Source organism: Polaromonas sp. C04, assembly GCF_002002705.1.
Lineage (GTDB): Bacteria > Pseudomonadota > Gammaproteobacteria > Burkholderiales > Burkholderiaceae_C > Rhodoferax_A.
Map to the genome: position 1 here is coordinate 1 of NZ_MUNS01000027.1, position 56,321 is coordinate 56,321.

The 56,321-nt window shown below is 64.0% G+C and carries 53 protein-coding genes, 1 tRNA gene, 2 pseudogenes and 1 riboswitch (1 of these 57 running past the window's edge); of the genes and pseudogenes, 25 read left to right on the forward strand and 31 right to left on the reverse strand.

Going from position 1 to position 56,321, the window contains the following annotated elements; all coding sequences use genetic code 11:
- The 19 genes and pseudogenes from B0E49_RS07495 to B0E49_RS07585 all read right to left on the reverse strand — a co-directional run.
- Positions 1-283: pseudogene (locus tag B0E49_RS07495) on the reverse strand (cell envelope integrity protein TolA); the annotation flags it as partial.
- Positions 284-302: 19 nt separating this feature from the next.
- Positions 303-737 carry an ExbD/TolR family protein gene (locus B0E49_RS07500; protein ID WP_077561575.1) on the reverse strand — a complete coding sequence of 145 codons (435 nt, stop codon included), beginning with the start codon at positions 735-737 and terminating at the stop codon, positions 303-305.
- A 14-nt stretch (positions 738-751) separates the two neighbouring features.
- Positions 752-1,444: a protein TolQ gene (tolQ, locus tag B0E49_RS07505; RefSeq protein ID WP_077561576.1), complete on the reverse strand. Its 693-nt coding sequence runs from the start codon at positions 1,442-1,444 to the stop codon at positions 752-754.
- Entirely contained in the window at positions 1,441-1,887 is a 447-nt protein-coding gene (ybgC, locus tag B0E49_RS07510) for a tol-pal system-associated acyl-CoA thioesterase (protein WP_077561577.1), read from the reverse strand. Before ybgC ends, tolQ begins: the two co-directional genes overlap by 4 nt.
- A complete protein-coding gene (locus B0E49_RS07515; RefSeq protein ID WP_077561578.1) occupies positions 1,884-3,068 on the reverse strand; it encodes a pyridoxal phosphate-dependent aminotransferase in 1,185 nt (394 codons plus the stop codon). The genes ybgC and B0E49_RS07515 overlap by 4 nt, the downstream gene beginning before the upstream one ends.
- Before the next feature lie 20 nt (positions 3,069-3,088).
- A complete protein-coding gene (gene nusB, locus B0E49_RS07520) occupies positions 3,089-3,637 on the reverse strand; it encodes a transcription antitermination factor NusB (protein ID WP_077561579.1) in 549 nt (182 codons plus the stop codon).
- Entirely contained in the window at positions 3,634-4,101 is a 468-nt protein-coding gene (gene ribH, locus B0E49_RS07525) for a 6,7-dimethyl-8-ribityllumazine synthase (protein WP_077561580.1), read from the reverse strand. Before ribH ends, nusB begins: the two co-directional genes overlap by 4 nt.
- A 3-nt stretch (positions 4,102-4,104) precedes the next feature.
- A complete protein-coding gene (gene ribBA, locus B0E49_RS07530) occupies positions 4,105-5,223 on the reverse strand; it encodes a bifunctional 3,4-dihydroxy-2-butanone-4-phosphate synthase/GTP cyclohydrolase II (RefSeq protein ID WP_077561581.1) in 1,119 nt (372 codons plus the stop codon).
- A 12-nt stretch (positions 5,224-5,235) separates the two neighbouring features.
- Positions 5,236-5,874 (reverse strand): riboflavin synthase, encoded by a 639-nt coding sequence (locus tag B0E49_RS07535; protein ID WP_077561582.1) that lies wholly within the window; start codon positions 5,872-5,874, stop codon positions 5,236-5,238.
- 25 nt (positions 5,875-5,899) lie between these two features.
- Entirely contained in the window at positions 5,900-7,012 is a 1,113-nt protein-coding gene (ribD, locus tag B0E49_RS07540) for a bifunctional diaminohydroxyphosphoribosylaminopyrimidine deaminase/5-amino-6-(5-phosphoribosylamino)uracil reductase RibD (protein WP_077561583.1), read from the reverse strand.
- Positions 7,013-7,062: 50 nt separating this feature from the next.
- The gene (locus tag B0E49_RS07545) at positions 7,063-7,650 is read right to left on the reverse strand and encodes a GspH/FimT family pseudopilin (RefSeq protein ID WP_077561584.1); all 588 of its coding nucleotides are present in this window, start codon (positions 7,648-7,650) and stop codon (positions 7,063-7,065) included.
- The gene (locus B0E49_RS07550) at positions 7,647-8,090 is read right to left on the reverse strand and encodes a type IV pilin protein (RefSeq protein ID WP_077561585.1); all 444 of its coding nucleotides are present in this window, start codon (positions 8,088-8,090) and stop codon (positions 7,647-7,649) included. Before B0E49_RS07550 ends, B0E49_RS07545 begins: the two co-directional genes overlap by 4 nt.
- Entirely contained in the window at positions 8,087-12,514 is a 4,428-nt protein-coding gene (locus B0E49_RS07555; protein ID WP_077561586.1) for a pilus assembly protein, read from the reverse strand. The genes B0E49_RS07550 and B0E49_RS07555 overlap by 4 nt, the downstream gene beginning before the upstream one ends.
- 16 nt (positions 12,515-12,530) lie before the next feature.
- On the reverse strand, positions 12,531-13,139 hold the full coding sequence (locus B0E49_RS07560; protein WP_286137870.1) for a pilus assembly PilX family protein: 609 nt from the start codon (positions 13,137-13,139) through the stop codon (positions 12,531-12,533).
- A gap of 16 nt (positions 13,140-13,155) precedes the next feature.
- Positions 13,156-14,142 (reverse strand): PilW family protein, encoded by a 987-nt coding sequence (locus B0E49_RS07565; protein ID WP_286137871.1) that lies wholly within the window; start codon positions 14,140-14,142, stop codon positions 13,156-13,158.
- Positions 14,143-14,174: 32 nt separating this feature from the next.
- The gene (gene pilV, locus B0E49_RS07570; RefSeq protein WP_077561589.1) at positions 14,175-14,813 is read right to left on the reverse strand and encodes a type IV pilus modification protein PilV; all 639 of its coding nucleotides are present in this window, start codon (positions 14,811-14,813) and stop codon (positions 14,175-14,177) included.
- A gap of 213 nt (positions 14,814-15,026) precedes the next feature.
- Positions 15,027-15,476, reverse strand: a complete 450-nt coding sequence (gene nrdR, locus B0E49_RS07575) for a transcriptional regulator NrdR (RefSeq protein ID WP_077561590.1) — start codon at positions 15,474-15,476, stop codon at positions 15,027-15,029.
- 67 nt (positions 15,477-15,543) lie between these two features.
- The gene (glyA, locus tag B0E49_RS07580; protein ID WP_077561591.1) at positions 15,544-16,788 is read right to left on the reverse strand and encodes a serine hydroxymethyltransferase; all 1,245 of its coding nucleotides are present in this window, start codon (positions 16,786-16,788) and stop codon (positions 15,544-15,546) included.
- 45 nt (positions 16,789-16,833) lie between these two features.
- A riboswitch (ZMP/ZTP riboswitch) is annotated at positions 16,834-16,965 on the reverse strand.
- 74 nt (positions 16,966-17,039) lie between these two features.
- Positions 17,040-17,843, reverse strand: coding sequence for a lytic transglycosylase domain-containing protein (locus B0E49_RS07585; RefSeq protein ID WP_077561592.1), 804 nt, complete (start codon positions 17,841-17,843; stop codon positions 17,040-17,042).
- An 839-nt stretch (positions 17,844-18,682) separates the two neighbouring features.
- Between B0E49_RS07585 and B0E49_RS07590 the strand changes: the two genes are divergently transcribed.
- The 5 genes from B0E49_RS07590 (at position 18,683) to B0E49_RS07610 (ending at position 27,407) form a co-directional block, all read left to right on the forward strand.
- Positions 18,683-22,582 (forward strand): DUF748 domain-containing protein, encoded by a 3,900-nt coding sequence (locus B0E49_RS07590; RefSeq protein ID WP_077561593.1) that lies wholly within the window; start codon positions 18,683-18,685, stop codon positions 22,580-22,582.
- Between the two features lie 116 nt (positions 22,583-22,698).
- Complete coding sequence (locus B0E49_RS07595) at positions 22,699-23,289, forward strand: cytochrome b (protein WP_077561594.1); 591 nt, start codon at positions 22,699-22,701, stop codon at positions 23,287-23,289.
- The gene (locus tag B0E49_RS07600) at positions 23,286-23,840 is read left to right on the forward strand and encodes a YceI family protein (protein WP_077561595.1); all 555 of its coding nucleotides are present in this window, start codon (positions 23,286-23,288) and stop codon (positions 23,838-23,840) included. The genes B0E49_RS07595 and B0E49_RS07600 overlap by 4 nt, the downstream gene beginning before the upstream one ends.
- Positions 23,841-23,843: 3 nt before the next feature.
- Positions 23,844-24,410 (forward strand): YceI family protein, encoded by a 567-nt coding sequence (locus B0E49_RS07605; RefSeq protein ID WP_077561596.1) that lies wholly within the window; start codon positions 23,844-23,846, stop codon positions 24,408-24,410.
- Positions 24,411-24,557: 147 nt separating this feature from the next.
- Positions 24,558-27,407 carry a DUF349 domain-containing protein gene (locus B0E49_RS07610; protein ID WP_077561597.1) on the forward strand — a complete coding sequence of 950 codons (2,850 nt, stop codon included), beginning with the start codon at positions 24,558-24,560 and terminating at the stop codon, positions 27,405-27,407.
- Positions 27,408-27,447: 40 nt separating this feature from the next.
- Here B0E49_RS07610 and B0E49_RS07615 read toward each other — a convergent pair whose 3' ends face one another.
- The 7 genes from B0E49_RS07615 to B0E49_RS07645 form a co-directional block, all read right to left on the reverse strand.
- On the reverse strand, positions 27,448-27,654 hold the full coding sequence (locus B0E49_RS07615; RefSeq protein WP_077561598.1) for a DUF433 domain-containing protein: 207 nt from the start codon (positions 27,652-27,654) through the stop codon (positions 27,448-27,450).
- Between the two features lie 373 nt (positions 27,655-28,027).
- Positions 28,028-28,234, reverse strand: coding sequence for a DUF433 domain-containing protein (locus tag B0E49_RS07620; protein ID WP_077561599.1), 207 nt, complete (start codon positions 28,232-28,234; stop codon positions 28,028-28,030).
- Positions 28,235-28,576: 342 nt separating this feature from the next.
- The gene (locus B0E49_RS07625; protein WP_077561600.1) at positions 28,577-29,380 is read right to left on the reverse strand and encodes a M90 family metallopeptidase; all 804 of its coding nucleotides are present in this window, start codon (positions 29,378-29,380) and stop codon (positions 28,577-28,579) included.
- A 7-nt stretch (positions 29,381-29,387) separates the two neighbouring features.
- Entirely contained in the window at positions 29,388-30,197 is an 810-nt protein-coding gene (locus B0E49_RS07630; RefSeq protein ID WP_077561601.1) for a UDP-2,3-diacylglucosamine diphosphatase, read from the reverse strand.
- A 90-nt stretch (positions 30,198-30,287) separates the two neighbouring features.
- Complete coding sequence (locus B0E49_RS07635) at positions 30,288-30,794, reverse strand: peptidylprolyl isomerase (RefSeq protein WP_077561602.1); 507 nt, start codon at positions 30,792-30,794, stop codon at positions 30,288-30,290.
- Between the two features lie 3 nt (positions 30,795-30,797).
- The gene (locus B0E49_RS07640; protein ID WP_077561603.1) at positions 30,798-31,409 is read right to left on the reverse strand and encodes a peptidylprolyl isomerase; all 612 of its coding nucleotides are present in this window, start codon (positions 31,407-31,409) and stop codon (positions 30,798-30,800) included.
- 12 nt (positions 31,410-31,421) lie between these two features.
- A complete protein-coding gene (locus tag B0E49_RS07645; protein WP_077561604.1) occupies positions 31,422-32,036 on the reverse strand; it encodes a tetratricopeptide repeat protein in 615 nt (204 codons plus the stop codon).
- Positions 32,037-32,210: 174 nt separating this feature from the next.
- On the opposite strand from B0E49_RS07645, the gene cysS reads away from it, so the two are divergent.
- The 7 genes from cysS (at position 32,211) to B0E49_RS07680 (ending at position 39,007) form a co-directional block, all read left to right on the forward strand.
- Complete coding sequence (gene cysS, locus B0E49_RS07650) at positions 32,211-33,599, forward strand: cysteine--tRNA ligase (protein ID WP_077561605.1); 1,389 nt, start codon at positions 32,211-32,213, stop codon at positions 33,597-33,599.
- 45 nt (positions 33,600-33,644) lie between these two features.
- Positions 33,645-34,307, forward strand: coding sequence for a DNA-3-methyladenine glycosylase family protein (locus B0E49_RS07655; RefSeq protein WP_077561606.1), 663 nt, complete (start codon positions 33,645-33,647; stop codon positions 34,305-34,307).
- A gap of 51 nt (positions 34,308-34,358) precedes the next feature.
- Positions 34,359-35,336: an acetyl-CoA carboxylase carboxyltransferase subunit alpha gene (locus tag B0E49_RS07660; protein ID WP_077561607.1), complete on the forward strand. Its 978-nt coding sequence runs from the start codon at positions 34,359-34,361 to the stop codon at positions 35,334-35,336.
- 23 nt (positions 35,337-35,359) lie between these two features.
- Complete coding sequence (gene tilS, locus B0E49_RS07665) at positions 35,360-36,310, forward strand: tRNA lysidine(34) synthetase TilS (RefSeq protein WP_077561608.1); 951 nt, start codon at positions 35,360-35,362, stop codon at positions 36,308-36,310.
- Between the two features lie 22 nt (positions 36,311-36,332).
- Positions 36,333-37,619: an aspartate kinase gene (locus B0E49_RS07670; RefSeq protein WP_077561609.1), complete on the forward strand. Its 1,287-nt coding sequence runs from the start codon at positions 36,333-36,335 to the stop codon at positions 37,617-37,619.
- Between the two features lie 15 nt (positions 37,620-37,634).
- Positions 37,635-37,727 (forward strand) — tRNA-Ser (locus tag B0E49_RS07675).
- A 419-nt stretch (positions 37,728-38,146) separates the two neighbouring features.
- Positions 38,147-39,007: a diguanylate cyclase domain-containing protein gene (locus B0E49_RS07680; protein ID WP_168175018.1), complete on the forward strand. Its 861-nt coding sequence runs from the start codon at positions 38,147-38,149 to the stop codon at positions 39,005-39,007.
- Positions 39,008-39,433: 426 nt separating this feature from the next.
- Here the strand turns inward: B0E49_RS07680 and B0E49_RS07685 are convergent, their stop codons facing one another.
- Positions 39,434-40,177 carry a helix-turn-helix domain-containing protein gene (locus B0E49_RS07685; RefSeq protein WP_144264481.1) on the reverse strand — a complete coding sequence of 248 codons (744 nt, stop codon included), beginning with the start codon at positions 40,175-40,177 and terminating at the stop codon, positions 39,434-39,436.
- 588 nt (positions 40,178-40,765) lie between these two features.
- On the opposite strand from B0E49_RS07685, the pseudogene B0E49_RS20090 reads away from it, so the two are divergent.
- Both B0E49_RS20090 and B0E49_RS07695 read left to right on the forward strand, forming a co-directional pair.
- Positions 40,766-40,990, forward strand: a pseudogene (locus B0E49_RS20090) (FAD:protein FMN transferase); the annotation flags it as partial.
- Between the two features lie 456 nt (positions 40,991-41,446).
- Positions 41,447-42,331: a transporter substrate-binding domain-containing protein gene (locus B0E49_RS07695; protein ID WP_077561689.1), complete on the forward strand. Its 885-nt coding sequence runs from the start codon at positions 41,447-41,449 to the stop codon at positions 42,329-42,331.
- A 13-nt stretch (positions 42,332-42,344) separates the two neighbouring features.
- On the opposite strand, the gene B0E49_RS07700 is transcribed toward B0E49_RS07695, so the two are convergent.
- Positions 42,345-42,752: an RNA-binding S4 domain-containing protein gene (locus B0E49_RS07700; RefSeq protein WP_077561611.1), complete on the reverse strand. Its 408-nt coding sequence runs from the start codon at positions 42,750-42,752 to the stop codon at positions 42,345-42,347.
- A gap of 71 nt (positions 42,753-42,823) precedes the next feature.
- On the opposite strand from B0E49_RS07700, the gene B0E49_RS07705 reads away from it, so the two are divergent.
- The 10 genes from B0E49_RS07705 to B0E49_RS07750 all read left to right on the forward strand — a co-directional run bounded on the left by B0E49_RS07705 (position 42,824) and on the right by B0E49_RS07750 (position 52,409).
- On the forward strand, positions 42,824-44,359 hold the full coding sequence (locus tag B0E49_RS07705; protein WP_077561612.1) for a sigma-54 interaction domain-containing protein: 1,536 nt from the start codon (positions 42,824-42,826) through the stop codon (positions 44,357-44,359).
- 163 nt (positions 44,360-44,522) lie between these two features.
- Positions 44,523-45,713, forward strand: a complete 1,191-nt coding sequence (locus tag B0E49_RS07710) for a substrate-binding domain-containing protein (protein ID WP_077561613.1) — start codon at positions 44,523-44,525, stop codon at positions 45,711-45,713.
- 11 nt (positions 45,714-45,724) lie between these two features.
- Positions 45,725-46,555 carry an ABC transporter ATP-binding protein gene (locus B0E49_RS07715; RefSeq protein ID WP_077561614.1) on the forward strand — a complete coding sequence of 277 codons (831 nt, stop codon included), beginning with the start codon at positions 45,725-45,727 and terminating at the stop codon, positions 46,553-46,555.
- The gene (locus tag B0E49_RS07720) at positions 46,552-47,277 is read left to right on the forward strand and encodes an ABC transporter ATP-binding protein (RefSeq protein ID WP_077561615.1); all 726 of its coding nucleotides are present in this window, start codon (positions 46,552-46,554) and stop codon (positions 47,275-47,277) included. Before B0E49_RS07715 ends, B0E49_RS07720 begins: the two co-directional genes overlap by 4 nt.
- Entirely contained in the window at positions 47,274-48,257 is a 984-nt protein-coding gene (locus B0E49_RS07725) for a branched-chain amino acid ABC transporter permease (RefSeq protein WP_077561616.1), read from the forward strand. Before B0E49_RS07720 ends, B0E49_RS07725 begins: the two co-directional genes overlap by 4 nt.
- Before the next feature lie 13 nt (positions 48,258-48,270).
- A complete protein-coding gene (locus B0E49_RS07730; protein ID WP_077561617.1) occupies positions 48,271-49,359 on the forward strand; it encodes a branched-chain amino acid ABC transporter permease in 1,089 nt (362 codons plus the stop codon).
- A complete protein-coding gene (locus B0E49_RS07735; protein ID WP_077561618.1) occupies positions 49,356-50,222 on the forward strand; it encodes an alpha/beta fold hydrolase in 867 nt (288 codons plus the stop codon). Before B0E49_RS07730 ends, B0E49_RS07735 begins: the two co-directional genes overlap by 4 nt.
- Before the next feature lie 245 nt (positions 50,223-50,467).
- A complete protein-coding gene (locus tag B0E49_RS07740) occupies positions 50,468-50,968 on the forward strand; it encodes a hypothetical protein (protein WP_144264482.1) in 501 nt (166 codons plus the stop codon).
- 133 nt (positions 50,969-51,101) lie between these two features.
- Positions 51,102-51,707 (forward strand): hypothetical protein, encoded by a 606-nt coding sequence (locus tag B0E49_RS07745; RefSeq protein WP_077561690.1) that lies wholly within the window; start codon positions 51,102-51,104, stop codon positions 51,705-51,707.
- Between the two features lie 6 nt (positions 51,708-51,713).
- Complete coding sequence (locus tag B0E49_RS07750; protein ID WP_077561620.1) at positions 51,714-52,409, forward strand: Crp/Fnr family transcriptional regulator; 696 nt, start codon at positions 51,714-51,716, stop codon at positions 52,407-52,409.
- A gap of 69 nt (positions 52,410-52,478) precedes the next feature.
- Here the strand turns inward: B0E49_RS07750 and hemH are convergent, their stop codons facing one another.
- The gene (gene hemH, locus B0E49_RS07755; RefSeq protein WP_077561621.1) at positions 52,479-53,582 is read right to left on the reverse strand and encodes a ferrochelatase; all 1,104 of its coding nucleotides are present in this window, start codon (positions 53,580-53,582) and stop codon (positions 52,479-52,481) included.
- Positions 53,583-53,600: 18 nt separating this feature from the next.
- Between hemH and B0E49_RS07760 the strand changes: the two genes are divergently transcribed.
- Complete coding sequence (locus tag B0E49_RS07760) at positions 53,601-54,314, forward strand: HAD family hydrolase (protein WP_077561622.1); 714 nt, start codon at positions 53,601-53,603, stop codon at positions 54,312-54,314.
- Positions 54,315-54,475: 161 nt separating this feature from the next.
- Here the strand turns inward: B0E49_RS07760 and hpnE are convergent, their stop codons facing one another.
- Both hpnE and hpnD read right to left on the reverse strand, forming a co-directional pair.
- Entirely contained in the window at positions 54,476-55,813 is a 1,338-nt protein-coding gene (gene hpnE / locus B0E49_RS07765) for a hydroxysqualene dehydroxylase HpnE (RefSeq protein ID WP_077561623.1), read from the reverse strand.
- Positions 55,814-55,901: 88 nt separating this feature from the next.
- Positions 55,902-56,321, reverse strand: partial view of a presqualene diphosphate synthase HpnD gene (hpnD, locus tag B0E49_RS07770; protein ID WP_077561624.1) — the end only. 450 nt of this gene lie beyond the right edge of the window; only the last 420 of its 870 coding nucleotides appear in the window; the start codon falls outside the window, past its right edge — the gene reads right to left on this strand; the stop codon is at positions 55,902-55,904.

Below are 56,321 nucleotides of genomic sequence, written 5' to 3' on the forward strand. Positions count from 1 at the left end.
GTGCGGGGGCGGGCGCTGGCTGGGGTATTGGCGCCGGCGCAGGAGGCGGTGGCACCGGTTGCGGCGGCGGCTCGACCGCCCTGGGCGCGGCCTGCTGCGGCACCGAGGACCACAGCTCGGCTTCGACCGCCACATTCTCCGCGTCACGCTTCCAGTGCACGCCCCAGGTCAGCGCCGCGAGCAGCAGCAGGTGCGCCAGCACCGCCAGCGCATAGGCGCGCAGCATGCCGGGTTGCGGCGGCGGCGCAAACTCAATGCGGCGATCGGTGGCGGCGGCGTTCATGGTGTTGTCGGGACGGCCCTCAGCGTGGCGCCAGTTGCACGGACAGGCCCACGCGCTTGACGCCCGCGCGCTGCAGCGTGTCCATGACCTTGACCACGGTTTCGTATTTCACCGTGCGGTCGGCGCTGATGACCACGGCCGAGTCGGTGTCGGCGTCCGCCTGTCCGCCCTGCGCCTGCCGCACCGCATTGGCGATCTCCTTCATGGAGACCGGCACCGATTTGTTCTGGGACTTGAGTTCCAGCGTTTCATCCTTGCCGATCACGATCTGGATCACCTGGTCGGGCTGTTTGGCCGCCTTGCCGACGCTGGGCAGGTTGATCATGCTCGGCGTGATCAGCGGCGCCGTCACCATGAAGATGATCAGCAGGACCAGCATCACGTCGATGAACGGCACCATGTTGATCTCGCTGATGGTGCGCCGGCCGCGGCCTCTGGGAATGAGAGCAGGCATCGAGTTCGTCCCTCCTAATGGCCCGAGGCCGATTGGGCGCCCAGGTTGCGCTGCAGGATGTTGGTGAACTCTTCGATGAAGGTCTCCAGTTTGATGGCCACGCGGTCGATGTCGTGCGCAAACCGGTTGTACGCGACCACCGCCGGAATCGCGGCGAACAGGCCGATCGCGGTGGCCACCAGCGCCTCGGCAATGCCCGGGGCCACGGTGGCGAGCGTGACCTGCTGCAGGCCCGCCAGCCCGATGAAGGCGTGCATGATGCCCCAGACCGTGCCGAACAGGCCCAGGTACGGCGAGACGGAGCCGACCGAGGCAAGGAACGAGAGGTTGACTTCCACCGCATCGAGTTCGCGCTGGAAGCTCGCGCGCATGGCGCGGCGCGCGCCGTCCATCAGCGCGCCGGCGTCGGTGATGCGGCGCTCGCGCAGCTTCTGGTACTCGCGCATGCCGCTGGCAAAAATACGCTCCAGCGGGCCCGAGTGCTTGGCATTCTGGGCCGCCGAGGCAAACAGGTCGTTCAGGCTGGTGCCCGACCAGAAGTCGCGCTCGAACTCGTCGTTGAGCGCGTTCACGCGCTTGAGTGCAAAGATCTTGCGGAAGATGGCGGCCCAGCTCGCCACCGACACGCACACCAGCAGCAGCATGACGAGCTGGACCACCCAGCTCGCGTTGATCACCATGGTCAGAATCGACAAATCTTGATTCATTGTTTAAGGGTTTCCAGGATGTTGTTCGGAATTTTGGCGGGCTTGAGGGTGGCCGCATCAACCCACCCGATTCGGATGCTGCCCGTACATAGAAGTTCCGTGGGACTGGCGGGTGTCTGCTCGTTTTTTGATAGCACCTGCTGCAGGATGGTCATGGACGCCGGGCCCATTTCACTTAAATGCGCCGTCACCACAAGCTCGTCGTCGAGGCGTGCCGGCCGATGGTATTTGACGTGAGTCTCGGCCACTACAAACATGCCGCCGCACTCCTCGCGCAGCCGGTGCTGCCCCAGCCCCAGCGAGCGCAGCCACTCGGTGCGCGCGCGCTCGAAAAACTTGAGGTAGTTGGCGTAGAAGACGATGCCGCCCGCATCGGTATCCTCCCAGTACACGCGCACGGGCCAGTGGAACACCCGTTCAATCTGAACGGCCCGGCGGCTCATGCCAGCATGGCCCGCAGCCGTGCCACCGCGTCCTGCAAGTGCTGCATTGAACTGGCCGTGGAAAAGCGCACGAAGTGGTGCGTGTCGGCGTTGCCGAAGTCGCGCCCCGGCGTGACCGCCACATGCGCCTGCTTCATGACTTCGAAGGCAAAGTCCCAGCTGTCCCGGATACCGAGTTTGCTGCAGACTTGAGAGCAGTCCGCCCAGGCGTAGAAAGCGCCATCGGGCATCACGGGCACATTCAGGCCCATGGCATTGAGGGCCGGGATGAAAAAATCACGGCGCACCTTGAACTCGGCACGACGCCGTTCGTACTCGGCAATGCTGAGCGCATCGAAGCAGGCCAGCGCCGCATGCTGCGACACGGTGCTGGCGCAGATGAACAGGTTTTGCGCGAGCCGCTCGATCACCGGCACCAGCGTCTCGGGCACGACCAGCCAGCCAAGGCGCCAGCCCGTCATGTTGAAGTACTTGGAGAAGCTGTTGATGCTGATGATGTTGTCGACCAGCGCCAGCGCCGTGTGCCCGAAGGTGTCGTCAAAACTCAGGCCCAGGTAGATCTCGTCGATCAGCGTGATGCCGCCGCGTGCGCTCACGACCTCGTGGATGCGGCGCAGCTCGTCGGGGTGAATCGAGGTGCCGGTCGGGTTGGACGGCGAGGCCAGCAAAACGCCCCGCGTCTTGTCGTTCCAGGCCGCCTGCACCTTGTCGGCGCTGAGCTGGAAGCGTTCTTCAGCGGAGGTGGGAACCAGCACCGCCGTGCCCTCGGCGGCGCTGACAAAATGCCGGTTGCAGGGGTAGCTCGGGTCGGGCATCAGGATCTCGTCGCCCGCCTCGATCAGCGCCAGGCAGGCCAGCTGCAGGGCCGCCGAGGCGCCGGCAGTGACGATAATGCGGCGCGCCGGCACTGCGACGCCGAAGCGCTGCTGGTACCAGTCGCTGATGCGCTCGCGCAGCGGCTCCAGCCCGATGGCCTGGGTGTACTGCGTGGTGCCATTGCGAATGGCCCGGGCGGCAGCCTCCTGCACCAGCGGCGGCGCGGTGAAGTCCGGCTCGCCGATGTTCAGGAAGATCATGGGCCGGTCGGTGTGGGCCACTTCGCGGGCCATGGCGGAGGCGGCCTTGGCCACTTCCATCACGTAGAACGGTTCGATGCGCTGGGCGCGCGTGGAGATTCTCATAAGTGGGTTGTGTCGTGCGTTCAACGGGCCTTGCCCGTGGCTTTGTCGGCGCTCACCTCGGCCGCGCGCAGGGTGGGCGCCAGGCCATTGAGCACCGCGTTCACGTACTTGTGGCCGTCGGTACCGCCAAACTCTTTGGCCAGCTCGATGCACTCGTTGAGCACCACGCGCCACGGCACATCCAGGCAGTGCTTGAACTCGTAGGCGCCGATCCACATCACGCCGTGCTCGACCGGCGAAATCTCGATCATCTTGCGGTCCAGCAGCGGCAGGATCAGGGCGTCGAGCGCGGCCGACTCTTCGATGCAGCCGTGCAACAGCGCATCGTAGTGCGCGGAGTCGGCCTTGTGAAAGCCGGCCAGGTCGCGCGTGAAGCTGTCGATGGACGCGGCATCGTTCCGGCCGACCTGGTGCTGGTACAGCGCCTGCAGCGCAAACTCGCGCGCGCGCGACCGGTTCGACTTGGCGGCCGCCTTGCGCACCCCGGTGCTGGTCAGTCCCGTGCGGGACTGGCGCGCCGGGCGCTCGGCCGGGCGCTCCGTCGGGGTATTGGGTTTGTCCAGGCTCATGCGAGTTCGTCCAGCAGGTTCGCCATCTCCACCGCCACGCGGGCCGCGTCCCGGCCCTTGTCGGTTTGCCGGGCGATGGCCTGGTCCAGGTTTTCGGTGGTGATGATGGCGTTGGCCACCGGCAACTGGTAGTCCAGCGCGACCCGGCTCACGCCGGCGCCCGATTCGTTGGCCACCAGCTCGAAGTGGTAGGTCTCGCCGCGGATGATGCAGCCCAGCGCGATCAGGGCATCGAACTTTTCCTGCTCGGCCAGCGCCTGCAGGGCCAGCGGCACTTCCAGCGCGCCGGGCACCAGCACGTGCACGATGTTGCTGTCCGGCACGCCCAGTGCCGCGAGTTCCACCTTGCAGGCGCTTGCGAGACTGTTGGTGATGCTCTCGTTGAAGCGCGCCTGCACGATGCCGATGTGCAGCTTGCTGCCGTCCAGCGGCCGCGCGGCCGTTCCTTTTTCTGCGCCAAACATGTTTTATTCCTTCGGTGTGTAGCCGGCAATCTCCAGCCCGTAGCCCACCATGCTGGGCAGGCGGCGCGGAGTGCCCATGAGGTTCATCTTGTGGACACCGCATTCGCGCAGGATTTGCGCGCCGATGCCGTAGGTGCGCAGGTCCATTCGGCCGCGCTCCGGGCCGTGGCTGGCGCGCGCCGTGCCTTCGAACTGGGCCAGCAACTGGGCCGCGCTCTCGCCGCAGTTCAGCAGCACGACCACGCCCTGGCCCAGCTGCGCGATGTGCTTGAGGCTGGTGTCCAGCCCCCAGGTGTGCATGGAGCGGTTGACCTCCAGCGCGTCGAGCACCGACAGCGGCTCGTGCACGCGCACGGCCACGGTGTCGTCGGGCCGCCACTGCCCCTTGACCAGCGCCAGGTGCAGGCCGCGGCTGGGTTTGTCCAGGTACGCATGCGCGGTGAATTCGCCGCAGGCCGTGTTGATACTGCGCGTGCCGACTTTCTCGATCAGGGATTCGACCCGGCTGCGGTGCTCGATCAAATCGGCAATCGTGCCGATCTTCAGGCCATGCTCGGCCGCGAACAGCTGCAGGTCGGGCAAGCGGGCCATGGTGCCGTCGTCCTTCATGACTTCGCAGATCACGGATGCGGGCGAGCAACCCGCCATCGCGGCCAGGTCGCAGCCCGCCTCGGTGTGGCCGGCGCGCATCAGCACGCCGCCATCGACGGCCTGCAGCGGGAAGATGTGGCCGGGCTGCACCAGGTCTTCCGCCCTGGCGCCCCTGGCCACCGCCACCTGCACGGTGTGGGCCCGGTCGGCGGCCGAGATGCCGGTGGTGACGCCTTCGGCGGCCTCGATCGATACGGTGAACGCGGTCGAATGCTTGGCGTTGTTGCGCGCCACCATGGGCGGCAGACGCAGGCGCTCGCACATGTCGCGCGACAGCGTCAGGCAGATCAGGCCGCGCGCATGACGCGCCATGAAGTTGATGGCCTCGGGCGTTACATGGTCGGCGGCCAGGATCAGGTCGCCTTCGTTTTCGCGGTCTTCTTCGTCGACCAGGATCACCATGCGCCCGGCGCGCATGTCGGCCACGATGTCTTCGACCGGGGAGATGGGAACGGGGGAGGGGGTTGTCATGGAGGGTTTCGCTCAGTGTCTGGCAGGTTGCTGCGGATCGGCGCGGAGCATGCGCTCCACATAGCGCGCGATCAGGTCAATTTCGAGGTTCACCCGCGAGCCTGTGCGCAGGTGGCCCAGGGCGGTGTTTTCGACCGTGTGGGGAATCAGGTTGATGCTGACCTCGCAGCCCGCATCCGAATCCATCACACGATTCACGGTCAGGCTCACGCCGTTCACCGTGATCGAGCCCTTGTAGGCCAGGTACTTGGCCAGCTCGCGCGGTGCTTTGATGCGGAGCTCCCAGCTCTCGCCGACCTGGGCAAAGTGGGTTACCGCGCCAATGCCGTCGACATGGCCGGCCACGATGTGGCCGCCCAGACGGTCATGCGCACGCAAGGCTTTCTCAAGGTTGATCGGGCCGGGTTCGGCAAGGCCCGTGGTCTTGTCGAGCGATTCCGCGGAGATGTCGATGCTGAACTGCTGCTTGGCGGGGACCAGCGTAGTGACCGTCATGCAGGCACCATTGAGCGCGATGCTGTCGCCCAGGGCGACGTCGTCAAGGTAGCCGGCGGGCGTCTCGATGGTGAGACGTTTGCCAAACTGTAAAGAGCTTCCCAGGTCGTGGACTGCGGCGATGCGCCCCACGCCGGTGATGATTCCGGTGAACATCCTGCTATTTTCGCAGGGATTGAGGCTAAAACTGGTCGCGCCCCGGAATTCTGGCCAGAATGCGCAGATCCGGCCCCAGCATCTCGGTCGATTGAAACGCCAGCGGCACCGCCTGCGCCAGTTCCGCGAGCGGCCCGAAGTTGGCCATGCCGCGCCCCTGGCCGATCAATTTGGGCGCCAGGTACACCACGAACTCGTCGACCAGGCCCTCGCGGATCAGCGAGCCGTTGAGCTTGTAGCCCGCCTCAACATGCAGTTCGTTGACTTCGCGCCGGGCCAGGTCGCGCAGCATGGCCGCCAGGTCCACCTTGCCCGATGATTCCGGCGTCTGGCCCGGCAGGTAGATGACGGTGGCGCCGCGCGCCTCCAATGCTGCTTTTTTGGCATCATTTGGCACCGCAGCGTAGATGTACAGGGCGCGTCCAGCTATGAAAAGATGAGCGTCGAGGGGCGTCTCCAACCGGCTGTCCACCACCACCAGGTGCGGCTGGCGCGGTGTCTCGACCAGCCGCACATCGAGCCGCGGGTTGTCTTCCAGCACGGTGCCGATGCCGGTGAGCACGGCGCAGGCGCGAGCGCGCCAGGCGTGGCCATCGGCGCGCGCCGCCTCGGACGTGATCCACTGGCTGGCCCCGTTGTCGAGCGCCGTCTTGCCGTCGAGTGAGGCCGCCACCTTCAGGCGCACCCAGGGCGCCCGGCGGATCATGCGGCTGAAAAACCCGATATTCAGTTCGCGCGATTCGGCGGCGCCTGGCCCGACCTCGACCTCAACGCCGGCCGCACGCAGGCGCGCAAAGCCCTGGCCCGAGACCAGTGGATTGGGGTCAGCGATCGAGGCGACCACCTTTTTGATGCCGGCCGCAATCAGCGCATCGCAGCAGGGGCCGGTGCGGCCATGATGGGAGCAGGGCTCCAGCGTGACGTAGGCGGTGGCGCCGTGCAGATCGTGGCCGTGCGCCCGCGCATCCGCCATTGCCACCACTTCCGCATGCGGGCCGCCCGGCTGCTGCGTGAAACCGCGGCCGATCACTTCGCCTTGAGCGGTCGTGATGAGGCAACCAACCCGGGGGTTGGGGCTGGAGAGCCCGATGGATTGCCGGGCCAGCGCCAAAGCGTCGGCCCACGGTGCCAAAGTCATGGTTTGTTCCCGGGAGATCGATCGGGTTACTTGGTCGAACAATTATGAGCTCAAAGCTGTGAGGCCGATGCGCCGCACTGTGGGTCTATCGGGGTTTTGGGTGTGCAGACGCGGATGCGTCCGGTGGAGGCGATTTTGATGCGACGCGTCTGGGCCAGTGAGTCGGTGCCTGCCATGTCGTTGCGTGTGATTTCAAATGTAGCGGCTCCAAAGCTTCCATTTTTTTGTTTTGAGTAGCCTGATGCGTCATACAGGATGTAGGGCGCTGCGTCCCCTGAAGACCCATTGCCGGTAATGGACAAATAAGCAGGCGAAGGCTCACCGGTCAATATGGTGATATCGCTCCCAACCTCGTACGCTTGAGATCGATTTTTATCCACGAACGCGATCCAGCCGCTGCTCCAATTCGCACCGTCGGCCGGAACCACCATGGCATTCATGCCGCGCTTCATTGCCTCGCCGCGTGCCGCATTGACGGCAGCGACCAAAGCGTTGGTGGCCGATGTCAATTCGGCATTGCGCTGGAATGTCGTGAAACTGGGGACCCCTAGAGCAAGCGCAATGGCGACCAAGGTCACCGTCACCATCAACTCGATGAGGGTAAAACCTTTGCTGGCGACGGTATGGCGCCTATTCATTTCCAGCACACTGAACTCTTGGTTCCCGTGCAGGTTTTCGTGCCGGTGCTGAGTATTTGCAGGGTGCCCGCATCAGGGTCGGCCATCACGGGCTCGGCGGCCACCATCACGCATTCGGCGATGGTGGACGACGGGCAGGCCGAGGCACTCAGGTAGTAGGAAGTTTTCGCGGGGGTGTCCCCCGAAAAGGTCTTGAAAGGCACGTTTGCAGGCGCCGTTGTGCCACCCACGTTGGTGAAAGCCAGGTAGGTGTTGGCCTGCGTCATGTACCGCTCCTGCTGCTGCAGCAACTCAGACAGCGCCGTTCGGGCCTCGGCCCTTCGGCTCTTGAGTACGGAGTCCTTGTAGGAAGGGTAGGCAATGCTGGCCAGGATGGCGACGATCGCCACCACGATCATCAGCTCGATCAGGGTAAAGCCGTGACTAAGACTCTTTTTCATGGCGCATTCTTCAGGTCTTGGTAATTGTTGATTTGCCGCCAGCTGAGCCGGCCGGCGACGATCTGGGTGCTGGTGGTACCTCCCAGCGACAAACCGATGGATCCCTGCTGGATGACCTGGCTGGTGACGGTTTTGATGCGCCGCCCGGTGCTGTCACTGGTGCTGTAGGCCGTGGCACCGCTGACCTCGGCCACGAGCGGTTCCCCCATGATGCCCACGCTCGAACTGATGGCCGTGCCACTGCCGCTCGCGATATTCACGGTGTATTGATTTCCGCCGCCCGCAGCCGAACAGCTGCCGACCGAGGCGATCGGGATCAAACTGCCAAAAACAATGGAATTTCCAACGACGGTGGAGCTGCTGATCTGACGTTCGCCCGAAGTTGGAAAGTCAAAATACCATCCGGCGCGCTGCGTAGTATCCGAGTCCTTGTTGGGTCGACCTAACGTGAATGACGGTACGGTGATCACACCGGTTGCAGCATTGGCGGTGCCGGCTTGCAGCCGCCCGCGCCCATCAATGGCGCCGTGCCCCGCTGTGCTGGTGTCATTCTTGGCGCTACCGTTGTCGTACACCATGTAAACCGTTTGCTGGGCCGTCGAAGTCTTGTCGGCTACCTCCAGGTATTTGCCGGTTCCGAACGTGACATAGCTGGTGATGGCGCCGCTGTCTAGAACGGGTCCATAGGCAATGCTCGGTGCCATGGTAATGGGCTGAATATTTCCGGACGCATCCCTCGCAACAAACAGGGGAGAGGCAACCGGCACCGATCCTCGGCTAAAGGGCGACAGCTTGTTGATGGTCCAGTCGGCAACTCCGGCCATCGAGAAATCGAGTTTCCAGAGGTTTCCGTGCAGGTCGCCCATGAAAATTTGCGTGACCTCCCTGGCTGAGCCCAATGCCGCCCTGAAGTTGATCAAGCCCGTGGCTTTGGTGGCGCTCAGCGTGTTGTCGACAGGCAGGGATATCTTGTAGTAGTTCGTGCCAAGCGTCCAGGCCGTGCCGGCCGGCTTGCCCAGGTCCAGCAAAAACAGCGCAGGGTTTCCAGTTGGGCTGAACACGCCCGCGCTGTCGGCTACATAGTTATTCACGCCGCTGCCCACGACGGCAAACCACTTGTAGGTGGCTGGCGTCACGTTGGCGGCGCTGGTGCGCAGCTTCAATATTTGCGGCCGCCCCGTCACATTGCCCATATCGGGATCGTCGGCATGGGTGAATTCCCACATCACGTTCGATGCGGTGAATGCGGCCGGGTTGGTCACGTCGAGCGCGAACACACCCTGGCCGCCGCCCCCGGTACCCGAGACCAGCACGGTTTTCCAGTCGGCCGCGGTGCCGGCAGCTCCCACCTGGGCCTCGGCCACGGCGGGCGGGCCATCCACGTAACTCTGGTGATTGTTGACGTAGGCGGGATTGGTCAATGCCGACAGCTTGGGGCCCAGCCAACTGGGAATGTAGGCGAACAGCTCATCGCCGGTCTTGGCATGGAACGCGTGGAACATGCCATCATTCGCGCCCACGAACACGGCCGGTGTGCGACCGGCATTGGCGCTGTAGAAGCTTGCGTAAGTGCTGGAGATGATGTTGGTTGCCGGCGCGCCGGAATACACCACGCCTGAATTGATGACGTCGCCCAGCAGCTTGTTGCGCTTGCGGAACACCGTGCTTTCTTTGGAGCGGTCGCCGCGCAGGTAGTTCAGACGGTCCTGTCCCAGACCATCGCTGGCGGACGCAGGGGCCGGCTTGTTCAGCGCGGCTTGCAGGCTGCTTTCGATAGTGCCCCAGCTGAACGACGTGGCGACCGGATATGCGGTTGCCCCCGCATTGCCCACCACGATATTGCGCGAGGTGGCTGGCGAAGTCAGTGCCGCGAGTTGGGCCGATGCGGTCCAGGTGGTGGAGTTCGAGATGGTGACCACGTTGCTTGTGCTCACGCTCACCGGAATGGCCAGAAGGTCACCGCTCCAATCGGATGTATCGAACGTTCCCTGGTAGATCGTGTCGCCCGCCTGCGTCAGGTTCTTGGATTGGATCGCACCGCCGGCAATGCTTCGCGCTGCTGTGGAGGCGCGGCTGAAAATACTGTCAAACGCATTCAACACACCGCGCGCGTTGCTTTGCAAATAGTAGGTGCTGGCCTCGCCAGGCCGGGCCGGGTCTTGCCAGACGTTGTTGTCGGGGGTGCCATCCTGCTTTTTGAAGGGGTTGCCAAACGTGTTGTAGGGGGCTTTGCCCAGGTTGGAGGGGTCCGTTTCAAAGCCGCCGTACTTGGCTGCCATGAAGAGCTGATTGGCGTAGCGTCGGGTATTCGCGTCGTTCTGCGCGGCATATTCGTTAACGTCGAAGGTGAAGGTCTTGACGCGCAAGCCGGGCCGCTGCTTGTCGACGCCGCCCGTGCCTGTCCAATTTGTGCCGCGGATGTCGTGCGTGTGCGCCCAATAGGCGGAGCCCATGATCTGGCTGGTTTGGCTATTGCCCGGAACGCTGCCATTCCCACCGTTTGGATTTCCCGTTGTGCGCGACGTGCCTTGACCGTCGGTGTAGGTGGTGGACGAATTCTTCTCGAAACTCTGTACGATGCCCCGCCAGTAGTTGATATCGGGGATGTTGTTGGCGGTGTTCGCGGCAGGCAATCTGTTGCCGTCATGGGTGTTGATGTCACCAATCACCACGATGTTGCTTTTCAGGCAGGAGTAATCACTGGTATTGGAGCGGCCGTCTCCGTAGGGGTCGGTCCAGGTCGTCGTCACGGGGAAGCCGTCGTACATCGCTGGCTGGATATTGCTGACAGCGTCGGGGCTTGGCTGCAAGCCCTGCAGATAGCGCAGCGCTTCGTAGTGCAGTTCACCGACCGGGTCGTATATCTTGTACCGCCCGGCGACCGGGCCGGTGCGGCCGAACTGGTTGAGATAGGTGATCACGCCGCTCTTGCCGTGCGTTGCATCGCCTGCGGGGTTGACGATGAAAACGCCAGTCGCCTCATCCCATTCCTTCACAGGATTGCCCGCGGTTGGCGTGTTGTCGATGCCATTGACGTCGAACGTCTTGGCGCCCACATATTTCATTGGCGCACGCAATACGCCACCGTAGCGCCCCCCAGCGTTGTAGCTTGCGGTCTGGTCCATCAGGTAACCGAACGCCGCGAGCCTTAATTGGTCGCTGTATTTTTGAATGGCACCCGAGGGTTTGTAGTTGCCACTTGGGTATTTTTTGCACAAACCATAGTCGCGCGAGTCTTGCAGTACCCCAGAACTATCCACGGCGCAGACTTGGACGCGTGAGTAGAAGAAGCCGTCGGTATTGAAGCTGCCTGCAGTGGAGGCTGGCATCCAACTGCCGCCATAAGCTTTGTAATAGCAATTCTTTGCCGTTCCGACGATCGGGTCTCCGAACGTGGCATTGCTGCACGAAATCCCGCTGGTTGCCGGCGCGACCTTCCAGCTGCTATTGGCGCCATACCAGATTTCCTGGACGCCTGAAAAGCCGCTGCAAGTGCCGTTTTCTCCAGCACACGAGGTCGTGCCACCGGGAAGTGAGGTGTTGCTGCTGACGATGGGGCCAACGGCCGCGGTGGCCGGGGTGCCCCCTAGCGTATAGCTTCCAGCAGAGCCTGCATCGGTGCCAACCTTGGCGGTACCAAAATAGATTCGGTTGAGCCTGTTGACGACCCAGATGTCGTTAGCGCCCGCAGCAGTCGCCATGGCCGTGGGGACGGCCCCAAAATAAGCGGTGCCCGACGCCCCGCCACTTTTTAGCAACTGTTTGCCCGGGAAGTTGGTGCTGTTCCAAAAGTTGATGGGATCGCCATCCGGCAGCACCGCGCGCTGCAAGATAGTCAATGAGGGCGTGTCGATATAGCGATCCCCGCCGGTCAACGCCAGCCGCAACATGTCGATGGCGGAGTTGGAGGCCCAATTCAGAAAGTTGCCGCTAAAGGCGTTGGTGCACATCCGGCTCGTTTTCGTGGGCTGCGTCGCATCGGGCACGCTCAGCGCAATGGCCGGGCCACTGCGGTCGAAACGTTTGAAGTCTGCCGTGGTCTGGGGTGCCGTTGGTGTTTCGGTCGGCGTGTTGTTATACGTGTAGCAGCTTTCCGCATCGTAATAACCCAGGTACTCCTTGGCGTTGGTGTAGGAGCCGTCTGTCGTTGCCTGAGGGACATCGACATACTGAGCCCCTACCGTCGGGTACTCCACCGACAGCGCCAGCGCCAGCGCAGGCTTGTCGCCGGTGGTGGTGGCATACAGCGGGTCGGCAGACAGGATGACGGGGGGTATGTTGGGCGGGGAGCCCTGACTGATCGCAACGAATGACACCGCCGCAATCACCGGAACCATCAGCCACGGTACCCAGCGCCGACGCAGCCAGCGTGGTGGGGGGCGACGACTGATGAATCGCGAAATAGCGTGTGTACTCGTGTGCATGGCGTCGTTCCCGTCACTAGTTTCGATAAAGCGTTTGCAGCACGGCCTGAATGTCGGCGCGCGGTCCAAATCCCATGGCGGTTACCCGGTATAAAAAAGTGGGGTTGGACCGGTCACCGACAAGATCGGGCACCAACTCGATGATGTAGCGGGGCGCCATGGCAGGCTGAATGCCCGGTGCGCCTGCGGCGAAGGCGCGGCCGGTGAATGTGCCGAACTGCGTCGTTGCGGCACCGGAGCCGGTGGCCGTGAAGTCTGCTGTGAGCCACGCCGGCTTGCCTGCCGTCCCCGAATTGCAAAGACCGACTGAATTGCCCGATGTGCCGCATCCGTCGATAAACGGGGTTGAATTTTTCCCGTCGAACAGGCTTTGGCGTACGGTGGGGGTGGCGGGCCGCGGCGATGGGTGGATATCGAATTCCGCATCCATCAATGCCGCTTCAGCGGCCTGCCAGGCCACCTGCAGATCACGGTCATTGCGGGCGCCACGTTCGCTCATCAAGGCAATTTGGGCACTGCCGATGCCCAGCACGGATACCACAATCAGGATCAGCATGACGATGATCAGCGAAGCGCCGCGTTGTGCGCGGTGGCGCAGCGTGGGCAAAGATGGGGTGAGTGTCATCAAGTTTCCTGACATGTCAGAGACCCTGGTCATTGCGCAGATGCACCGTGAAAGTAATCACCTGACGCAGGCGACCATCCACGGCCGGTGTGAAGACGGTGCCCGGGTCGCTGGCAGACGACATGGCGGAGCCGGCAAGCCCGGTCGTTGAAGACTTTGCCGTGCCGAAGGGGTAGAAGGTTTGCGCGGTCTTTTCCTGCGCCGAGTTTGGCGGGCCGCGCAGGACCATGCCAATGCGAAGACTGCGAACGCGGCGCCAGTTGGCGTTGGTTCCGACCGGGTCGCCGGCCACCGTCAACTGGTCGGCGCGCAGGTAGCGGTCGGGTACGCCATCGGCTGTGGCGGCAGGCGGGACGCCAGCGGTCACGCCATCCACGCCGTAGAGCACCTGGAAGTTCTCCACGCCTTGAACAATGGGTTGCGTTGAGAATTTCCCAGTGGCTGCCAAGGCGCTGCACATCAGCGAAGGCTCGCCCTGACTCAGCGCGACGTGGATGATGCTGACCATGCGGTCGTACTTGCCAAAAGTGACGGGATCCCGTGAATTTCCGGAACAGTCGATCATGGATTTGTCAGATTTTCCGGAACCCGGGAAAGTCTCGCCAGCCCGATAGCGCAGTATCAGGATGTCGCTCCCGTAACCGTCTGCCCCGGCTACGCGTGAGGTGGGCGGGGAATTCAATGGGTCGGTGCCCGTGGCGAGCAATGCATTGTTGAATCCGTTGATGTTCGGATCCGGGTTGGTTGGCATGCCTGCCGTTGCTGGAGCCGGCGTAGCCGTGTATGGCAGATATGGCAGGTCCAGATAACCGGTTTGCACCGCAACGCGTTGAATCAGGTCAGCGGCGAAACGCCCGTTGTCCCTCAATTGCGAGGCGGCGTCGACGGTGCTGAACCCCTGCCGGGTGACGATCAGGGCAGCGACCGCCGCCAGCGCGATCAGGATGCTGATGGTCAATGCCACCAGCAATTCGATCATCGTCAAGCCGCGCTGGCGGAACATGGAGGAGGTCGAACGTCGGACATGGAGTGGGCTCATGTGTCACTCCCACTTCCAGCCGTGACAGGAAACACGATCGACGGGGCCTTCGCCCGCTCCAGAGCGGCATTGCCTGACTGTGATCGGTCTGTGGAGCCGCGGGTCCAGCCTATCTTGACCATAACAATGCCGCCCGCGCCAGCGCCCGCGTTGTTGCATCCCCATTGCGGCAGGCCGCTGCCATCAAAGGGTGCCGAATCGAAGCAGACGCTGACACGCGCGCCGGGGAGTTGCGCGTCAACACGGGCGAGCCATTCCGTCATTTGCGCGTTGGCAATGGCGGTCTGGTCCGCGCAAGGTGTCGTACTGGTTGCCACATTGAGGCAATACGACGGGGTGGTCGCCACTAACGGGCTGGTGGCAAAGGACCCTAAATAGGGGTTCGTTGCACCGATCCCAACTTCCTTGTTCCCCCGGATCATCTCGGCCAGTTCGCGCGCCAGAACCGCCGCAGACGACTGAAGGCGGGCCTCCCGGTTCGCCTGCAATGCCGCAGACTGCATGCCAACCATTCCCAGCAGGCCAAATGACAGAACGATGATGGAAATCAACACTTCGATGAGCGAAAAACCAGGTTGATTTCTCCTGCGCCGAGGGCTTTGGGTACGGCTACACGGCATCTTCTTTCCTCTCATTTCTTGCAGGGCAACCAGTGGTTTTTGCCCGTGTCTGAATTTTTCAAAGCCGCGCTGATGGCTTTTATTCGCGTATGGTTACATATATTTACGCAGTTTTCTTCAATCTACCAATTGATCCGATGAACGGAGAAAATGGGACGACAAGCGGTAGCCCGCAGGCTGTTTTATGGGAAAAGAAGGGGATTGGGCGAGGCTATGGCGGCGGTAAACCTACCGCCGCACCTCATCGACGAGTGTCTTGAACTCGTCGATATCTTCAAAGCTGCGGTACACGCTGGCGAACCGTACGTACGCCACCTTGTCGAGCTTTTTGAGTTCGCGCATCACCATCTCGCCAATGCGGTGGGACGGGATCTCGCGCAGGCCCAGGCCGAGCAGCTTTTCCTCGATGCGCTCGATGGCGCTGTCGATCTGCTCGGTGCTGACCGGGCGCTTGCGCAGCGCCAGGTTCATGGAGGCGCGCAGCTTGGCGCGCTCGAATTCGATGCGGCGCCCGTCTTTCTTGACGACGGCCGGAAAGCTCACGTCGGGCCGCTCGTAGGTGGTGAAGCGCTTTTCGCAGGCGGCGCACTGGCGCCGCCTGCGGATGAAGTCCGCGTCCTCCGAGATCCGGGTTTCAACCACCTGGGTGTCGGTGTGACCGCAGAAGGGGCACTTCATGGGGAGGGGTCATGAATCCCGGCGCAAGGCCGGGATGATGATTGTGCCGGAATGCGATGTGACGGGGTCAACCGTACACCGGAAAGCGGCGGGTCAGCACGTTCACCTTGGCGCGCACGGCCTCTATGTTGGCGGCGTCGCGCGGGTTGTCCAGCACGTCGGCAATCAGGTGCGCGGTGGCGCGGGCCTCTTCGTCCTTGAAGCCGCGCGTGGTCATGGCCGGGGTGCCGATACGCACGCCGCTGGTCACCATCGGCTTTTCTGGATCGTTCGGGATGGCGTTCTTGTTGATGGTCATGTGGGCGCTGCCCAGCACGGCCTCGGCTTCCTTGCCGGTGATGCCCTTGGCGCGCAAGTCGACCAGCATCAGGTGGCTTTCGGTGCGGCCACTGACGATGCGCAGGCCGCGCTGCACCAGCGTTTCGGCGACGATGCGGGCATTTGTCAGAACTTGCTGCTGATAAGTCTTGAATTCCGGCATCAAGGCTTCCTTGAACGCCACCGCCTTGGCCGCGATCACGTGCATCAGCGGGCCGCCCTGCAGGCCCGGGAAGACGGCGCTGTTGATGGCCTTCTCGTGCTGGGCCTTCATCAAAATGACGCCGCCGCGCGGGCCGCGCAGGCTCTTGTGCGTGGTGGAGGTCACCACGTCGGCGTGGGGCACCGGGTTCGGGTAGATGCCGGCCGCAATCAGGCCGGCGTAGTGCGCCATGTCGACCATGAAGATTGCACCCACGTCTTTCGCCACCTTGGCGAATCTAGCAAAATCGATAGCAAGAGAATAAGCACTGGCGCCGGCTATGATCAGTTTTGGCTTGGATTCGTGGGCCTTGCGCTCCATCGCGTCGTAGTCGATTTCTTCCTTGTCGTTCAGGCCGTAACTCACCACGTTGAACCACTTGCCGCTCATGTTGAGCGCCATGCCGTGCGTCAGGTGGCCGCCTTCAGCCAGGCTCATGCCCATGATGGTGTCGCCGGGCTTCAAGAAGGCCAGAAACACGGCTTCGTTGGCCTGCGCGCCCGAATGCGCCTGCACGTTGGCCGCCTCGGCGCCGAAGATCTGCTTGATGCGGTCGATGGCCAGCTGCTCGGCCACATCCACGTATTCGCAGCCGCCGTAATAGCGCTTGCCCGGATAGCCTTCGGCGTATTTATTGGTGAGCTGCGTGCCCTGTGCGGCCATGACGGCGGGCGAGGCGTAGTTCTCGGAGGCGATCAGCTCGATGTGCTGTTCCTGGCGCGCGTTCTCGGCCAGGATGGCGGCCCACAACTCGGGGTCGGTTTGTTCAACGAGGATATTGCGGTGGTACATGGCAGTCCTTAAAGACGAGGTTCCCTGTCATTGCGTGAATGAAACAAGGGCTGCCCAGGCGAACGGCTGAACGCCGTTGTCAAAAGACGCGGGCGGTACGCTTCCTGGTGGTGTCCCACGTCAGCCAGCGACCCCGTTTGGGGGGGGCTGTGCCTATCGCCAGTCGCGTACCGCGTGAGTGTAGCCGACTGGGGCTGAAACCGTACACCCCAAAAGCACAAAGCAGGTGGGATGGGCCTTGAAGCCCGGCGTCAGTACGCCGCCGCTGTCGCGACCTTCATTTCGTCGCGGCTGGCCGCCAGCTTGGGCGCTGGCACCGGGGGCGATTCCGCTGGAACGGAGCGACCCGTCGCCACTTTGTACAGCCTGGCCCGTTCGGCCATGACCTTGCCGGCGTAGCCGCCATCGTCCTGGATGTTGGCGGCGCCGACGTAATATTTCAGCCCGGCTTGCACCGAGCCTGCGCGCGCAATGCAATCCTGCAGGACCTTCACGCCGACGCGCAGATTGGTCACCGGGTCGAAGGCAGCCAGCATGCCGCCAAAGCCCTCGTATTTGTCGGAGTGCACCTTGGTCATGACCTGCATCAGCCCTTGCGCGCCGACCGCACTCTGGGCAAACGGGTTGAAGCCCGACTCAATCGCCATCACGGCGAGAATCAGCGTCGGGTCGAGCTTGGTGCGGGCGCCGATTTGATACGCCTCGGCCACCAGCGCGCTCACGGGTTCGGGCGCGACATGGTATTTTTTGCTCAGCCAGTAGGCCACAGCCGCCTGCTGTTTGGGCAGGTCTTTCGGGTCGGTCGCGGTGGCGCGATCCACCGCATCGGGTTCGACCTCGATGTCGGCCGAGACGATCTGGCGTGATTGCAGCCAGCCGGTGAGCTTCTCTTCGCCGACCTGGCGCAGGTCGGGGCGTGCCGCCAGGGTGATCACGAAGAACACCAGGGCCACGCCCAGGAGGGCCAGGCCGTTGTGGGTAATTTCAAAAAAACCGTCAGCCACATCGGATGCGAAGACTCGCAGACTTTTGGCTGACTGTGTTAGCGCTGTCATAGCTCTTCCTTTCTACGCGGGGGCTGCGGCGCCATGCTGGAGTGCAGCACGACAAGCAGGGCTCCTCGTTTGGATTGGTACGCCATCGGATTCACGCCACGGCATCAAGACCATGGCTGTGAATCGACTTAGCCGGGGGTCGGCAGCGATTACGGGTTATCCCTAGATATTCCCAAGAATTGCGAATTCTAGGTTGACCTCAAATACTTGGTCAAGCATAAAAACTAGGTGTATTGCTCAAATTTAGATCTATAGAGTATGTATGCAAACACAGTTTTGATGCGAAATGGGGTCGAATTAAGCCCTCTGTGTTACCTGGCAGACGTGCCTCGCGCTCACTCATTGGTTCTTTGTGCGCTCCTCAAACGATAGCTACCCACCGGCTTTTCAAGCCCGCTGCCGGACGCGCAGATCGAATGCCCTGTGATCCAGCCGAGTCGGGCAAGGGGGCGCTCAGGCCGCAACCGGCCGGGTGCTGACGGCGGCCTATCATGGCGGGCCGCAAATTTTTGAAAATCTTCCAATCGCACGCCCCCCGGTCATTGAAAATCCGATTTGCAATTTCGCCGGGCGGTGACTAAGGTAACAAGGCCTGAGCAATTGGGCGACCGCCGGTAGGAGCCAGTCCCCGCTGAAAGGTGTGGCTGACGAAGCAGCCCCGGCTTATCATGGAAGCAATCCATTGCTTCCTACGCAGTGCGGGACTTCAATCTCCCACCTGCGAACCCAGACGGCACTGGCCTTTTGGCTGCCGTCAGGCCCGGTTGGAGATGCTGCAGGCAGATCCTCCGGGCTTTCTTGTTTTTGCCTTGACCTGGTGCGTTGAATAAACTCGGGGCATGAACCTGCAATCCATCAAGAGCAACAAGTGGGTGCGGCGCGTGGCGTGGACGGCCGCAGGCGTGGTGGTGCTGTGGGGCATCGGCTGGCTGGCGGTGCCGCCCATCGTCAAGAGCCAGGCCCAGAAAATAGCCAGCGAGCAGCTGGGGCGCAAGGTCACCATCGGCGCGGTCGATTTCAAGCCCTGGACGCTGGAACTCACGCTGACCGACCTGGCCGTGGCCACCGCCGATGGGGCCGGGCAGCAGCTGCACGTCCAGCGTCTCTATGTAGATGGTGAGTTGCAGTCGATCCTGCGGCTGGCGCCGGTGGTCGACGCCGTCGCGGTTGACGCCCCGAGCCTCAAACTGACCCGCCTCTCGCAGGGCCACTACGACATTGACGACATCCTGGCCCGGCTGAGCCAGCCGTCCAGCAAGCCGCCCGGCAAACCGCTGCATTTTGCGCTGTACAACCTGGCACTGCATGGCGGCTCGGTCGACTTCACCGACAAGGCGGTCGGCAAAACCCAGCAGTTGCGCGACTTGACGCTGAGCGTGCCGTTCTTGAGCAACCTGGATTCCAAGCGCGACGTGGTGGTCCAGCCAAGGCTGGCCTTCACGCTCAACGGCAGCCATTTCGACTCGGCCGCTGAGGGCACGCCGTTCGCCCAGACCCACAAGCTTGATGCCACCATCAAGCTCGCGGGGTTCGACCTCGCGCCCTACCTGGGCTACATCCCGGCCAGCCTGCCGGTGCGGCTGCAGACGGGCGTGATCGACACCGACCTGCGCGTGGCATTCGAACAGACGGCCACGGCCTCGGTCAAGCTCAGCGGCACGGTGCAGGCCAGCCACGTAAAGCTGACCGACGCCAAAACGCAGGACCTGCTGGCGTTCGACGCACTCAAGCTCACGCTGGCGGACGTGCAGCCGCTGGTGCAACGCGCCAACATCGCGTCGGTTGAACTGACCGGTCCGAGTGTCGCGGTGCGGCGCGATCCGGCAGGGCGGCTCAATCTGGACCTCGCGGCGACGCCGGCGGCAGTCTCCACCACCCCGGCTGCTACCAAAAACGGAGCCAGAAGCGAAGATGCCACGGGGGCTGAAGCCACAAAAAAGGCCGAAGCCAATGCGTGGAAAATCCAGGTCGATAAGGTCGCCGTGCGCGGCGGAACGGTGGCATGGACCGACGAGACCACCGCGCCGCATGCCCGGTTGGCCCTGCACGATCTGGTGTTCGACGCGGCGGCCATTGCGCTGCCGTTTGCCAAGCCGCTGCAGTTCAGCGGTTCGGCGGTGCTGGCCCCGGCGACCGCCCCCACCGCCGCATCGACCGCGGCGGCGCCGGCGAGCGAGGCGCCTCAAGCCGCCAGTCTGAGCTTTGGCGGCGCGGCCACCGACCGCATGGTCAGCGTGGCGGCCAACGTAAAGGCCCTGCCGCTGAGCCTGGCCGCGCCGTACCTCGCCTCCTTCATCGAGCCCGGGCTGAACGGCCAGTTGACGGCCCAGCTGAACGCGGACTGGAAGGCGCCTGCGGCCGGCGCCCAGGCGTCGGGCTTGCTGGTCGGCGTGAAGCAACTGACGCTGGAGAATCTGGCGCTCACCGATGGCAACGCCGTGAGCCAGCCCAGGGCCCGGTCCCCGCGTAACGCGGCGCTGCCCAGCATCAAGCAGATCGACGTGACCGATGCGCAGATCGATCTGGACAACCAGACGGTGAGCGTGGGCAAGCTGGTGGTCACCGATCCCCATGCCAGCGTGGAGCGCGGCGCCGACAAGCGCTGGATGTTCGAGCGCTGGCTGAAACAGCCGGCCGCCTCGGGTGCGTCCCGGGGATCTGCATCAAAACGACCTGTAGCCCCCGCCAAGCCTTGGCAGGTTGCTATCAATGAAGTAGCGGTCGAAGGCGGCACCGTATCGTACCGGGATGCGGCCATGCCGCGGCCGGTGGCGCTCGAGGTATCAAAGCTCGCGCTCCAGCTGAAGGACTTTGCGCTGGACGGCAAAAAACCCTCACCCCTTACCGTCTCGGCGCGCGTGGGGGCGGGGCGCACCGAGCCCGGCCGGCTCGAGTACCACGGCGACCTGGGCTTGAACCCCTTGTCCGCGCAAGGCCAGGTGCAGGCGGTGCGCCTGCCGCTGCATGCGCTCGAGCCTTACTTTGGCGATGCGCTGAACATCCGCCTGCTGCGTGCCGACGCCAGCTTCAAGGGGCAGGTGCACTACCTCAAGAGCAAGGCCGGCCCGGTGGTCAAAGTCACGGGCGACTCGGCGCTGGAGGACTTTCGCGCCAACAGCGTGTTGCCGCCGGGCGTGGCCGTTGCCGCCGCGACGTCGCCCGCTAGCGCAGGGGCTGCGCCCAAAGCCACAGCCGTGGCGGTGGCCGGCAGCCTGCAACCCGTCATCGAGCCGCTGCTGCAGTGGAAAGCCCTGAGCGTGCGCGGCCTCGACCTGACCATGAAGCCGGGTACTGCCACCCGGGTCAACGTGCGCCAGACCGCGCTCAGCGACTTCTATGCGCGCGTGATCATCAACCCGAACGGGCGCATCAACCTGCAGGACCTGGTGAAGTCGTCGGCGCAGCCGGCCGCGGCCGCACCGGCTTCTGCCGCGGCCCCGATCACGCCCGCGCCTGCTGTGTCGCCTGCGCCCGCTGCGGGCGGTGCGCCGGCGCCCATTGTCAACATCGGCCCGATCAGCCTGGTCAATGGCAAGGTGCTGTTCTCCGACCACTTCATCAAACCCAACTACTCGGCCGACCTGACCGAGCTCACCGGCAAGCTCAGCGCGTTCTCCAGCGTCGCGCCCGCTGGCGCGCCCACCATGGCGGACTTGGAACTGCGCGGCAAGGCCGAGGGCACGGCCTCGCTGGAGATCACCGGCAAGCTCAATCCGCTGGCCAAGCCGCTGGCGCTGGACATCACCGGCAAGGTGCGCGACCTCGAACTGCCGCCGCTGTCGCCCTACGCCATCAAGTACGCGGGCCACGGCATCGAGCGCGGCAAGATGAGCCTGGACGTGAACTACGTGGTGCTGCCCAATGGCCAGCTCACCGCCAAGAACAACCTGGTGCTGAACCAGCTGAGCTTTGGCGACGAGGTCAAGGGCGCGCCCACCAGTCTGCCAGTCAAGCTCGCGGTGGCGCTGCTGGCCGACCGCAACGGTGTGATCAACCTGGACCTGCCGATCAGCGGCTCGCTGAACGATCCGCAGTTCAGCCTCGGGCCCATCATCTTCAAGGCCATCATCAACCTGATCGTCAAGGCCGTGACCGCGCCGTTCAGCCTGCTCGCGAATGCGTTTGGCGGCGGCGGTAACGAACTCAGCACGGTCGCCTTTGCGCCCGGCAGCGCGGTGCTGACGCCGGACGCCCGGCAAAGCCTGGACAAGGTGGCCAAGGCGCTGGCCGAGCGCCCCGCGCTGAAGATGACGGTGGTCGGCACCGCCAGCCTGGATGCCGAGATGGAGGGCTACCGGCGCGAACGCCTGAATGCCATGGTGCGCGCCGAAAAGCGCCGTGAGACGACGATGGGCGGCAGCGCAGCCCCGGCGCCGGCTGCCGCTGCCGCCGCCCCGGCCACCACGGTCAGCGAGGCGGAGTACCCGGCGCTGCTGAAGCAGGTCTACAAGCATGCGGACATACCCAAACCGCGCAACCTGATCGGCATGGCCAAGGATATTCCGCAGGCCGAAATGGAGTCGCTGCTGATGGCGAATATCCCCGTGACCGAAGACGCGATGCGCCAACTGGCGCTGGCGCGCGGCGAGGCGGTGAAGGACTATTTGGCGACAAAGCAGGTGCCGGCGCAGCAGCTGTTCCTGGGCGCGCCCAAGGCGGCCGCCGACCAGCCCGCGACCGAGAGCAAGCCGGGCGCCAAGTGGAGCCCGCACGCCGATTTGAGCCTGGCGACCCGATAGGGCCACCGGGCGCTTTGTTTGGACTGGGGCTGAGCTTGTCGAAGCCCTGTGACAGGTGCAGGGCGAACGGCGCGGGGTAGACGGCCGGCTTGTATTGCCCGCTCGATAGACTCACAATGAAAGCGCGCAGGGCGCCACCCGGCGTCGTTGGAGAGAGCAGCTTGCCGCGACCTCGCTACACCCGCACCGCCATCGTCCTGCATGGCGTCATGGCGCTGCTCATCGTGACCGGTTTTTGTCTGGGACTGTCGATGGCCGACTTGCCGCTGAGTCCGCTCAAACTGAGGCTCTTCTCGTACCACAAGTGGGTCGGCGTCAGCGTCTGGGCGTTGCTGCTTGTCCGCGTGCTGTGGCGCATCATGCATGCGCCGCCGCCGTTGCCCGCGGGCATGCCCGCATGGGAGCGAACCGCGGCCCACGCCGGCCATCTGCTGCTGTATGTGCTGATGGCGCTCATCCCCATTTCGGGCTGGCTCATGAGTTCGGCCCAAGGGGTGACAACGGTCTACCTGGGCCTGTGGCCGCTGCCCGATCTGCTGGCCAAAAATGAAGCGCTGGGCCGGCTGCTGCTGATAGTGCACCGCATCCTCAACTACGCACTGCTTGGCGCGGTCGTCCTGCATGTGGCGGCCGCGCTCAAGCATCATTTCGTCGACCGGGACGGCGTGCTGGGCCGCATGTTCCGGCTCACGGGGGCCACTGAATGAAGATCCTCTTCCTTGCGTTGCTGCTGGCGGGCGCGGGCGTCGGTGCGCAGGCCGCCGAGTACCGGCGCGTGGACGTCGCGCACAGCCAGATCCGCTTTACCTCCAGGCAGATGGGCGTGCCGGTTGACGGCGTGTTCCACACCTTCGACGCGGACATGGCCTTCGACCCGCAGGCGCCGGCCACGGCCCGCGGCCAGTTGCGAATCGCCCTGTCCAGCATCGACACGGGCAACCGCGAAGCCAACGACGAGGTCGCGGGCGCGCAGTGGTTCGATGTCAAGCGCCACCCCGAAGCGCAGTTCGAAATGCGCCAGATCCGGTCGCTGGGCGCCGGGCGGTTCCAGGTCAGCGGCATCTTGAGTCTCAAGGGCGTCAGCCGGCCGCTGGCGGTCGACGCCACGCTCAAACCCAGCGGGGCCGGGCAAGCCGTGCTGGACGGCGCCTTCGTGCTCAAGCGGCTGGACTTTGGCGTGGGTGGGGGCGTCTGGGGCGACGTGGGCGTGGTCGCCAACGAGGTGACGGTGCAATTTCACCTGGTGCTGGAGCCGTAAGCCATGAAAAAGCCGCTCTTTGCTTTGCTATGCAGCCTGTGTCTTGCCACCGCGCTGGCCGCCGGCGTCTACGAGTCCGACCCGAATCACACCTTTGCCTGGTTCGAGTTCGACCACCTCGGTTACAGCATCCAGCGCGACCGCTTCGACAAGGTCGATGCCAGCGTCAGCCTGAACCTGCAGGACCAGACCGGCAGCGTGCGGGCGCGCATCGACGTCAATTCGATCAGCACCGGGTCGCACTTTTTCAACCAGATACTGCTCAGCGATGCGTTCTTTGACGCCGGCAAGTATCCGCTCATCACCTTCCAGTCGACGCATTTCACGTTCGGCAAGCGCGACAATGTGACGGCTGTCGAGGGCGATCTGACCATCAAGGGCATCACGCGCCCCGTGACCCTGAGCGTGACCCACTACAAATGCATGATGCATCCCGAATACCACCGGATGGCCTGCGGCCTCAATGCCAGTGCCAAGGTCAGGCGCAGCGACTTCAACCTGGGCAAATATGTGCCGCTGATCAGCAACGACATCACCCTTTATGTGTCGATCGAGGCGATCCAGCATTGACCGGATTTGCGCCCGTTGGGCCAGCCGGCTCGCCGCAATGCAAATCCCGGTGAAAATAGGGGGTTGACCGCCGCCGGCGCAACCGCGCTGGCCGGGGAGTCGGAGCGGTTGTCCGCCGCCACTTGCACAATCACCGACAGATCATTTATGTTCAGTTTTTCCAACCGCAAATCATCACCCGAAGCGCCCGCCGTGACCCCTACCCCCACCAAATCCCACGACCCGCACCCGCTGGACGCCCTCACTGGCGGTGCGTTCTCCGCCGCCACCTCGGGCGAGCGCGCGGCGCGCATCCGTGAATGGCTGACGCGCAACCCCAGCCCCGAGCAGATGCAGGAGGTATTCAAGGAACTGGGCACGCGCGACAAGGGCGCGGCCAAACCGCTCAAGGAAAAGCTCGACGAGCTCAAGCGTGCCAAGGGCCAGGAAGTCCTGGCGGCCGAGTGGGCCGGCAAGGGCCAGGCGCTGCTGGCGCTGTCCAAGCTCAATATTGCCGACGCCATGGCCTGGCAGCGCGATGCCGCCAAGGCCGGCGCGCCGCTGTCCAAAGAGCCGCTGGCGTCGGTCAAGGTGCAACTGGCCGAGCGTGTCAAGGTGATCGAGGACCTGCAGCACCGCGTGCAGGTGCAGCGCGAAGCCGCCGTGCTGCTGGCCCAGCGCATCGAGGTGCTGTCGACCAAGCCGTGGCGCGACGCGCAGGCGGTGCTGGAGGTGCTGCATGCCGACGTGCAGCACTGGCAGGCGCAGGCGCAGGAGCTTGCCGCCGATGCCAACTGGTCCAGCGTGGACGCCAGGTTCCCGCCGCAGCTCGACGCCTCCAAGGCCCAGTTGCTGGTGGTCTGGGATGCCTTTGCGGCCGCGCTGGCGCAGGCCGTGGCCGCGGCCGACGATGCCGGTGCAGCGCTGCCGCCCGTGCTGGTGTGGGCCAATGAGCTGCGCGCCGAACGCGGCGTGCCGGTGGAAGCGCCCGCGCAAGCGCAGAAACCCGCGCTGGATCCCGCCGTTCACAATGAAATGCGCGCCAGGGCAGCGCAGGCCGTGCGCGAGGCGCTATCGAAACTGGAGCAAGAGGTGGGCGAGGGCCACGGCAAGGCCAGCGCCGGGGCAGCGGCTGCGCTGCGCAATGCACTCAAGGAACACGGCAAGCTGATCGACGCCGCGCTCGAGAACCAGGCCCACGCCGCACTGGCCGCGGCCGGCGAAATGGAGGGCTGGCAGCGCTGGCGCGCCGACCAGCTGCGCGAGGAACTGGTGATCAAGGCCGAGGGCCTGCTCAAACGCCCGGCCGAGCATGCGCTGGGCGGGCGCAAGATGCAGGACCTGCTTCGCCAGATGCGCGAGCAATGGAAGCAGACCGACCAGGGCGGCGCGCCCAACCACGCGCTGTGGAAGCGCTTCGACGAGGCCTGCAACGAAGCCCACAAGGTAGTGGAAGCCTGGCTCGACAAGGTCAAGGCCGAGGCCGCCGAGCACCGGGTCCAGCGCCTGGCGCTGATCGAAGAGGTCAAGGCCTGGGGCGTGGCCAATGCGGGCCTCACCGACTGGAAGGCCTTCAGCCGCTCGCTGCACCAGTTTGGCGACCGCTGGCGCGAGGCCGGGCATCTGGGGGAGAAGGCCTTTGCCGAGCTGCAGCCGCAGTGGAAAGAAGCCATTCACGGCGCTGCCGCACCGTTCGAGGCCGCGCAAAAGAGCAGCGTGGAACGCCGCCACGCCCTGATCGAAGAGGCCGTGGTGCTGGGAGCCGCGCCGGTGCTGCGCATCGACGCCGTCAAGGCCCTGCAGCAGCGCTGGCAGTTGGAGGCCCAGAGCGTGCCGCTGGAGCGCAAGTTCGAGCAAAAACTGTGGGATGCCTTCCGCAAACCGATCGATGACGCCTTCAACCGCAAGACCGAGGAGCGCGAAAAGGCGGCGGCATCGTTGAGCGAGCGCGATCGCATCGTGCTCGATGCGGCCAAGGCGCTGGAAGCCGCGAATGCCAGTGGCGACGCCGGCAAAATCCGCGCCGCCATGAGCGCGCTGGACGCCGCGCTGCGCGGCCAGGCGCAGGCCGCCGCCGTGGTGGCCGCTGCCGCCGATCAGGAACAAAATCGGCCTGTAGCCCATACAGAGTCTGCACAGAATGCTACTGAAACCGTAGCGCAGCCGGCAAATCCAGCTGCTGCACAGGCTGCCCCGTCTGTCGCGACCGAGGCTGCTGACGCCCCTGTGGTGGCGGCCGAAGAACCGGCGGCAGATGCTGCCGCCACCACGGCTGCGGCGGCGGAGCCCACGGCGGCCGCGCCTGCCGCCCCGGTCGAACCCGCCAAACCCGCGCCCAAGCCCGTGGTTGCAATGCGTGGCGACGACCGCCCGGGCATGAAAAAGTCCGAACCTGCGCAGGCGGGCCGGGGTGGCAAGTTTGGCGATCGCCGCGATGCGCCGCGCGGCGCCGCGCGCCCGGGTGACAACAAGTTCGAGCCGCGCCGCGACGATCGCGGCCCGCGCCCCGAACCACGCGGTGGCCGCTTCGGCGATCGCCCGGCCTACGAAGAGCGCGGCCCGAGGTTGGGCGACGCGGCCTTCCGGGCCCAGCGCGAGGCGCTGGAACGCGCCGAGTTCACCCTCAAGAAGCTCGCCGCGCAGGCCCATGGCGAAGCGCTGACCCAGCTGCTCACCGCCTGGGAAAAGCGCGATGCGAGCCAGGTGCCCAGCGTGCAGGCGCTGGGCTCACGCGTCACGGCCGCGGGGCGCGGCCACTGGGCACAGGCGATCGCCGGTGCGCCCGACGGCGATGCGTCCGAGGCCTTGCTGCGGTTGGAGATCGCCGCCGAAGTACCGACGCCGGCCGAGCACATCAGCGCGCGGCGCATGTTGCAGCTGCAATTGCTGACCAAACGCAATGATCCGGCCCCCGCGCAAACCTGGGGTCAGGACACGGCACGCGTGCTGGCCAGTGCGTTCGACGCCGGCCATGCGCGCCGCGTGCAAAACGTCCTCAAGGTGCTGCTCAAGCGCTAAGCTGACATGTTCGCCACAGGCGGCCAAGCCGACAAATGCGTTAGCTGCTCAATAGCGACTTGCAGCTGTCTTCGAGAACCTTGACGGCGAGTGTGTGCGTGACGGAAGGGTACTGTTCCAGATACTCGTCCAGGGTCTCGCCGGCCTCCAGGTAATCAAACATCGACTTGACGGGGATTTGTGTGCCGGCGAAGCAGGGCACGACACCGAACGGCACGGGTTGCACGCGAATGGCTGAACTCATCATGAAGGAATCCTCCGGGATTCTGGTGAATGGCCCTGCATACTAGGTCGGCACCCGGTGCAATTCAACTCGTGCGGCAATGAGATTGTCGCGAGTAGTTTTTATCTTCTCGGCATGCGGAATTGGCGCCGTACAAACCGTGCCGCCAGGCGAACCTGTCCGGTCTGCGCGATCGCGAAGATGCTATTGTTTTGATAGCGTCATGCGTTGATTTCTCATGGGACTACGCCTGATTTCGTCTGAAACCGCAGCGCAGCATCAATCCATGAAAATCGGGTCATGGCGGCAATGGAATATGCACATGACCAGAAGTCATGCAAACAAACTATTACCCCTTTAACGGGCTGCATCCGGGCGCGCCACTCCAGCAGGTTCCCTATTGGGTCAACAGCCACTTGCGGCTGTCTTCAAGCACCTTGGCGGCGAGTGTGTGGGGAACAGACGGATACTGTTCCAGATACTCTTCCAGCGTCTCGCCCTTGACGATGTAATCAAACAGCGTCTTGATGGGAATTTGGGTGCCAACAAAGCACGGTACCGCCGTGAATAGCACGGAGTGAAGGTGAACGGCTGAACTGATCATGAAGCAACCCTCCCGGACTGGTGAACGGAACGTGATCCTAGGGGTGGACCGGCTTTCACGCAACTCCGACGCGCGACGGTCGGCACAGCTTGCAGGCGCACCATTTCAGGTGACTGTCCGGATTGTTTGAACACTTTCGGGCGCATTCCTGTCGGCGGGCCTGGCGGTCCAACTGGCAAGGTGACTATGGATTTGATAGCCACTCGCGCCCGGCCTGATTGGGCCAAGGCTTGATTTGGCCTGGAATATCCGGGACCGTCTGTCAGTGCCGAATGAGGGGCGGCTGGCCATCGAAAAGCCCCCGGAGAGAAAACGAATTGTTACCCTTTTGTTGGCCTGGATTCAGGAGGGCAATGGCCCGCTCCGGTTGAAAAACGCGTCGTACAGCGGCACCAGCGCGGGCAACTCCAGCTCGAACCGGGCGCGGTTGACAAAGTAGGCCTCGCAGGTGACCGCGAAGAACTCGACGAGGGAGGTGGCGCCATAGGCGTTGAGCCAGGGCGGCTCGCCGCCAAAGCGCTCGGCCATGATGACCTGCTCGCGAAAGGCCTGGTACGCCGGCTGCAATGTGGCCAGCCACAGGCGCTGCGCGGCGCCGGCGCTGCGTGTGCCCATGAAACCCGGGGGCAGTGGCGGGCAGCCGTCCGCCCGGCCGCTTTGCATGTCCATCTTGTGGACAAACTCATGGATCACCACGTTGTAGCCGTGCTCGGCTTGGGCACCGGCGTGGGCCACGTCGCGCCAGTTCAGCATCACCGGGCCCTTGTGCATGGCCTCGCCCGCCAGCACCTCGCGGTAGCGGTGCACCACGCCATCGTGGTCCATGGTCTCGCGCTGCGCGAGCACCTCGCGCCGGTGCACCACGATGCCGACAAAGTCGCTGTACCAGGCCAGGGCTTTGCCGCGCTGGTCCAGGTGCAGCAGTGGCAGGCAGGCCTGCGCCGCGATGGCGAGCGCGATCTCGTCGCTGATGTGCAGGCGCTCGGTGCCGTGAAATTCCTTCTGGGCCAGGAAGCGGCTGCTCAGGCGGCGCAGGTGGGCGCGCTCGGGCTCGGTGAGGCTGGCCAGAAAGGGATAGCGGTCCAGGGTGCGCTGCCACAGCGCCTCGGGAATGGTGCGCGCGCGTCTGCGCAGCCAGGCCCACATGCGGCGCTCAGGCCAGCGCCATGCGCTGCAGCCGGCCCGCAAAGGGGCCTGTTGCCGTCAGACGCAGCACTTCGGCGCGCGGTGGTGTCGCTACCAGATCCCAGTCGCTCAGCACCACGCGCGCCAGGCCCGCGCCCAGGTCGTGGTCAGCCGGCTTGTGGGTGTGGCCGTGGATCAGGGCGGCGGCCTGCGCGGCCTGCAGCCACTGGCGCGCGGCGGGCGCGTCGACGTCGCCATAACTCACGCCGGAGCGTTTGCGCGCCTCGCTTTGATCGCGTATCGCGCGTGCGATGGCACGGCGCTCAAGCAGCGGTTTCGCCAGGAAGTCGCGCTGCCAGTTGGCACTGCGCACCTGCTGGCGAAACGCCATGTAGTCCAGATCGTCCAGGCACAGTGCATCGCCGTGCGTGAGCAGCCAGCGCTGCCCCGCAAACGTCAGCACGGTGGGGTCGGCGAGCAGGGTGACATGGCAGGCGTCGAGGAACTGCGTGCCGACCAGAAAGTCGCGGTTGCCATGCATGAAAAAAACGCGCAGGCGCTGCGTGGCCTCATGCAGCACGTCGGCGCAGCACGCTTCAAAGCCGGGTGCCTCGCCGGGATTGTCCGGAGCATTCACCGCCGCATCGTCGCCGACCCACACTTCGAACAAGTCGCCCAGGATGAACACCGCGCTGGCGGGACTGCTTTGCATGTACTGTTGCCACGCCGCCGAGGTCGCGGGATCCGCCGCCTGCAAATGCAGGTCGGAGATGAAATCGACCGTGCGCCAATCAGGGGGAGCGGCAAGCTCCGCGAACGCGGGCACGGTCGGGGCCATTCGAGATCAGTCGGCGCCGGGCCGCCCCAAGGCGACTGCGGCCCCCCCGGGGGGCAGCGCAGTACACGCAGTGACAAGCGTGGGGGCCATCTACAGCGCGACGGCTTTCTCGATCACCACGTCGTCATTCGGTACGTCGTCATGGAAACCCTTGCGGCCGGTCTGCACGGCCTTGATTCTGTCCACCACCTCGGTGCCCGCCACGACCTTGCCGAACACGGCGTAGCCCCAGCCCTGCGCGCTGGGCGCCGTGTGATTGAGGAAGGCGTTGTCGGCCACGTTGATGAAGAACTGGGCCGTGGCCGAGTGCGGCGCATTGGTGCGTGCCATGGCCACGGTGTACTTGTCGTTCTTCAGGCCGTTGTTGGCCTCGTTGTCGATCGGCGTGCCGCTCTTTTTTTCCTTCATGCCGGGCTCGAAACCGCCGCCCTGCACCATGAAGCCGGGAATCACGCGGTGAAACACCGTGTTGTTGTAGTGGCCTTTGTTCACGTAATCGAGGAAATTCGCGACCGTGTTGGGCGCCTTGGCCTGATCGAGTTCAAGGGTGATGACGCCGTACTTGGCGATGTGCAGTTCGACTTGGGGGTTGCTCATGATTTATTTCACCAGGGTTGCAGAGTTGATAAGAACGGGGGTCCTGGGCACGTCACTGGGGAACGGGCCGCCGGGGCCGGTCGGCGTGGCCTTGATCTTGTCGATCACGTCCATGCCGCTCACGACCTTGCCGAACACGGTATAGCCATACGACTGCGCGGACGGGTCCAGAAACGCATTGTCCCGCACGTTGATGAAGAACTGCGCGGTGGCGGAATTGGGGTCGTTGGTGCGCGCCATGGCCAGTGTGCCGACCACGTTGCGCGGGCCGCCCCTGGCCAGCGCTTCACGCCCTTCGTGCACGACCGGCGCGCGCGTCGGCTTTTCCGCGTACTTGGCGTCGTAGCCACCGCCCTGGATCATGAAGTTGTTGATCACGCGGTGAAAGATCGTGCCGTCGTAGTGCTTGTCCTTCACGTACTGCAAAAAGTTGGCAACCGTCTTGGGCGCCTTGTCGGGATAGACCTCGACCACGAAGTCGCCCGCGCTGGTGGCGAACTTGACCCTGGGCGCGTCCCCGGCCCGTGCCGGGACCAGGGCCTGGCTTGCCAGCACACCGACAACGGCTACCGCCATCAGGGCGCGCCGCGCCACCGGGAATCCGGAAAATTTCATTCAATCACTCCTTCAGGGTTTTTGGGTGGTGCTCGTCTTCGCCGTCGCTGGAGCGGAGGCCGCTGCCGCCGGGCTTGCCGCTGCTGCTTTCTGCCCCTTGGCGGAGCCTGCGAACATGCTGCGGATCAACGTCAGCTTGGGGGTGACGCTGGCGCTGGTGCTGGCATCGAGTTGCACTGCCCGGGCGTAGGACTGGGCCGCCAGCCGTGCGTACACGTCGCCCAGGTTCTCATACGCGATGGCATAGCTGGGGTTGGTGCGCACGGCCATCTCCAGCGCGGCGCGCGCCTTGTCGAACTGGCTCTGGGCGGCATACAGCACCGCGAGGTTGTTGTACGGCTCGGGCAGCTCGGGGTAGTCCTGCGTGAGCTTGGTGAAGGTGGCGATGGCGTCGTCCGTCTTGCCCGCGTCGGTCAGGATCACGCCCTTGATGAAACGCATCTGCGGATCGCGCGGGTTGGTGGCCAGATACGCGTCGGCCTTGGCCAGCGCTTCGGTCTGTTTGCCCGAGCGCGCCAGCTGGTTCACGTCGGCATAGTCGTCGGCGTAGGCGCTGGGTGCGCCCAGGATTGTCGCCAGGATGACAAGGCGTAAAACCTGTGACAACGCGCGGGGGATATGCTTCATGAAGCCTCTGTGGCAGTGTGCAGTGACGAGCCCAAACCGGGGCTATATACTGCGCAGGATTGTATCTGAGGGGTTCGCTCTCACGCCCTCAGGACCTTGCCGAACAAAACCACCACCCGGCCCGAAACACCAGAGCGAAATTCTGTTGCTGTTTCCTGACCCGTCCGAGATCTCATGAGTCTGCGCATTTACAACACGCTATCGCGTGCACTGGAACCGTTTTCTTCGATCGAACCTGGTCATGTGCGCATGTATGTCTGCGGCATGACCATTTACGATCTGTGTCACGTTGGGCACGCGCGCATGATGATGGCGTTCGACGTGGTGCAGCGCTGGCTCGTGGCCAGCGGTTACCGCGTCACCTACGTGCGCAACATCACGGACATTGAAGACAAGATCATTAGGCGCGCGCTCGAGCGTGGAATCAGTATTCGCGCCCTGACAGACGAAATGATCGCCGCCATGCACCAGGATCTGGCCGCGCTGGGTATCGCTTCGCCCACGGTGGAGCCGCGCGCGACGGAATACGTCCGCCAGATGACCGATCTGATCGGTCTGTTGCGGGACAAAGGGCTGGCGTATCAGTCCGCCAGCGGCGACATGAACTTCCCGGTGCGCAAGTTCCCCGGCTACGGCAAGCTCAGCGGCAAGTCGCTGGACCAGATGCGCGCCGGCGAGCGCGTGGCCGTGCTCGATGGCAAGGAGGATCCGCTGGATTTCGTGCTCTGGAAGGCGGCCAAGCCCGATGAACCGGTGGACGCCAAATTTGACTCGCCTTTTGGTGTCGGGCGTCCAGGCTGGCACATCGAATGCTCTGCCATGAGCTGCGCGGTGTTGGGCAAGACCTTTGACATTCATGGCGGCGGGGCCGACTTGCAGTTTCCCCATCACGAGAACGAAATCGCGCAAAGTGAAGGCGCCTACGGGCAGCCCCTGGCGAACTACTGGGTGCACAACGGCTTCCTGGAGGTGGACAACGAGAAGATGTCCAAGAGCCTGGGGAACTTCTTCACGATACGCGATGTGCTGAAAAGTTTTGATGGCGAGACGATCCGCTTTTTTATGCTGCGCGTGCAGTACCGCCGCCCCTTCAACTACAGCGATGCTGGCCTGGAAGATGCGCGCACCGGACTCAAGCGCCTGTACACCGCGCTTGACGCAGTGCCGCCGCTGAACGTGAAATTGGACTGGAATCAGCCGTTTGCCGCGCGCTTCAAAGCTGCCATGGACAACGACTTTTCCACACCCGAGGCCGTGGCGGTGCTGTTCGAGCTGGCTACCGAGATCAACAAAACCCGGTCGCCCGAGCTGGCCGGTCTGCTCAAGGCGTTGGGCGGCTGCCTTGGTTTGTTGCAGGGCGAGCCCAGGCAGTTTTTGCAGGCGGGCGCCGGTGTAGCAGCCGGGTTGGACGCTGCTGCGATTCAGTCCCTGATCGAGGCGCGCGCCAGCGCCAAGGCTGCGAAGAATTTTGTTGAGGCCGACCGCATCCGCAGCGATTTGCTGGCGCAGGGCATCGTGCTCAAGGATTCGCCCACCGGCACCACGTGGGAGGCCGCTCAGTGACGCGATTGAATATGTTTTGGCTCTGTAGCCCTGGAGGGTGCTGCGATGCCTGCTTCTAAAAAGATAGCAACCGTGGCTCCCGCCGAATTGCTCATGCCCGAGTATTGGGAAGACGCCTGCAAGCACCTGACCAAAAAGGACCGGGTCATGAAGCGGCTGATCCCGCAGTTCGGCGACGCCCGACTGCAGTCGCGCGGCGAGGCCTTCATCACGCTGGCGCGCTCCATCGTGGGCCAGCAGATTTCGGTGAAAGCCGCGCAAACCGTGTGGGAGCGCTTCGCCAAACTGCCGCGCAAGATGACGCCGGGCAACGTGCTCAAGCTCAAGGTCGACGACATGCGCGCGGCGGGCCTGAGCGCGCGCAAGGTGGAGTACCTGGTGGACCTGGCGCTGCACTTCGACTCCGGCACCGTGCATGCCGGCGCCTGGGAAGACTGGGAGGACGAAGCCGTCATTGCCGAGTTGGTCGCCATCCGCGGCATTGGCCGCTGGACCGCCGAGATGTTCCTGATCTTCCACTTGATGCGCCCGAACATCCTGCCGCTGGACGATGTAGGCCTGATCAATGGCATCAGCAAGAATTATTTCTCGGGTGAATCGGTCAGCCGCAGCGACGTGCGCGAGGTGGCCGCCGCCTGGGCGCCCTACTGCAGCGTGGCAACTTGGTATATTTGGCGCTCGCTCGACCCGCTGCCCATTGAATATTAGGCGGCCGAATAGTAAAACTCCACGTTGAGCGGAAAACAAGGAGAACCATCGTTGGGCAAAAAAACATTCCTCGACTTCGAGCACCCGATTGCCGAGCTCGAGACCAAAATTGAAGAGCTGCGCTACGTGCAGACCGAGTCGGCCGTCGATATCTCGGAAGAGATCGACCAGCTGAGCAAAAAGAGCCAGCAACTCACGAAAGACATCTACTCGGACCTGACGCCCTGGCAGATCACGAAAATCGCGCGTCACCCCGAGCGGCCCTACACGCTGGACTATGTGCGCGAGATCTTCACGGATTTCATCGAGCTGCATGGCGACCGCCACTTCTCGGACGACCTGTCCATCGTCGGCGGCCTGGCGCGTTTCAACGGCACGGCCTGCATGGTGCTGGGCCAGCAAAAGGGGCGCGACACCAAGGAGCGCGGCCTGCGCAACTTCGGCATGAGCAAGCCCGAGGGTTACCGCAAGGCGCTGCGCCTGATGAAGACGGCCGAGAAGTTCAAACTGCCGGTGTTCACCTTTGTCGACACGCCCGGCGCCTTTCCCGGCATCGACGCCGAAGAGCGCGGCCAGTCGGAGGCCATCGGCCGCAACATCTTCGAGATGGCCCAACTCGAGGTGCCGATCATCACCACCATCATCGGCGAGGGCGGCTCCGGCGGCGCGCTGGCGATCTCGGTGGGCGACCAGGTGGTGATGCTGCAATACTCGATCTATTCGGTGATCAGCCCCGAGGGCTGCGCCTCCATCCTCTGGAAAAGCTCCAGCCAGGCGCAGGTGGCGGCCGATGCGCTGGGCATCACGGCACACCGGCTCAAGGCGCTGGGGCTGATCGACAAAATCGTCAACGAGCCCGTGGGCGGCGCGCACCGCGACCCCAAGCAGATGGCTGCGTTTCTGAGGCGCGCCCTGGGCGATGCCTTCCGCCAGGTGAGCGACCTCAAGGTCAAGGAATTGCTGGACCGGCGCTACGACCGGCTGCAAAGCTATGGCCGCTACACCGACACCAAAGCCGACAGCAAATAGCCACTGCCGTTCATGAGCAAATCATGAACACCCGGTTGCTGGACGCCATGCAGGCCTTCTCGCCCGGCCTGCCGCTGGGCGTGGCCTACAGCGGCGGGGCCGACTCCACCGCCTTGCTGCTGGCCTGCGCCGAAAAGTGGCCGGGGCAGGTGAGGGCGCTGCACATTCACCATGGTCTGCAGGCGGCGGCGGATGAATTCGAGCAGCACTGCATCGCGTTTTGCGCACGACTCGGGGTGCCGCTGGTGGTGCGGCGCGTGCACGCGCGTCACGCGCCAGGGCAAAGTCCGGAAGACGCCGCGCGCACTGCACGTTATGAGGCTTTCAGGGCCGTAGCCCTTGAGGAGTGGGGGCGGTATGCTATTACTAACATAGCAATTGCGCAGCACGCCGACGACCAGATCGAGACGCTGCTGCTGGCACTCACACGCGGCGCGGGTCTGCCGGGCCTGAGTGCGATGCCCGCGCGCTGGGACCGCGACGGCATCACCTACCACCGCCCGTTGCTGGGCGTGCCTGCCCCGGAGATTCGCGCCTGGCTGCGCGAGCGTGGCGTGGCCTTCATTGATGACCCGAGCAACGCCAACGAGCAATTCACGCGCAACCGCATCCGCGCGCGCCTGCTGCCCGCGCTCGACGCGGCCTTCCCGCAGTTCCGCGAGACCTTTGCGCGCAGCGCGGCGCATGCGGCGCAGGCGCAGGCGCTGCTGCAGGAGGTGGCGGCGCAAGACTTGATCGAGGTGGGTAATCCACCGGCCATTCGCGCGCTTCAAACGCTATCGCGCGCGCGCCAGGCCAACGTGCTGCGGCACTGGCTCAAAACCACCTACAACGCCGCGGCCAGCAGCGCGCAGCTGCACGAATTGCTGGACCAGATCGCGGCCTGCACTACGCGCGGGCATCAGATCCGCATCAAGGTGGGGACCGGATTTGTGCAGCGCAAAGGAGCGGCCCTCGATTGGTACAATCCCTAGGTTTTGCTCTGAAAAAATTCCAATGGCATTGATCGTTCACAAATACGGCGGCACGTCGATGGGCTCCACCGAGCGCATCCGCAACGTGGCCAAACGCGTGGCCAAATGGGCGCGCGCAGGCCACCAGATGGTGGTGGTGCCCAGCGCCATGAGCGGCGAGACGAATCGCCTGCTCGGGCTGGCAAAAGAATTGGCGCCGGCCAAGCCCACCGGCGCCTACAGCCGCGAACTCGACATGCTGGCCGCCACCGGCGAGCAGGCCTCCAGCGCGCTGCTGGCCATTGCGCTGCAGACCGAGGGCATGGAGTCGGTCAGCTACGCCGGCTGGCAGGTGCCGATCCGCACCGACAGCGCCTACACCAAGGCGCGCATCGAATCCATCGACGACGCGCGCGTGCGCGCCGACCTGGATGCGGGCAGGGTAGTCATCGTGACCGGCTTCCAGGGCATTGACGATCAGGGCCACATCACCACACTGGGCCGGGGCGGCAGCGACACCTCGGCCGTGGCCGTGGCTGCCGCCATGAAGGCCCACGAGTGCCTGATCTACACCGACGTGGATGGCGTCTACACCACCGACCCGCGCGTGGTGCCCGAGGCGCGCCGCCTGCAGACCGTGAGCTTCGAGGAAATGCTGGAAATGGCCAGCCTGGGCTCCAAGGTGCTGCAGATTCGCTCGGTGGAGTTTGCCGGCAAGTACAAGGTGCCGCTGCGCGTGCTCTCCAGTTTCACCCCGTGGGACATAGACATCAATGAGGAGGCCAAGTCCGGCACCCTGATCACCTTTGAGGAAGACGAACAAATGGAACAAGCCATCGTGTCCGGCATCGCGTTCAGCCGCGAAGAAGCCAAAATATCCGTGCTCGGCGTTCCCGACAAACCCGGCATCGCCTACCAGATCCTGGGCGCCGTGGCCGACGCCAACATCGAGGTTGACGTCATCATCCAGAACATCAGCAAGGACGGCAAGACCGACTTCAGCTTCACCGTGAATCGCAGCGAATTCGCCAGGGCCGTCGACCTGCTCAAGGACAAGGTGCTGCCGGGCCTGGGCGCGCAGGAAATCAAGGGCGACCCCAAGATCTGCAAGGTCTCCATCGTCGGTATCGGCATGCGCAGCCACGTCGGCATCGCCAGCCAGATGTTTCGCTGTCTGTCCGAGGAAGGCATCAACATCCAGATGATTTCCACCTCGGAGATCAAAACCTCGGTGGTGATCGATGAGAAGTACATGGAGCTGGCCGTGCGCGCGCTGCACAAGACCTTCGACCTGGATCAGCCCGGCAACGGAAAACCCGCCCAATCATGAGATAATTTGCGAACTGGAAACGTGACCGAGTGGCCGAAGGTGCTCCCCTGCTAAGGGAGTATGGGGTGTAGAGCCTCATCGAGGGTTCGAATCCCTCCGTTTCCGCCAGACCTTATAAATCAATAACTTACGAGCGATGTAAACCGCAAATAGGTTTTTGATGATACCCAAAGAAACCCACCAGAACCCACTTTCCAGTGGTTTATTGGTGGTTTTTTTCGCCCCCAGTAAATCTGGACTCCAGGCAATGGATTTTCCGGTCGTCCTTGCACACCTGCAGCACCAGTTCTCTGGTCAGATGGTGTTGGACGTCGATGACCTTGCCAAGGTGTTGGGCAGGTCAGACAGGGCAATTTCGAACCTGATTGCACGTGATGCATTGCCCTTCAAAGTGAAGACAGTGGGCGCAAAGCGTTGCGTAGACATCTTTCAGGTGGCCCAGTGGCTCAGCAGCGACGAAGCCATGGCGACGGAGAGCGTCAAAGTAGATGCCACGCCACCCCAGAGGCCAGCCAGCGCATCCGTCGATGGTCGAAGGCATCCGCGCCGGTCGCGGCCAGTTCGATGCATTTACCAAGGAAGGTACGCGCGTGGCTGTCAGCATTGCACCGATTCCCGGCACGCAATGGCACGTGGCTGTTGGTCAGCCTGTTGCGGAGCTTGTGTTGCAGGCGCGGCTCTCCATGCTGCTGATACTCTGTGCCGGCGTGGTCTGCGCAGGGGTCAGCATTGGTGCCTCGCAGTTCCTGGCAAGAGCAATCGCCCAGCAGTTCAGTGCAGTCGCCATGGCGCACGCAAGGGGTTCCAATGCGGAGACGGCCCCAAGCGCCATCCGGGAGGTCACGGAGCTTGGCAAGGCGCTCCACGACACACGAAGCAAGGTAGTCCTGGCGACAGAGGTGCTGCGCGCTGCTCGACACGATGCACTCACGGCGCTTCCTGCTCGGGGCCTGTTCATGGAACGTGCTCAGCAACATGCTGCCGATGCCCCTGCGCAAGGTTGGTGCGTTGCGCTTCTGTTTATAGACCTGGACGGTTTCAAGCAGGTCAACGACTGGCTCGGTCACGACGAAGGCGACCGAGTTTTGAAGTCCGTTGCAGAGGTAATCCGTGGCTGCGTGCGGCCCGATGACGTTGTCGGGAGACTGGGCGGAGACGAGTTCGTCGTCTGCATTCGTGGGCCAGAAAATCAAGTACATGAGATTTCTGAAGGTGTAGCCCACCGTATTGTCGAAGGCGTTCGCGGCATCGGTAACGGTATCGGCTGCAGTATCGGTACTGCCTTCGCTCGGGAGTCCGGTGATTTGGAGACGCTCATCGAGCAGGCTGACCGGGCCATGCTCACAGCCAAGCGTTCGGGCAAGAATCGCGTAACCATTGCCGCTTGAAGCGCATGCGCGCGGGCCTCAATTCGGGAACCAGCGCTGCTCCCGAATTGCGGCGGGCTCATCACGTCTCTCTGTAAAGGGTCAATAGTCGTGACTGGTTGCGTGAACATGAGGTGGCCCCCCACGGCTTCAAAACGGCCTAAAGGACCATCATGCTTGTTTTTCTGCAGCAGACTGGAGGCGTCACGAAAGTGCTCGTTTTTGTTGAACCACGAACGGCCGCCTTGTAGAAAATCGAACTTCGGCTCTGGGCGCAAACTGGAAGCTCATCCGCCCCTGAGCTTGTCAGTCGAATTTCATCGCAGCCACCCACCGATGCAGGTGTGCAAAGACCAGGTGGTGACCGAAGAAAATCCCGGAAAGACGTTCATCGACATCGCCGCTGAACCCTGACGCTGCATCCGCTTGTGCGGCGTTAGCCGGAACTCACCGCTCTGGTTTTCGCCAGGCGTCATCATACGCATGGGTCTCAAAGACGCGCGTCAGAGCGTCCCTGTCGATGATGTGAATATGTCGTGCATTTACTTCAAGCAGGCGTTGTTGCTGGAAAATTGAAAACGTCCGGCTGACGGTTTCCAACGACATACCACCCAGGTAACTGCCGATGTCAGCGCGCGTCATTCGCAGGTGAAATTCGCTGAGTGAGTAGCCACGGGCGTTCAGGCGTCGCGACAGGTTCAACAGGAAGGCCGCCAGCCGCCCCTCGGCCCTCAACTGCGATAGCAGCGCGTGACTGTGCTCGCGCACAATCTCGCGGCTCATCAGACGGGCGATGAGGCCCTGCATGTCGGTGTTGCCGGTCGCCAGTGCGAGTTGCGCGTAAGGAATGGCCGAAACCTCGGTGTCCTCCAAGGCCGTGGCGCTGCTGGCATGGCGGCCATAGGCTACCGCGTCCAGCCCGGTAAGCTCACCCGCCATGTAGAAGCCGTTCACCCGCTCGCCACCGTCCGCCATCGCCAAGCTGGACTTCAACGTGCCGCTGCGCACAAGATAAACAAAGACGAAGGGTTCTCCCTCGTGGTAGAGCGTTTGCGCAGACCTGACCTTGCGCCGGTGCACTGCCAGGCTTTCCAGTCGTGCAATGTCGTCGTCACCGATGCGGCTGGGCAGGGAATACTCGCGCAGGTGGTGGCCAGAGTTCCCCGAGGTTGGCGACACGGCTGGCGTCATTCCGGGCCCGGCCTGACGGGGCAAAATGCCCCCGGGGACAACGGGAGACTCGACGTTAGCGTGGGACGGAGACTTTTCTTGATGGTCGCTGTGCATTGCCATTCACCCGGAGGAGTTGCGGAACACTATATGGGCAACCGACTCCCTCGTGGCAAACCCCGTTTTATGCAGTGTAAACGCTTTGGCCTTGACGTTACCAACCGCGGCCATGCTGCATTAATTCACCGCCCCGGCTTTTTCAAACGTGGCTCGTTGTACGCGAGGCACTTACGCGCCAAAGTCGCGGCACCAATCGCTTGGCCCACCTTCCATGCCCCAGGTAGGCACCGTCAATCGCACAGGTCAGGACAAGAACAGGTTCTTCGGAGTCAGAAGTTCAAGCCCCGTTTTAAGGCGGCGCCGGCACTGGGCTGCTGTCCACCGCTATTGCGTCAAAGGTGGCGCACGTCACCACCGCGCTCGACATGTCGGGCGCCATGCTGCAGGTGCTCAATGAAAAGGGCTTTGCCAACATTACCACGCGCCAGAAAGACAGCAGGAGTCATGGCGAAGTAGGCAGGCGACGTGCAGCGGCGTTGGACGCCCGCCGCGCCGGTGAACAACGCCGTCGCCTCGGTCACCGTGCTGGCGTGCACCGCCATGCACGCGGATGCCTGGGCGACTGCCCTGCTGGTGGCCGGCCCTGGCGAAGGTCTGGCGAAGGCGCAGCGCATGGGGCTGGAAGCGCTGTTTCTGCTGCGTCGCCCCGAAGGGCCGGTGGAGATGGGTCTGGGGCGGTTCGGCTCTTCCACAATGCAGCAAGATGCTGCATGAAAGACGGCTCAACAACCCGTTCAGCAGTGAGTCATCACGACGGGCACGGACTGTGCACAGAGTCGCCAGCGACTCAACGCGAATACCCACGACTCACTGCAGCCGATGGCTGACAGGGTTCCTGCAGGAAGTCCTCAAGATCATTGTCGCTGACCCACGCACTGCCGCATGAAGACGGCATCCAGATCCGTGCGTAGGTTGCGCAGTCTCGGGGTCGACGAAACCCGGGACCGCTTCAACGCGATGCAGGCCGCTTTATGCCGGCTTGGCTCCCGAGCAGCAACACACCGCTGACGAGTACCTGGCTGCGGTCATTCCGTAGCTGCAAGCCAGGTGCAGATGCGGCATCGGACGAATCAGCGTCTGGGTTGGGTAAACCACGAGGCCATGTGTCGGGGTTTCACTGAAAATGAATCCTCCCACTTCCCTTCATATCCTGCAAGGAACCCCATGAATATGAAAATACCTGCGCTGATGACCGCATTGCTGCTGGCGGCCGGCGTTGCCCAAGCTGCCGCGGCCGATACCCTGGGCAAGATTGCCGAGAGCAACAAGATGACCGTGGCCTACCGCGAATCGTCGGTGCCGTTCAGCTACCTGACGGGATCGACCAAGGCGGTCGGGTTCGCGGTTGACATGACCGAGGCGATTGTCAAAGCGGTCAAGACGAAGCTGAACAAGCCGAACCTGCAGGTGGACTACATGCCGGTGACATCGCAAAACCGCATCCCGCTGCTGGCCAACGGCACCATCGACCTGGAGTGCGGCTCCACCACCAACAACACGGCGCGCGGCAAGGACGTGGCGTTCGCCATCAACCACTTCTACACCGGCACACGGCTGCTGGTGAAGAAATCCTCGGGCATTAAAAACTACGCCGACCTGGCCGGCAAGACGGTGGCCAGTACGACCGGCACCACCAACGTGCAGGTGCTTCGCAAATACAGCGCGGACCACAACCTGGGGATGAACATCCTTCTGGGCAAGGACCATGATGACTCGCTCTTGCTGGTCGAAAACGACCGTGCGCTGGCGTTCGCCATGGACGACGTGCTGCTGTTTGGCCTGAGAGCAAATTCGAAGGACCCGGCCTCGCTGGAAGTCGTGGGCGACTCGCTGCAGGTCGAGCCCTATGCCTGCATGCTGCGCAAGGACGATCCCGCCTTCAAGACGCTGGTCGATGGCGTGATTTCGGGGATGATGAAGTCGGGTGAGTTCGAGAAGCTCTACAACAAGTGGTTCATGTCGCCGATTCCGCCGAAGAACATCAACCTGAACCTGCCGATGAGCCAGCAGTTGCGCGACAACCTCACCGCGCAAAGCGACAAGCCTGCGCTGTAGACGCAGCGGCGCCTTATGAATCGCTGGACGCGCTCCAGCGGTTGTTCCAGGCTTTTTGAATATCGCGCCGGTCGCGTTTGGTGGGGCGCCCATGCTCGATGCTGTGAGCGGGCTCGCCGGCAAAGCGGCGCTGTTCGGCGGCCAGCGCGCGTAGGTGCAGGCTCTCGGCCGTTTCTTCATACATCTGTTGTGCCACCGGCGCGGGCCCGCGCATGCCGCTCAAACCCCGGACCACGACGGTGCGCGTGACCAGGCCCTGGCGCATGACGATGGTGTCGTCCAGTTTGAGCTCGCGCGCCGGCTTGGCGTCCTGCCCGTTGACCTGCACGCGGCCCTTGCCGACCTCCTCAGCGGCGAGCGAGCGCGTCTTGTAGAAACGCGCGGCCCAGAGCCATTTGTCGAGTCGTAGTTTTTCACTCATGGGCCGCCATATTAAGGCCGGCGAATGGCGGCGCCGCGAAGTGCCCGCCATCGAGGCGCTAACATCCGCGCATGGAAGACACCGACACCCGGCCGCAGGCCAGCGAGGACGCCGCCACGGCGGCACTGCCGCAGGACGCCGACAGCATCTTGGCGCTCGCAGCGCGCTCGATGTTTCATCTGTTCTCCAGCATCAGCCAGGGCATGTTCCTGGTGGACCGCACGGGGCGCATCGTCTGGGTCAACGAGGGCTACAAGCGCTTTCTGCCGGCGCTCGGGTTCTCGTCGGTGGAGCAGTTTGTCGGTCACATGGTCGAGGAGGTGATTCCCAACACGCAAATGCGCCAGGTGCTGGAAACCGGCGAGGCGTACCTGATCGACCTGCTGACCAACCGCGCGGGCACCTTCGTGGTGAGCCGCATTCCGCTGCGCGGCGACGACAACGAGATCATTGGCGCCATCGGCATCGTGCTGTTCGACCATCCCGAGAACACGCTCCAGCCGCTGATCAGCAAGTTTGCCAGGATGCAGCGCGATCTGGACGATGCGCGCCGCGAACTGGCAACCCAGCGCGTGATCCAGGGCGCGGGCCAGCGTCCGTCCAAGTACACCTTTGCCAATTTTGTCGGCGCGAGTCCGGCGGCCGTGGAGGTCAAGCGCCAGGCGCGGCGTGCCGCCCAATCGTCCAGCCCGGTGCTGCTGCTGGGCGAGACCGGCACCGGCAAGGAGCTGCTGGCGCATGCGGTGCACGCTGCTTCGGCGCGCGCGCGCGGTCCGCTGGTCAGTGTCAACATCGCGGCCGTGCCGGACACCCTGCTCGAGGCCGAGTTTTTTGGTGTGGCGCCGGGTGCCTATACCGGCGCCGAGCGCAAGGGGCGCGACGGCAAGTTCAAGCTGGCCGACGGCGGCACGCTGTTTCTGGACGAGATTGGCGACATGCCGCAAAGCCTGCAGGCCAAGCTGTTGCGCGCCTTGCAGGAGGGCGAGATCGAGCCGCTTGGCTCCAACAAGCTGGTGCCGTTCGACGCGCGCGTGATTGCGGCCACCTCGTGCGATCTGGCGGCGCTGGTGCGCGAGGGCAGGTTCCGTGAAGACCTGTACTACCGGCTCAATGTGCTGCCCATTCGCGTGCCGCCGCTGCGCGAGCGGCGCGCTGACATTCCTGCGCTGGTCGAGGTACTGGGCGAAGACATCGCGCTGCGCAACGGCGCGCCGCTGCCCGAGGTGACGCCCGAGGCGCTGGCGCTGCTGTCCGCGCAAACCTGGCGTGGCAACATCCGCGAGTTGCGCAATGTGCTGGAACAGGCGGCCATGCGCAGCGATTCACTGCGTATCGACGCGCCCCAGCTGGAGGTGGTGTTGCGCGAGGCCGGCATCGAGAAGATTTCCCCCGTGCCGGCGATGCAGCCAATGCCGGGACACGAGGCTGCGGCTGCGGCGGGAGACGGTGCCTTGCCTTTGCGCCCGCTGGCGCAGCAGATCGAGGAACTGGAGCGGCGGGCGATCAGCGCCGCACTGGCCGCCAGCGGTGGCAACAAGCTGGCAGCGGCGCGGCTGCTGGGCATCTCGCGTGCAACGCTTTATGATCGCTTGAGTTTGATTGTTTGAAAATAATACATATGTATGTAAAACAGTCAAAATAATTGCCTGATAATTAGACAATAGGAGTCTGGGTTTCTAAAAATCCTATGGAAATCAATGCATTACGTTTTGGCACAACCTGTGCAATGATGTCTCGGGATCTATTGGCATAAAACAAGGAGACTTCTTCATGCATCGTCGCACCATGGTGGCGCTCACCGCGCTGGCCGCTACCACTTTCGCATCCGTACCGGCCTTCAGCCAGTCCAAGGAAATCCGCATTGCCCACGTCCACAGCATGACGGGCCCGCTCGAGGCTTATGGCAAGCAGACGCAAACCGGCTTCATGATGGGCCTGGATTACGCGACCGGCGGCACCATGATGGTGGCCGGCAAGAAAATCGTCGTGATCGAGAAGGACGACCAGGGCAAGCCGGATCTGGGCAAGTCGCTGCTCGCTGCCGCCTACTCGGACGACAAGGCCGACCTGGCCGTCGGCCCCACCTCGTCGGGCGTGGCGCTGGCCATGCTGCCGGTAGCGGAGGAATACAAGAAGATCCTGCTGGTCGAGCCCGCCGTGGCCGACTCAATCACCGGCGACAAGTGGAACAAATACATCTTCCGCACGGGCCGCAACAGCTCGCAGGACGCGATCTCCAACGCCGTGGCGCTGGACAAGCCGGGTGTGAGCATCGCCACGCTGGCGCAGGACTATGCCTTTGGCCGTGACGGTGTGAAGGCGTTCAAGGCCGCCATCCACAAGGCGAAGATCGTGCATGAGGAATACCTGCCGGCGAACACCACGGACTTCACCGCCGGGGCCCAGCGCCTGATCGACGCGCTCAAGGACAAGCCGGGCCGCAAGGTGATCTGGATCGTGTGGGCCGGCGCCGGTAACCCGTTCAAGATCGCCGATATGGATCTCAAGCGTTACGGCATCGAGATCGCCACCGGCGGCAACATCCTGCCGGCCATGGCCGCCTACAAGAACTTCCCCGGCATGGAAGGCGCGACCTACTACTATTTCGGTATCCCGAAGAACCCGGTCAACGATGCGCTGGTGTCGATGCACTACAAGGAATTCAAGAGCCCGCCGGACTTCTTCACGGCCGGCGGCTTCTCGGCCGCCATGGCGATCGTCACGGCGCTCAGGAAGACGAACGGTGACACCAACACCAATACGCTGATCAAGACCATGGAAGGCATGAGCTTTGACACGCCCAAGGGGAAGATGACCTTCCGCAAGGAAGACCACCAGGCCATGCAGTCGATGTACCACTTCAAAATCAAGGTCGATCCGGCGTTTGCCTGGGGTGTGCCCGAGCTGGTTCACGAGATCACGCCCGCCGAAATGGATATTCCGATCCTGAACAAGCGCTAAGCCCCGAGCAGATGCTGGAAACGCGCGGGCTCACCATTCGTTTTGGTGGCCACGTCGCGGTCAACGATGTCACGTGCAGCTTTGCACCGGGCACGCTGACCGCCATCGTCGGCCCCAACGGCGCTGGCAAGACTACCTATTTCAACCTGATCTCGGGCCAGCTCAAGGCGACCAGTGGCGCGGTGCTGCTCGATGGGCAGGACCTGTCAGGCATGAACGCCTCGGCGCGCACGCGGGCCGGGCTGGGCCGTGCGTTCCAGCTGACCAACCTGTTTCCGAACCTGACCGTGCTGGAGAATGTGCGGCTCGCCGTGCAGGCCACGCGCGCGGGTCCGCATCATCACGGACTGAACCTGTGGAGCATCTGGAGCGACCACAAGGCGCTGACCCGACGCGCCGAGGAAGTGCTGGAGGCGGTCGCCATGAGCGACAAGGAGCATATGCCGGTGGCCGGCCTGCCGCATGGCGACCAGCGCAAGCTGGAAGTGGCCTTGCTGATGGCGCTGGAGTCCAGCGTGTTCATGTTCGACGAGCCCACGGCCGGCATGAGCGCCGATGAGGCGCCGGTGATCCTGAACCTGATTCGCCAGCTGCGGCTCGACAAGAGCAAGACGATCCTGCTGGTGGAGCACAAGATGGACGTGGTGCGCGAACTCGCCGACCGCATCATCGTGCTGCACAACGGCACGCTGGTGGCCGATGGCGAACCGGCTGAAGTGATAGCTTCACCGATCGTTCAGGAAGCTTACTTGGGGGTTAACCCCCAAGGCGCTTCCGCGCAAGATGTGGCTCCCCCCCAACCCGGCCTTCCGCCTCAAGGGGGAAGGATATCTGCACCATGAGCGCGAATCTTTTGACCCTCGCGGGCGTGCACACCCATATCGGCGCGTACCATATCCTGCACGGCGTGGACCTGGTGGTGCCGCGCGGCCAGCTGACCATGCTGCTGGGGCGCAACGGCGCCGGCAAGAGCACCACGCTGCGTACCATCATGGGTTTGTGGCAGGCATCGCAGGGGCGCATCACCTTTGCCGGGCGCGACATCACCACGCTGGCGACGCCGCAGATTGCCGCGCTCAATATTGCGTATGTGCCCGAGACCATGGGCATTTTTTCCGATCTCACGGTGAAGGAAAACATGCTGCTGGCGGCGCGCAGCGCCAAACGGGCCAGCCAGATGGACGAGGCGCGCTTGACCTGGATTTTCTCGCTGTTTCCCGCCGTGGAAAAATTCTGGAATCACCCGGCGGGCAAGCTTTCGGGCGGGCAAAAGCAGATGCTCGCAGTGGCCCGTGCCATCGTCGAGCCGCGCGAGCTGCTGATCGTGGACGAGCCCAGCAAAGGCCTGGCGCCGGCCATCATCAACAACATGATCGATGCCTTCGCGCAGCTCAAGGCCAGTGGCGTGACCATCTTGCTGGTCGAGCAGAACATTAACTTCGCCATACGGCTGGGTGATAGCGTCGCCGTGATGGACAACGGGCGCGTGGTCCACAGCGGCACCATGCAGGCGCTGGCCGAAGACAAGGTCATGCAACGCTCCTTGCTGGGCTTGGCATTATGAAAAATTTCGATTTCGACTGGAAGCCGCTCGCGCTGGTGCCGCTGCTGGCCGTGTTGATGCTGCCGCTGATCGGTTCGGGCTCGACCTGGCTCACGCTCACGGTCGCGGGGCTGGCCATGGGCATGATCATTTTCATCATCGCCTCGGGGCTGACGCTGGTGTTCGGCCTGATGGACGTGCTCAACTTCGGGCACGGCGTGTTCATCGCGCTCGGCGCCTTTGTGGCGACCAGCGTGCTGGGCGCCATGAGCGACTGGACCGGCTCCCCCGAGCTCTGGCGCAACCTGGTGGCGGTGCTGCCCGCCATGCTGATCGCGATGGCGGTCGCGGGTGCCGTGGGGCTGGCGTTCGAGCGTTTCATCGTGCAACCCGTTTACGGCCAGCACCTCAAGCAGATCCTGATCACCATGGGCGGCATGATCATTGGCGAGGAACTCATCAAGGTCATCTGGGGCCCTGCGCAAATTCCGCTGCCGCTGCCCGAAGCCATGCGCGGCTCGCTGCTGGTGGGCGATGCCGCCATCGAGAAATTCCGCCTTCTGGCGGTGGTGGTGGGCGTCGCGGTGTTCGCGCTGCTGGCCTGGGTGCTCGGGCGCACCAAGGTCGGCCTGCTGGTGCGCGCCGGTGTGCAGGACCGCGAGATGGTCGAGTCGCTCGGCTATCGCATCAAGCGCCTGTTTGTCGGGGTGTTCGTGGCGGGCAGCGCGCTGGCCGGACTGGGCGGCGTCATGTGGGGCATGTACCAGCAAAGCGTGGTGCCGCAAATGGGTTCGCAGGTGAACATCCTGATTTTCATTGTCATCATCATCGGCGGCCTGGGTTCTACCGGCGGTGCGCTGATCGGCGCCTTGCTGGTCGGGCTGATGGCCAACTACACCGGCTTCCTGGTGCCGAAGGTGGCGCTGTTCTCCAACATCGCATTGATGGTGGCTATTTTGCTGTGGCGCCCGCAGGGCGTCTATCCGGTCACCAACCGTTGACCCCGAGGCCGCCATGCTGAACCGACTTCTCTCCAATGATTTCCCGCGCAGCCGCGTGCTCGCGGTGCTGCTGGTGGCGCTGCTGGTGGCGCTGGCGTTCGCACCCTTCATTTTTCCGGGTGTCAAGGCCCTCAACGTGGCCGCCAAGGTCCTGATTTTCACGGTGCTGGTCGCCAGCTTCGACCTGTTGCTGGGCTACACCGGGATTGTGAGTTTTGCCCACACCATGTTCTTCGGTATCGGTGCCTACGGCATTGCAATTTCCGCCAGCCGGCTGGGCCCGACCTGGCAGGCGCTGGCGGTCGGGCTGGTGGGCGCGCTGGCGCTGTCGTTTGTGCTGGCGCTGCTCGTGGGGCTGTTCTCACTGCGCGTGAAGGCGATATTTTTCGCCATGATCACGCTCGCCGTGGCCTCGGCCTTTTTGACGCTGGCGTCGCAGCTCTCCGCCTTCACTGGCGGCGAAGACGGCCTGACCTTCAAGCTGCCCGAGCTGCTGTCGCCGAGCTTCGAGTTCATGGAGGAGCCGTTCCTCGGGGTTTCGATCGACGGTCGTTTGCTGAGCTACTACCTGTTGTTCGGGGTGGCCGTGGTGCTGGTGCTGGCACTGCTGCGCATCGTCAACTCGCCGTTCGGGCGCGTGCTGCAGGCGATCCGCGAGAACGAATTTCGCGCCGAGGCAATCGGCTACCGCGTGGTGGTGTACCGCACCACGTCCAGCGTCCTGTCCGCGCTGTTTGCCACGCTGGCCGGTGCCATGTTGGCCCTCTGGCTGCGCTACAACGGGCCCGATACCTCCCTGTCCTTCGAAATCATGATCGACGTGCTCTTGATCGTGGTGATTGGCGGCATGGGCACGATTTATGGCGCGCTGGTGGGCGCTGCGCTGTTTCTGGTGGCGCAGAGCTACTTGCAGGATCTGCTCAGGCTGGGCAGCGAGGCGGCCTCAAGCCTGCCCTGGTTGTCGACGCTGCTGTCGCCCGACCGCTGGCTTTTGTGGCTGGGCATCCTGTTCGTGCTGTCGATCTATTACTTCCCGGCCGGTGTGGTGGGCCGTTTGCGCGCCATGGGCCATGGTGTCGCAAAGGCGGGGATCAGGACATGACGTTTAGCTCCAATTACTTAACCTGCGCCGGGCGCGAAATCCATTACACCGAATGGGGCGCCCCGCAGGCGCCGGTCGTGATCGCCTGGCACGGACTGGCGCGTACCGGACGCGACATGGACGAGCTGGCCGCCCATCTGAGCGCCCGCTACCGCGTGATCTGCCCGGACACGATTGGCCGCGGCCTGAGCCAGTGGAGCCCCGATCCCAAGGGCGAGTACTGCCTCGCGTTCTACGCCCGCATTGCCGCCGATCTGCTGGCGCAACTCCAGATCCACCAGGCGCACTGGGTCGGCACGTCGATGGGCGGCGCCATCGGCATGGTGTGCGCGTCGGGCCTGTTCGAGCCCGCGCTCAAGGGCTGCATCAAGAGCCTGGTGCTGAACGACACGGCGCCGCAGATTGCCGACGCGGCGATTGAGCGCATCAAGTCCTACGCAGGCAGTCCGCCGGCCTTCGAAACCGTGCGCGAACTCGAAACCTTCTTCCGGCAGGTCTATAAGCCCTACGGCTGGCTCAGCGATGCGCAGTGGCGCCGGCTCACCGAAACCTCGACGCGCCGCCTGCCCGATGGCCGCGTCACGCCGCACTACGACCCCGCCATGGTGCAGCAGTTCACCCAGCACCCGAACGACTACCTGATCTGGGGCCACTACGACGCTATCGACATCCCGGTGCTGTGCCTGCGCGGTGCGCATTCCGACCTGGTGCTGCCCGAGACGACGGCCGCGATGCTGCAGCGTGGCCCCGGGCTGCGCGGCTTGACTCAAATCGTGGAAGTGCCTGGTTGCGGCCACGCGCCCGCGCTGAATGTGCCCGACCAACTGAACCGGGTGGCAGCATTCATCGACGCGGCACGCTGAGCCTGGGTTGCTATTGATCTGGTAGCGAGATGGGCTTTGTCTGCGCCGGCTAAAGGCGTATTTCGTGCCTGAATCGCTTGTCTTCGGAACGAAGGTGGGGTTCGACCCCGCGGCACTTGCGTCTGATCCGGAGTTTTCTTGACAATTGCTAAGGAAGCCCACTTTCCATTGAACCGGCGTTCGCCTCCCCCGTTTATATTGGCAAGAAGGCGATGGGCGCCTCCATGAACACACGGGAAATCGATATGGATAGGTTGCTATTTCACAGGTTCAGCGCTGCTTTCCTCACGACTGCATTCGCGGCTTTGCTCGCCGGCCCCGTGCTGGCACAGACGCCCGCGCATACCCATGACGCCGCAAGTCCTCACAAACTGAGCCTGGACCGGGGTCATCGATGGGCCACCGACGAGGCCTTGCGCAACGGCATGGATCGGATTCGAGGCCTGGTCGAACCGCGCTTGGGCGACACTCACGCCGGCAAGCTCAGCGCCGCGCAGTACCGCGAACTGGCGACCCAGGTCGAGGTCGAGGTTGGGAGCATCGTTGGCAATTGCAAGCTCGAACCAAAGGCCGATGCAATGCTGCACCTGGTGATCGCCGACCTCGGCGAAGGCACCGACGCGATGGCCGGCAAGAACCCCAAGCTGAGCCCCGCGCAGGGCATGGCCAAGGTGGCCCTGGCCGTGAATGAATACGGCCGCCACTTCGACCACCCCGGGTTCAAGCCGATCCGCAACGTCCACTGAATCACAGAAAACAAGCCATGAACTACGACATTCCTTTGCCGCTGACGCACAAACACAAAGCACTGCGGCGGCAGCGCGCGGGCGCGCAGCGGGTTGGCCTGCCATTGGCGGCGGGGTGGTGAAAATGAAGGCCATGCAAACACCCGCGTTCTTCGACACCGTGCCGCGCATCGTGATGCAGGACCTGCTCGCTGAGACCCTGGGCGCCGCGTCTGATGGGGTCATCGAGTACAGCTACCTCGATGCGGTCAAACTGACCGGGCACTCTTGTCCCACGGTGGCCGGGGCCTACCTGATGACCCTCAACGCCCTGGCCCATCTGTATCCCAACGAGTTACCGCGCCGCGGCGAGTTGCGGGTCGAGCTGCGCCAGCGCATTGACGAAGGTGTTGCCGGCGTAATCGCCAGCGTGGCCGGCCTGGTCACCGGTGCCGCGAACGAAGGCGGCTTCAAGGGCCTGGGCGGCCGTTTCAGCCGGCGCGACCTGCTGCGCTTTGGTATTCCGATGCAGGGCGAGCTTCGCTTCACGCGCCTGGACACCGGGCAGGCTGTCGAGTTGGCCCACCACCCTGTCGCGGTGCCCCGGCCGCCTGCATTGACCAGCCAGCTGCAGGCAGCTTCGGACCCGGGGGCCGACGCCGCCACGCGCCAGGCTTTCGCTGCAACATGGCAAGGCTGGGTGCGCACGATCCTGCTCGACCACACAAATGACCCGGCGCTGATCACGGTCATGGATTGATATCGGATGGCCCGCAAGGAGATCGCACCCGAAGTTCTTCTGGCGCGCTTGTCGCTCTTCAAGGAGCTGGACGCCGCAACGCTCGTTCGCTTGACAGCGGGTATCACACGCCGGTCATTGAAGCGCGGGGAGACGCTGTTTCACAAGGGCGATCCTGTCACCGGGATGTATGTCGTCGTGTACGGTGAGGTCCGGTTGATCGCGAGTACTCCGGCGCGTGGCGAGCGCCTTTCGGGCATTGTCGGGCCAGGGCAGAGTTTCGGCGAACCCGTGATGTTTCTCGAACGGCCGACGCTCGTTGCAGCCCAGGCAGCTACCGACGCACTGCTATTGCACTTGTCCAAAAATGCGGTGTTCGCCGAGCTTGAACGCAACCCGAAGTTCGCACGCCGCATGATCGCCGGCCTGAGCAAGCGCATTGAAAGCCTGGTGCGTGAGCTCGACCGCCAGGCCATCGGCAGCGGCACCGAGCGCTTCATCGCCTATCTGCTGCGTCACGACGGGAGCGGGCCGGGTCCGAGCGTGATCACGCTGCCGGCCGCCAAGGGAGCCATCGCGTCGCAGTTGAATTTGACGCCCGAGCACTTCTCGCGCATCTTGCGCGAGTTGGCCGACGCCGGGCTGGTGAAGGTGAAAGGCCGCATGATCACGGTGCTGGATTTGGATCGGCTTGAACTCGCGGCACGACGGCGTAGCCGCTAGGACATGACGAGGAGACTACGAGCGGGGAAGCTGACCATTAAAGGTGTAGTAAACCAGGTCTGTTCCGGTCTACTGCCGGGCCCCCAGCGCCTGTGCCGCCGCGCGCGAATCCGCCAGTAACTGGGCGTCCGGCGCCGCCTGCGTCGGCCAGCCCGCCATATGCTGTTGCGCCACGTCGCACAGCGCGCCGATCCACTCGGGCTGGTCGTTCAGACACGGGATGTAGTGGAACGTCTGGCCGCCGGCCAGCAGGAAGGCCTTGCGCGCCTCCTGATTGATTTCTTCCAGCGTTTCCAGGCAGTCGCTGGTGAAGCCGGGGCAAACCACGTCCACGCGCTTCGTGCCGGAGCGCGCCAGCGCCACCAGCGTCGGTTCGGTGTAGGGCTGCAACCATTTGGCCTTGCCGAAGCGTGACTGGAAGGTGAGCGTGTACTGGTCCGCGCGCAGGCCCAGTTTTTCCGCCAGCAGCCGGCCCGTCTTGCGGCATTCGCAGTGGTACGGGTCGCCCAGCTGCAGCGTGCGCTCGGGCACACCATGAAAACTCATGACCAGCTGATCGGGCCGCCCGTGGTCCTGCCAGTGGGCCTTGATGCGCCGCGCCAGCGCGTTGGTGTAGCCCGCGTCGTCGTGGTAATGGTTCACAAAGCGCAGCTCGGGAATGGCGCGCGTCTTTTGCGCCCACGCGTACACCGCATCGAACACGCTGGCCGTGGTGGTGCCCGAGTACTGCGGGTAGGCCGGCAGGATCAGCACGCGCGTCACGCCCTCAGCCTTCAGGGCGTCCAGTTCGGACGCGATCGACGGCTGGCCATAACGCATGGCGTAGCGCACCGTGACGTGATGCCCGCGCTCGCCCAGCCAGCCGCGCAGCAGCGTGGCCTGCCTGGCCGTCCAGACCTTCAGGGGCGAGCCCTCCTTGCGCCATATGCTGGCGTATTTCGCCGCCGATTTTTTGGGCCGGGTGCGCAGGATGATGCCGTGCAGGATCAGCCACCAGATCGGTTTCGGAATTTCCACCACGCGGTGGTCGCTCAAAAACTCGGCCAGATAAACCCGCAGCGCCGCCGGCGTGGGAGCCTCGGGGGTGCCCAGGTTGCACAGCAGCACGGCGGTCCTGGGGGCTTGTCCATGGGTGTGCGCCGGCTCGGGCGTGAATGGGGAGGCGAAGGTCATGCGGTATTCTCCCGCACTATGCTGGACATCCGGAAAATCAAGGCCATCTCGCTGGATCTGGACGACACCCTGTGGCCGGTCTGGCCTACCATCGCGCGGGCCGAACAAGTGCTGCACGACTGGCTGGGGGAGCACGCGCCGAAGACGGCCGAGCTGTTTGCGAGTCCGCTGGCGCTGCGCGAGATCCGCGAAAGCATGACGGCGCAGCGCCCCGATCTGCAGCATGACCTGAGCGCCTTGCGCCGCGAATCCATCCGGCTCGCCCTGAACCGCGCGGGCGATGCCCCGGCGCTGGCCGACGCTGCGTTCGAGGTCTTTTTCGCCGAACGCCAGCGGGTCGATTTCTACGATGACGCGCTCGCGGCGCTGACGTTTCTCGGCAGCCGCTTTCCGCTGGTAGCGCTGTCCAATGGCAACGCCGACGTGCAGCGGGTGGGCATTGGGCAGCACTTTCGCGCGACCCTCAGCGCACGCGAGTTCGGCGTGGGCAAGCCCGACCCCCGCATCTTCCACGCGGCCGCCCGCGCTGTTCAGGTGCGGCCTGAAGACGTGCTGCACATAGGCGACGACGCGACGCTCGATGCGCTGGGCGCGATCAACGCGGGCCTGCAGGCGGTCTGGATCAACCGGGCGGGCCACGCGTGGCCGCACGACGGAGAGCCGCCACTGACGCTGGCCAGCTTGAGTCCGCTGTGCGCGCTGTTGTCAAGCGGCGCCGGATCACGTGGTTGATGCTCTGATTGCTCACGACACGAATCGTTCGGGCTGAGCCCGTCGAAGCCCTTCGATCAGTTCGGCGCGTACGGGAGTAGGGCACCCGTCATGAGTCATCACGGTCGCGATCGCTACGCTGCCGCCATCAAGGCAGTTGCGCCGCGGCCAGGCCGCTGCCGTTACAGAAGTTGCGCAGCCGCTACGCCGCTGCGCGTGGCGCCCTCCAGCGTCGCGGGGTAGGGGCCATCGATGTAGTCGCCGCAGGCCAGCAAGCCCGGCGCGATCTGCGGGGGCGGGCGCAGCAGGCCCGGCGTGCAGGCGAAGGTCGCGCGCTTTTCGACGATGGTCTGGATCGGCGCTACCCGCAGGCCGAGCTGGCTGCAGGCCTGCGCCACCACCTGGGCCTGCAGGTCGCCCCGGCTGCCGTTGCTGGTGCTGACCACAAAAGCCAGCAGGTTCGCGGGGCCGCCGAGCTGGCCGCGGTCGAACACGAACTGCGCAGGGGCAGCGCGCGCCGGATCCGGGCTGCTGCGCAGGGCCAGCATGGGGCAGGGCAGCAAGCCGGCCGATGAACTTGCGCTGGTGGTGGCCAGCGCATACACGGTGGTGATCGCTTCAAAGCGCAGGGCGCGCGCGACGCCAGCCCAGCGCTGCAGTTGAACTGCTATGGTTTCAGGAGCTACTACCGAAGACGCAGCAAGGACTGCAGCCGCATCGGATGCCGAAGTCGCGAGCATCACGCGGTCGAAAGCTTGTTCGTTGACGTGCCACCGGGCGAGGGCGGGCGGCCCGGCTGGCGCCGGGTTGCAGCGCAGCGCCTGCACGCGCTGGCCCATGCGGACCTCGCCGCCATGCGCCTGCAGCCAGCGCGCCGCCGCATCGGGAAACAGCGCCGCCAGATCCACCCGGGGCAGCAGCAGGTTGGAGCCGCCGCGGCCCGCGAACAGGCTGTCCTGGATCACACGCAAAAATACCTGGCCGCTGGCTTGCTCTGCCGGTGTATTGAGGGCCGCCACGCACAGCGGCTCGATGAATTCGCCCTGCAGCCGCGGGGTCAGCGCCGCGCACAACTGGGCCACGCTGGCGCCCGGCGCGCACTGGAAGCCGCCAAGCCGCCAGCCGATGGCGCTGCGCAGCAGCGCCAGCTTGTCGCGCCAGCGCCAGCCGCGCGCCGATACGATACCGGCCAGCGTATCCCACGGCGCCGGCCCGTGGCGCAGCGCCAGGCCGCTGCCGTCGGGAAAGCGCAAAGCCAGTGGCAGCCGCGCGAGCGCCACGTCGGGGTCCACGCCGACCAGTTGCATCAGGCGCAGGGTTTCGCTGTAGGCGCCGATCAGGATGTGCTGGCCATTGTCGAGCGTGACGGAAGTTCCATTCGGTAACGTGCCGTTCAGGCCCCTGGCCCGCCCCCCCAGTGCACGAGATGCTTCGAAAACCGTAGCATGGTGCCCGCCGCGCGTGGCCGTCACCGCCGCTGCCATGCCGGCCCAGCCGCCGCCGATGATGGCGACTTTCATGGCATGAGCGACGCCGGGCCGCCCCAAGGCGCGAAGGCCCCCGTGGGGGGCAGCGCAGCACGCGAAGCGGCGAGCGTGGGGGCCATATTCAGACGTGTCCCAGCGCCTGCACCTTCCACGCCAGCCAGAGCTTGCGCACCGGCGTGAGGCTGATGCGCTGGTGCAGCACCGGGAAGTTGTCGCGCTCGATCTCGCGCAACAGCGTCTGGTAGATGCTGGCCATCATCAGGCCCGGCTTCTGGGCGCGGCGGTCGGCGGCCGGCAGCAGGGCAAAGGCTTCGTCGTACAGCGCGTGCGCGCGTTGCGTCTGGAACCGCATGAGTGCCGCGAAGCGCGCCGCGAACTCGTCCGTGCCGTTGCCCGCCAGCGGTTTGGGGCGCTTGAGGATTTCGTGCGCCTTCACATCGAACTGCTGCAATTCGCTCACCGGCAGGTAGATGCGCCCGCGCATCGCGTCCTCTCCGACGTCGCGGATGATGTTGGTGAGCTGGAACGCCAGCCCCAGCTT

Coding starts and splice junctions, on each gene's coding strand:
- B0E49_RS07725 (WP_077561616.1), top strand. CDS start 47,274: ATGAAAAATTTCGATTTCGACTGGAAGCCGCTCGCGCTGGTGCCGCTG.
- cysS (WP_077561605.1), top strand. CDS start 32,211: ATGAGTCTGCGCATTTACAACACGCTATCGCGTGCACTGGAACCGTTT.
- B0E49_RS07715 (WP_077561614.1), top strand. CDS start 45,725: ATGCTGGAAACGCGCGGGCTCACCATTCGTTTTGGTGGCCACGTCGCG.
- B0E49_RS07625 (WP_077561600.1), bottom strand. CDS start 29,380: ATGTGGGCCTGGCTGCGCAGACGCGCGCGCACCATTCCCGAGGCGCTG.
- B0E49_RS07590 (WP_077561593.1), top strand. CDS start 18,683: ATGAACCTGCAATCCATCAAGAGCAACAAGTGGGTGCGGCGCGTGGCG.
- B0E49_RS07705 (WP_077561612.1), top strand. CDS start 42,824: ATGGAAGACACCGACACCCGGCCGCAGGCCAGCGAGGACGCCGCCACG.
- glyA (WP_077561591.1), bottom strand. CDS start 16,788: ATGTACCACCGCAATATCCTCGTTGAACAAACCGACCCCGAGTTGTGG.
- B0E49_RS07735 (WP_077561618.1), top strand. CDS start 49,356: ATGACGTTTAGCTCCAATTACTTAACCTGCGCCGGGCGCGAAATCCAT.
- B0E49_RS07630 (WP_077561601.1), bottom strand. CDS start 30,197: ATGGCCCCGACCGTGCCCGCGTTCGCGGAGCTTGCCGCTCCCCCTGAT.
- nrdR (WP_077561590.1), bottom strand. CDS start 15,476: ATGAAGTGCCCCTTCTGCGGTCACACCGACACCCAGGTGGTTGAAACC.
- B0E49_RS07760 (WP_077561622.1), top strand. CDS start 53,601: ATGCTGGACATCCGGAAAATCAAGGCCATCTCGCTGGATCTGGACGAC.
- B0E49_RS07670 (WP_077561609.1), top strand. CDS start 36,333: ATGGCATTGATCGTTCACAAATACGGCGGCACGTCGATGGGCTCCACC.
- hemH (WP_077561621.1), bottom strand. CDS start 53,582: ATGACCTTCGCCTCCCCATTCACGCCCGAGCCGGCGCACACCCATGGA.
- ribD (WP_077561583.1), bottom strand. CDS start 7,012: ATGACTTTGGCACCGTGGGCCGACGCTTTGGCGCTGGCCCGGCAATCC.
- ybgC (WP_077561577.1), bottom strand. CDS start 1,887: ATGAGCCGCCGGGCCGTTCAGATTGAACGGGTGTTCCACTGGCCCGTG.
- B0E49_RS07560 (WP_286137870.1), bottom strand. CDS start 13,139: ATGACACTCACCCCATCTTTGCCCACGCTGCGCCACCGCGCACAACGC.
- ribBA (WP_077561581.1), bottom strand. CDS start 5,223: ATGACAACCCCCTCCCCCGTTCCCATCTCCCCGGTCGAAGACATCGTG.
- B0E49_RS07545 (WP_077561584.1), bottom strand. CDS start 7,650: ATGAATAGGCGCCATACCGTCGCCAGCAAAGGTTTTACCCTCATCGAG.
- B0E49_RS07550 (WP_077561585.1), bottom strand. CDS start 8,090: ATGAAAAAGAGTCTTAGTCACGGCTTTACCCTGATCGAGCTGATGATC.
- B0E49_RS07615 (WP_077561598.1), bottom strand. CDS start 27,654: ATGATGAGTTCAGCCATTCGCGTGCAACCCGTGCCGTTCGGTGTCGTG.
- B0E49_RS07605 (WP_077561596.1), top strand. CDS start 23,844: ATGAAAAAGCCGCTCTTTGCTTTGCTATGCAGCCTGTGTCTTGCCACC.
- B0E49_RS07695 (WP_077561689.1), top strand. CDS start 41,447: ATGAAAATACCTGCGCTGATGACCGCATTGCTGCTGGCGGCCGGCGTT.
- tolQ (WP_077561576.1), bottom strand. CDS start 1,444: ATGAATCAAGATTTGTCGATTCTGACCATGGTGATCAACGCGAGCTGG.
- B0E49_RS07700 (WP_077561611.1), bottom strand. CDS start 42,752: ATGAGTGAAAAACTACGACTCGACAAATGGCTCTGGGCCGCGCGTTTC.
- tilS (WP_077561608.1), top strand. CDS start 35,360: ATGAACACCCGGTTGCTGGACGCCATGCAGGCCTTCTCGCCCGGCCTG.
- B0E49_RS07640 (WP_077561603.1), bottom strand. CDS start 31,409: ATGAAATTTTCCGGATTCCCGGTGGCGCGGCGCGCCCTGATGGCGGTA.
- B0E49_RS07610 (WP_077561597.1), top strand. CDS start 24,558: ATGTTCAGTTTTTCCAACCGCAAATCATCACCCGAAGCGCCCGCCGTG.
- B0E49_RS07555 (WP_077561586.1), bottom strand. CDS start 12,514: ATGCACACGAGTACACACGCTATTTCGCGATTCATCAGTCGTCGCCCC.
- B0E49_RS07750 (WP_077561620.1), top strand. CDS start 51,714: ATGGCCCGCAAGGAGATCGCACCCGAAGTTCTTCTGGCGCGCTTGTCG.
- B0E49_RS07730 (WP_077561617.1), top strand. CDS start 48,271: ATGCTGAACCGACTTCTCTCCAATGATTTCCCGCGCAGCCGCGTGCTC.
- B0E49_RS07595 (WP_077561594.1), top strand. CDS start 22,699: ATGAAAGCGCGCAGGGCGCCACCCGGCGTCGTTGGAGAGAGCAGCTTG.
- B0E49_RS07565 (WP_286137871.1), bottom strand. CDS start 14,142: ATGTTCCGCCAGCGCGGCTTGACGATGATCGAATTGCTGGTGGCATTG.
- nusB (WP_077561579.1), bottom strand. CDS start 3,637: ATGAGCCTGGACAAACCCAATACCCCGACGGAGCGCCCGGCCGAGCGC.
- B0E49_RS07740 (WP_144264482.1), top strand. CDS start 50,468: ATGGATAGGTTGCTATTTCACAGGTTCAGCGCTGCTTTCCTCACGACT.
- B0E49_RS07635 (WP_077561602.1), bottom strand. CDS start 30,794: ATGAGCAACCCCCAAGTCGAACTGCACATCGCCAAGTACGGCGTCATC.
- ribH (WP_077561580.1), bottom strand. CDS start 4,101: ATGTTTGGCGCAGAAAAAGGAACGGCCGCGCGGCCGCTGGACGGCAGC.
- B0E49_RS07680 (WP_168175018.1), top strand. CDS start 38,147: ATGGTCGAAGGCATCCGCGCCGGTCGCGGCCAGTTCGATGCATTTACC.
- B0E49_RS07745 (WP_077561690.1), top strand. CDS start 51,102: ATGCAAACACCCGCGTTCTTCGACACCGTGCCGCGCATCGTGATGCAG.
- hpnE (WP_077561623.1), bottom strand. CDS start 55,813: ATGAAAGTCGCCATCATCGGCGGCGGCTGGGCCGGCATGGCAGCGGCG.
- B0E49_RS07535 (WP_077561582.1), bottom strand. CDS start 5,874: ATGTTCACCGGAATCATCACCGGCGTGGGGCGCATCGCCGCAGTCCAC.
- B0E49_RS07685 (WP_144264481.1), bottom strand. CDS start 40,177: ATGACGCCAGCCGTGTCGCCAACCTCGGGGAACTCTGGCCACCACCTG.
- B0E49_RS07515 (WP_077561578.1), bottom strand. CDS start 3,068: ATGAGAATCTCCACGCGCGCCCAGCGCATCGAACCGTTCTACGTGATG.
- B0E49_RS07500 (WP_077561575.1), bottom strand. CDS start 737: ATGCCTGCTCTCATTCCCAGAGGCCGCGGCCGGCGCACCATCAGCGAG.
- B0E49_RS07645 (WP_077561604.1), bottom strand. CDS start 32,036: ATGAAGCATATCCCCCGCGCGTTGTCACAGGTTTTACGCCTTGTCATC.
- pilV (WP_077561589.1), bottom strand. CDS start 14,813: ATGAGAGGAAAGAAGATGCCGTGTAGCCGTACCCAAAGCCCTCGGCGC.
- B0E49_RS07720 (WP_077561615.1), top strand. CDS start 46,552: ATGAGCGCGAATCTTTTGACCCTCGCGGGCGTGCACACCCATATCGGC.
- B0E49_RS07600 (WP_077561595.1), top strand. CDS start 23,286: ATGAAGATCCTCTTCCTTGCGTTGCTGCTGGCGGGCGCGGGCGTCGGT.
- B0E49_RS07620 (WP_077561599.1), bottom strand. CDS start 28,234: ATGATCAGTTCAGCCGTTCACCTTCACTCCGTGCTATTCACGGCGGTA.
- B0E49_RS07710 (WP_077561613.1), top strand. CDS start 44,523: ATGCATCGTCGCACCATGGTGGCGCTCACCGCGCTGGCCGCTACCACT.
- B0E49_RS07585 (WP_077561592.1), bottom strand. CDS start 17,843: ATGACAGCGCTAACACAGTCAGCCAAAAGTCTGCGAGTCTTCGCATCC.
- B0E49_RS07655 (WP_077561606.1), top strand. CDS start 33,645: ATGCCTGCTTCTAAAAAGATAGCAACCGTGGCTCCCGCCGAATTGCTC.